This is a genomic window from Streptomyces sp. NPDC052020 (genome assembly GCF_040680575.1).
Taxonomy (GTDB): domain Bacteria; phylum Actinomycetota; class Actinomycetes; order Streptomycetales; family Streptomycetaceae; genus Streptomyces.
The window spans coordinates 219,221-275,676 of sequence record NZ_JBFAWY010000006.1 but is presented as its reverse complement, the minus strand read 5'-3'; the positions used below and the strand labels follow the sequence as shown (position 1 = coordinate 275,676).

50 protein-coding genes, 2 tRNA genes and 1 pseudogene (2 of these 53 running past the window's edge) are annotated in these 56,456 nt (G+C 71.8%); 38 read left to right on the top strand and 15 right to left on the bottom strand.

Translation table 11 applies throughout. From position 1 onward, the window contains the following. Nucleotides 1–1,513 carry the 5' portion of an MFS transporter gene (locus AB0L74_RS08745; RefSeq protein WP_365647443.1) on the bottom strand. 17 nt of this gene lie to the left of the window's left edge, so only the first 1,513 of its 1,530 coding nucleotides appear in the window; it begins with the start codon at nt 1,511–1,513; its stop codon lies off the left edge, out of view. Between the two features lie 277 nt (nt 1,514–1,790). Then, the gene (locus AB0L74_RS08740; RefSeq protein ID WP_365647440.1) at nt 1,791–2,435 is read right to left on the bottom strand and encodes a helix-turn-helix domain-containing protein; all 645 of its coding nucleotides are present in this window, start codon (nt 2,433–2,435) and stop codon (nt 1,791–1,793) included. Between the two features lie 519 nt (nt 2,436–2,954). On the opposite strand from AB0L74_RS08740, the gene AB0L74_RS08735 reads away from it, so the two are divergent. Then, nucleotides 2,955–4,199 carry a M6 family metalloprotease domain-containing protein gene (locus AB0L74_RS08735; protein WP_365647437.1) on the top strand — a complete coding sequence of 415 codons (1,245 nt, stop codon included), beginning with the start codon at nt 2,955–2,957 and terminating at the stop codon, nt 4,197–4,199. A gap of 96 nt (nt 4,200–4,295) precedes the next feature. Here the strand turns inward: AB0L74_RS08735 and AB0L74_RS08730 are convergent. Next, nucleotides 4,296–4,382: transfer RNA gene (locus tag AB0L74_RS08730), tRNA-OTHER, on the bottom strand. A 316-nt stretch (nt 4,383–4,698) separates the two neighbouring features. Between AB0L74_RS08730 and AB0L74_RS08725 the strand changes: the two genes are divergently transcribed. The 3 genes from AB0L74_RS08725 (at nt 4,699) to AB0L74_RS08715 (ending at nt 7,389) form a co-directional block, all read left to right on the top strand. Continuing rightward, a complete protein-coding gene (locus AB0L74_RS08725) occupies nt 4,699–6,390 on the top strand; it encodes an IclR family transcriptional regulator C-terminal domain-containing protein (RefSeq protein WP_365647434.1) in 1,692 nt (563 codons plus the stop codon). Between the two features lie 196 nt (nt 6,391–6,586). Then, nucleotides 6,587–6,659, top strand: a tRNA-Arg gene (locus AB0L74_RS08720). A 493-nt stretch (nt 6,660–7,152) separates the two neighbouring features. Beyond that, nucleotides 7,153–7,389 (top strand): helix-turn-helix transcriptional regulator, encoded by a 237-nt coding sequence (locus tag AB0L74_RS08715; RefSeq protein WP_365647431.1) that lies wholly within the window; start codon nt 7,153–7,155, stop codon nt 7,387–7,389. A gap of 371 nt (nt 7,390–7,760) precedes the next feature. On the opposite strand, the gene AB0L74_RS08710 is transcribed toward AB0L74_RS08715, so the two are convergent. Next, complete coding sequence (locus AB0L74_RS08710) at nt 7,761–8,090, bottom strand: hypothetical protein (protein ID WP_365647428.1); 330 nt, start codon at nt 8,088–8,090, stop codon at nt 7,761–7,763. Nucleotides 8,091–8,279: 189 nt separating this feature from the next. Between AB0L74_RS08710 and AB0L74_RS08705 the strand changes: the two genes are divergently transcribed. Together AB0L74_RS08705 and AB0L74_RS08700 are read left to right on the top strand one after the other, a co-directional pair. Beyond that, nucleotides 8,280–8,525, top strand: a complete 246-nt coding sequence (locus tag AB0L74_RS08705) for a GntR family transcriptional regulator (RefSeq protein ID WP_365647425.1) — start codon at nt 8,280–8,282, stop codon at nt 8,523–8,525. A 35-nt stretch (nt 8,526–8,560) separates the two neighbouring features. Then, nucleotides 8,561–8,890: a hypothetical protein gene (locus AB0L74_RS08700; RefSeq protein WP_365647422.1), complete on the top strand. Its 330-nt coding sequence runs from the start codon at nt 8,561–8,563 to the stop codon at nt 8,888–8,890. Here AB0L74_RS08700 and AB0L74_RS08695 read toward each other — a convergent pair. After that, nucleotides 8,844–9,431 (bottom strand): hypothetical protein, encoded by a 588-nt coding sequence (locus tag AB0L74_RS08695; protein WP_365647419.1) that lies wholly within the window; start codon nt 9,429–9,431, stop codon nt 8,844–8,846. The genes AB0L74_RS08700 and AB0L74_RS08695 overlap by 47 nt on opposite strands. Here AB0L74_RS08695 and AB0L74_RS08690 point away from each other — a divergent pair. Together AB0L74_RS08690 and AB0L74_RS08685 are read left to right on the top strand one after the other, a co-directional pair. Continuing rightward, nucleotides 9,394–9,723: pseudogene (locus AB0L74_RS08690) on the top strand (hypothetical protein); the annotation flags it as partial. The gene AB0L74_RS08695 and the pseudogene AB0L74_RS08690 sit on opposite strands and share 38 nt — an antisense overlap. A gap of 18 nt (nt 9,724–9,741) precedes the next feature. Continuing rightward, complete coding sequence (locus AB0L74_RS08685) at nt 9,742–10,305, top strand: hypothetical protein (RefSeq protein WP_365647523.1); 564 nt, start codon at nt 9,742–9,744, stop codon at nt 10,303–10,305. Nucleotides 10,306–11,423: 1,118 nt separating this feature from the next. On the opposite strand, the gene AB0L74_RS08680 is transcribed toward AB0L74_RS08685, so the two are convergent. Then, on the bottom strand, nt 11,424–11,777 hold the full coding sequence (locus tag AB0L74_RS08680) for a hypothetical protein (RefSeq protein WP_365647520.1): 354 nt from the start codon (nt 11,775–11,777) through the stop codon (nt 11,424–11,426). 721 nt (nt 11,778–12,498) lie between these two features. Here AB0L74_RS08680 and AB0L74_RS08675 point away from each other — a divergent pair. Continuing rightward, nucleotides 12,499–13,788: a hypothetical protein gene (locus tag AB0L74_RS08675; protein WP_365647416.1), complete on the top strand. Its 1,290-nt coding sequence runs from the start codon at nt 12,499–12,501 to the stop codon at nt 13,786–13,788. A gap of 737 nt (nt 13,789–14,525) precedes the next feature. Here the strand turns inward: AB0L74_RS08675 and AB0L74_RS08670 are convergent. The 3 genes from AB0L74_RS08670 to AB0L74_RS08660 form a co-directional block, all read right to left on the bottom strand. Continuing rightward, on the bottom strand, nt 14,526–15,713 hold the full coding sequence (locus AB0L74_RS08670; protein ID WP_365647413.1) for a tachylectin-related carbohydrate-binding protein: 1,188 nt from the start codon (nt 15,711–15,713) through the stop codon (nt 14,526–14,528). A 150-nt stretch (nt 15,714–15,863) separates the two neighbouring features. Next, the gene (locus AB0L74_RS08665) at nt 15,864–16,037 is read right to left on the bottom strand and encodes a hypothetical protein (protein WP_365647410.1); all 174 of its coding nucleotides are present in this window, start codon (nt 16,035–16,037) and stop codon (nt 15,864–15,866) included. 170 nt (nt 16,038–16,207) lie between these two features. Next, nucleotides 16,208–16,516: a hypothetical protein gene (locus tag AB0L74_RS08660; RefSeq protein WP_365647407.1), complete on the bottom strand. Its 309-nt coding sequence runs from the start codon at nt 16,514–16,516 to the stop codon at nt 16,208–16,210. Between the two features lie 160 nt (nt 16,517–16,676). Here AB0L74_RS08660 and AB0L74_RS08655 point away from each other — a divergent pair, with 160 nt between their 5' ends. The 15 genes from AB0L74_RS08655 (at nt 16,677) to AB0L74_RS08585 (ending at nt 32,404) form a co-directional block, all read left to right on the top strand. After that, nucleotides 16,677–17,672, top strand: a complete 996-nt coding sequence (locus tag AB0L74_RS08655) for a helix-turn-helix transcriptional regulator (RefSeq protein ID WP_365647404.1) — start codon at nt 16,677–16,679, stop codon at nt 17,670–17,672. 658 nt (nt 17,673–18,330) lie between these two features. Next, entirely contained in the window at nt 18,331–18,537 is a 207-nt protein-coding gene (locus AB0L74_RS08650) for a cypemycin family RiPP (RefSeq protein ID WP_365647401.1), read from the top strand. Between the two features lie 108 nt (nt 18,538–18,645). Beyond that, a complete protein-coding gene (locus AB0L74_RS08645; protein ID WP_365647398.1) occupies nt 18,646–20,406 on the top strand; it encodes an alpha/beta fold hydrolase in 1,761 nt (586 codons plus the stop codon). Beyond that, a complete protein-coding gene (locus AB0L74_RS08640; RefSeq protein ID WP_365647396.1) occupies nt 20,396–20,962 on the top strand; it encodes a hypothetical protein in 567 nt (188 codons plus the stop codon). Before AB0L74_RS08645 ends, AB0L74_RS08640 begins: the two co-directional genes overlap by 11 nt. Beyond that, entirely contained in the window at nt 20,959–21,531 is a 573-nt protein-coding gene (locus AB0L74_RS08635) for a CypD family RiPP peptide-cysteine decarboxylase (protein WP_365647393.1), read from the top strand. The genes AB0L74_RS08640 and AB0L74_RS08635 overlap by 4 nt, the downstream gene beginning before the upstream one ends. Beyond that, nucleotides 21,524–22,261 carry a methyltransferase domain-containing protein gene (locus AB0L74_RS08630; protein WP_365647390.1) on the top strand — a complete coding sequence of 246 codons (738 nt, stop codon included), beginning with the start codon at nt 21,524–21,526 and terminating at the stop codon, nt 22,259–22,261. Before AB0L74_RS08635 ends, AB0L74_RS08630 begins: the two co-directional genes overlap by 8 nt. Next, nucleotides 22,258–22,890 carry an ATP-binding cassette domain-containing protein gene (locus AB0L74_RS08625; protein ID WP_365647387.1) on the top strand — a complete coding sequence of 211 codons (633 nt, stop codon included), beginning with the start codon at nt 22,258–22,260 and terminating at the stop codon, nt 22,888–22,890. Before AB0L74_RS08630 ends, AB0L74_RS08625 begins: the two co-directional genes overlap by 4 nt. Continuing rightward, a complete protein-coding gene (locus AB0L74_RS08620) occupies nt 22,887–24,410 on the top strand; it encodes a hypothetical protein (RefSeq protein ID WP_365647384.1) in 1,524 nt (507 codons plus the stop codon). The genes AB0L74_RS08625 and AB0L74_RS08620 overlap by 4 nt, the downstream gene beginning before the upstream one ends. Nucleotides 24,411–24,871: 461 nt before the next feature. Beyond that, the gene (locus AB0L74_RS08615) at nt 24,872–25,489 is read left to right on the top strand and encodes a class I SAM-dependent methyltransferase (RefSeq protein ID WP_365647381.1); all 618 of its coding nucleotides are present in this window, start codon (nt 24,872–24,874) and stop codon (nt 25,487–25,489) included. Next, nucleotides 25,486–26,502, top strand: a complete 1,017-nt coding sequence (locus tag AB0L74_RS08610) for an HNH endonuclease (protein ID WP_365647378.1) — start codon at nt 25,486–25,488, stop codon at nt 26,500–26,502. Before AB0L74_RS08615 ends, AB0L74_RS08610 begins: the two co-directional genes overlap by 4 nt. 340 nt (nt 26,503–26,842) lie before the next feature. After that, on the top strand, nt 26,843–27,571 hold the full coding sequence (locus tag AB0L74_RS08605) for a hypothetical protein (RefSeq protein WP_365647376.1): 729 nt from the start codon (nt 26,843–26,845) through the stop codon (nt 27,569–27,571). Continuing rightward, entirely contained in the window at nt 27,568–29,022 is a 1,455-nt protein-coding gene (locus AB0L74_RS08600; RefSeq protein ID WP_365647374.1) for a hypothetical protein, read from the top strand. Before AB0L74_RS08605 ends, AB0L74_RS08600 begins: the two co-directional genes overlap by 4 nt. Before the next feature lie 222 nt (nt 29,023–29,244). Continuing rightward, on the top strand, nt 29,245–29,703 hold the full coding sequence (locus AB0L74_RS08595) for a nuclear transport factor 2 family protein (RefSeq protein ID WP_365647372.1): 459 nt from the start codon (nt 29,245–29,247) through the stop codon (nt 29,701–29,703). A 752-nt stretch (nt 29,704–30,455) separates the two neighbouring features. Further along, nucleotides 30,456–31,376: a glycoside hydrolase family 11 protein gene (locus AB0L74_RS08590; protein WP_365647517.1), complete on the top strand. Its 921-nt coding sequence runs from the start codon at nt 30,456–30,458 to the stop codon at nt 31,374–31,376. Between the two features lie 32 nt (nt 31,377–31,408). Then, on the top strand, nt 31,409–32,404 hold the full coding sequence (locus AB0L74_RS08585; RefSeq protein WP_365647370.1) for a polysaccharide deacetylase family protein: 996 nt from the start codon (nt 31,409–31,411) through the stop codon (nt 32,402–32,404). 188 nt (nt 32,405–32,592) lie between these two features. Here the strand turns inward: AB0L74_RS08585 and AB0L74_RS08580 are convergent, their stop codons facing one another. Beyond that, on the bottom strand, nt 32,593–33,384 hold the full coding sequence (locus AB0L74_RS08580; RefSeq protein WP_365647367.1) for a DUF4352 domain-containing protein: 792 nt from the start codon (nt 33,382–33,384) through the stop codon (nt 32,593–32,595). Between the two features lie 285 nt (nt 33,385–33,669). Here AB0L74_RS08580 and AB0L74_RS08575 point away from each other — a divergent pair, with 285 nt between their 5' ends. Continuing rightward, nucleotides 33,670–34,377 (top strand): Crp/Fnr family transcriptional regulator, encoded by a 708-nt coding sequence (locus AB0L74_RS08575; RefSeq protein ID WP_365647365.1) that lies wholly within the window; start codon nt 33,670–33,672, stop codon nt 34,375–34,377. A gap of 43 nt (nt 34,378–34,420) precedes the next feature. Here the strand turns inward: AB0L74_RS08575 and AB0L74_RS08570 are convergent, their stop codons facing one another. Next, nucleotides 34,421–35,047 carry a hypothetical protein gene (locus AB0L74_RS08570; RefSeq protein ID WP_365647362.1) on the bottom strand — a complete coding sequence of 209 codons (627 nt, stop codon included), beginning with the start codon at nt 35,045–35,047 and terminating at the stop codon, nt 34,421–34,423. Nucleotides 35,048–35,411: 364 nt separating this feature from the next. Here AB0L74_RS08570 and AB0L74_RS08565 point away from each other — a divergent pair, with 364 nt between their 5' ends. The 8 genes from AB0L74_RS08565 to AB0L74_RS08530 all read left to right on the top strand — a co-directional run bounded on the left by AB0L74_RS08565 (nt 35,412) and on the right by AB0L74_RS08530 (nt 44,685). Further along, nucleotides 35,412–36,233 carry a hypothetical protein gene (locus AB0L74_RS08565; protein ID WP_365647359.1) on the top strand — a complete coding sequence of 274 codons (822 nt, stop codon included), beginning with the start codon at nt 35,412–35,414 and terminating at the stop codon, nt 36,231–36,233. Between the two features lie 18 nt (nt 36,234–36,251). Further along, nucleotides 36,252–38,573, top strand: coding sequence for a hypothetical protein (locus AB0L74_RS08560; RefSeq protein ID WP_365647356.1), 2,322 nt, complete (start codon nt 36,252–36,254; stop codon nt 38,571–38,573). A 5-nt stretch (nt 38,574–38,578) separates the two neighbouring features. Then, nucleotides 38,579–40,168 (top strand): hypothetical protein, encoded by a 1,590-nt coding sequence (locus AB0L74_RS08555; RefSeq protein ID WP_365647353.1) that lies wholly within the window; start codon nt 38,579–38,581, stop codon nt 40,166–40,168. After that, nucleotides 40,158–41,504: a DUF4407 domain-containing protein gene (locus tag AB0L74_RS08550; RefSeq protein WP_365647351.1), complete on the top strand. Its 1,347-nt coding sequence runs from the start codon at nt 40,158–40,160 to the stop codon at nt 41,502–41,504. Before AB0L74_RS08555 ends, AB0L74_RS08550 begins: the two co-directional genes overlap by 11 nt. Before the next feature lie 131 nt (nt 41,505–41,635). Next, on the top strand, nt 41,636–42,094 hold the full coding sequence (locus AB0L74_RS08545) for a MarR family winged helix-turn-helix transcriptional regulator (protein WP_365647348.1): 459 nt from the start codon (nt 41,636–41,638) through the stop codon (nt 42,092–42,094). Between the two features lie 151 nt (nt 42,095–42,245). Then, nucleotides 42,246–43,070, top strand: coding sequence for an SAM-dependent methyltransferase (locus AB0L74_RS08540; RefSeq protein WP_365647345.1), 825 nt, complete (start codon nt 42,246–42,248; stop codon nt 43,068–43,070). 42 nt (nt 43,071–43,112) lie between these two features. Beyond that, a complete protein-coding gene (locus AB0L74_RS08535) occupies nt 43,113–43,778 on the top strand; it encodes a hypothetical protein (RefSeq protein WP_365647342.1) in 666 nt (221 codons plus the stop codon). A gap of 136 nt (nt 43,779–43,914) precedes the next feature. Continuing rightward, a complete protein-coding gene (locus AB0L74_RS08530; RefSeq protein WP_365647515.1) occupies nt 43,915–44,685 on the top strand; it encodes a GNAT family N-acetyltransferase in 771 nt (256 codons plus the stop codon). A 15-nt stretch (nt 44,686–44,700) separates the two neighbouring features. Here the strand turns inward: AB0L74_RS08530 and AB0L74_RS08525 are convergent, their stop codons facing one another. Then, a complete protein-coding gene (locus tag AB0L74_RS08525) occupies nt 44,701–45,957 on the bottom strand; it encodes an MFS transporter (RefSeq protein ID WP_365647339.1) in 1,257 nt (418 codons plus the stop codon). A 123-nt stretch (nt 45,958–46,080) separates the two neighbouring features. On the opposite strand from AB0L74_RS08525, the gene AB0L74_RS08520 reads away from it, so the two are divergent. Both AB0L74_RS08520 and AB0L74_RS08515 read left to right on the top strand, forming a co-directional pair. After that, on the top strand, nt 46,081–47,103 hold the full coding sequence (locus AB0L74_RS08520) for an ArsR family transcriptional regulator (protein WP_365647336.1): 1,023 nt from the start codon (nt 46,081–46,083) through the stop codon (nt 47,101–47,103). Beyond that, nucleotides 47,100–47,609: a glutathione peroxidase gene (locus AB0L74_RS08515; RefSeq protein WP_365647333.1), complete on the top strand. Its 510-nt coding sequence runs from the start codon at nt 47,100–47,102 to the stop codon at nt 47,607–47,609. Before AB0L74_RS08520 ends, AB0L74_RS08515 begins: the two co-directional genes overlap by 4 nt. Before the next feature lie 142 nt (nt 47,610–47,751). Here the strand turns inward: AB0L74_RS08515 and AB0L74_RS08510 are convergent, their stop codons facing one another. The 3 genes from AB0L74_RS08510 to AB0L74_RS08500 all read right to left on the bottom strand — a co-directional run bounded on the left by AB0L74_RS08510 (nt 47,752) and on the right by AB0L74_RS08500 (nt 50,165). Beyond that, a complete protein-coding gene (locus AB0L74_RS08510) occupies nt 47,752–47,943 on the bottom strand; it encodes a DUF397 domain-containing protein (RefSeq protein WP_365647330.1) in 192 nt (63 codons plus the stop codon). 239 nt (nt 47,944–48,182) lie between these two features. Continuing rightward, a complete protein-coding gene (locus AB0L74_RS08505) occupies nt 48,183–49,040 on the bottom strand; it encodes a helix-turn-helix transcriptional regulator (protein WP_365647327.1) in 858 nt (285 codons plus the stop codon). A 372-nt stretch (nt 49,041–49,412) separates the two neighbouring features. Further along, nucleotides 49,413–50,165, bottom strand: coding sequence for a GPP34 family phosphoprotein (locus tag AB0L74_RS08500; protein WP_365647324.1), 753 nt, complete (start codon nt 50,163–50,165; stop codon nt 49,413–49,415). A 222-nt stretch (nt 50,166–50,387) separates the two neighbouring features. On the opposite strand from AB0L74_RS08500, the gene AB0L74_RS08495 reads away from it, so the two are divergent. From AB0L74_RS08495 to AB0L74_RS08485, 3 genes are all read left to right on the top strand, one after another. Then, on the top strand, nt 50,388–52,811 hold the full coding sequence (locus AB0L74_RS08495) for a D-alanyl-D-alanine carboxypeptidase (protein WP_365647322.1): 2,424 nt from the start codon (nt 50,388–50,390) through the stop codon (nt 52,809–52,811). A 199-nt stretch (nt 52,812–53,010) separates the two neighbouring features. After that, nucleotides 53,011–54,921: an MFS transporter gene (locus AB0L74_RS08490; protein WP_365647319.1), complete on the top strand. Its 1,911-nt coding sequence runs from the start codon at nt 53,011–53,013 to the stop codon at nt 54,919–54,921. A gap of 224 nt (nt 54,922–55,145) precedes the next feature. Further along, a protein-coding gene (locus AB0L74_RS08485; RefSeq protein WP_365647317.1) for a sodium:solute symporter family protein crosses the window boundary here: on the top strand, nt 55,146–56,456 show its 5' portion. It continues 270 nt past the right edge of the window; 1,311 of the gene's 1,581 nt are visible here — the first part of the coding sequence; the start codon lies at nt 55,146–55,148; the stop codon falls past the right edge of the window.

The following is a 56,456-nucleotide window of genomic DNA, read 5'->3' as shown; positions in this document are numbered from 1 at the left end:
GAATCCGCACCTCCTCATCGGCGCCCTCACCGGACCCGGTCACCGCGGCCATGTTCGGGCGGCCGGCGTTGACGAAGGTCAGGGCGATGGCCGCGGCCACCACGAGGATGCCGACGGCGAACCAGATGGCGCTGGTGTAGCCCTGCACCATGGCCTCCAGCTCGACCAGTTGCCGCTGGGACCGGGAGGCGGCCGAGGCGATGTGGTCCTCGATGTAGGAGGCGGTGGCGGAGGCGGCGACCGTGTTCAGCAGGGCCGTGCCGATCGCGCCGCCCACCTGCTGCGAGGTGTTGACCATCGCGGAGGCGACACCGGCGTCCCGCGCCTGGACGCCCTGCGTGGACAGGGACATCGCCGGCATGAACGCCGTACCCATGCCGAGGCCGAGCAGCAGCATCGCCGGCAGCAGCAGGGCCGGGTAGGACGAGTCGATCTCCAGGCGGGTCAGCAGCAGCATGCCGAGCGCGGCCACCAGGAAGCCGGGGCCCATCAGCAGCCGGGGCGCGACCCGGGTCATCAGGCGGGTGCCGATCTGGGTCGAGCCCGTGATCATGCCCGCGATCATCGGCAGGAAGGCGAAGCCGGTCTTGACCGGCGAGTAGCCCTTCACGATCTGGAGGTAGTAGGTCAGGAAGAGGAACAGGCCGAACATCGCGATGATCGCCAGGCCCAGCGAGAGGTAGACACCGCCGCGGTTGCGCTCGGTGACCACGCGCAGCGGCAGCAGCGGGGACTTGACCTTGGCCTCGACGACGACGAACGCCAGGAGCAGCACGGCCGAGGCGACGAACATGCCGACCGTCATGGAGTCGCTCCAGCCCTCCGACTCGGCGCGGGTGAAGCCGTAGACGAGCGCGACCAGACCGAGGGTGGACAGGACCACGCCGGGGATGTCGAGCGGGGAGCGGTTGCGCCCGCCCTGCGGCTCACGGATGACGAAGTACGCGCCGGCCGCGGCGATCACGGCGAACGGGATGTTCACGAAGAACGTCCAGCGCCAGTCCAGGTACTCGGTGAGGAAGCCGCCGAGGATGAGGCCGACGGCGCCGCCGCCGCCGGCGATGGCGCCGTAGATGCCGAACGCCTTGGCCCGCTCCCTGGCGTCCGTGAACATCACGGCGAGCAGGGAGAGCGCGGCGGGGGCGAGCAGGGCGCCGAAGACGCCCTGGAGGGCGCGGGAGCCGAACATCATCGCCTGGTTGGTGGCCGCGCCGCCCAGCGCGGAGGCGGCGGCGAAGCCGGCCAGGCCCACGACGAAGGTGCGCTTGCGGCCCCACAGGTCGGCTATGCGGCCGCCGAACAGCAGCAGACCGCCGAAGGCGAGCGCGTAGGCCGTGACGACCCACTGGCGGTTGCCGTCGGAGATGCCGAGGTCCTGCTGGGCGGAGGGCAGCGCGATGTTCACGATGGTGGCGTCGAGGACGACCATCAGCTGGGCGAGCGCGATGAAGACGAGCGCCTTCCAGCGGCCCGGGTCGGCGACACGGGGAGCCTTCACGGCTGTTTCAGACATGGGTGTACCCACTTCGGGACTTCGATGACGGACAGGTCGGTGGCCGGCGGGAAAAGGGGCGCCGGGCGGCGGAACGGCCGGGGACGGCTCGTCACCGCGGCAGCCGGTCACCGAACGGACGTAGACGTAAAGGACGTAGACGTAGACAGATACGACAGGTACGGCAGGTACGACAGGTACGTAGGCGGAGACGGAGGCAGAAACGCAGGAGGCGAGGGAGCTGAAGGAGAGGAAGACGGAGAGGGAAGCGAAGGTCGGTGGTGACTGAACTGATCGGTCAGGCCCGGCGCAGATCCTCCAGGGTCACGGCCGCACCCGGCAGGGACGAGCGGGCGGGTGCCCGCAGCCCGTCCAGGAACAGCTGAAGATGGCGGTGGACGAAGCGGTCGACGCGCAGGCACGGCGTACCGGCCGGCGGACGGCTGAGCTGCCCCATGGCGACCATCAGGTCGCCGACCCCCACGTCGGGGCGGAGCTGCCCGGCCTTCCTGGCCCGGTCCATGATCACGCCGACGCGTCGCTCGATCCGTTCCCGGGCGGCGACCAGGTCGGGGTGGTGCTGGTCGAACGTGCTGGACACCATCGGACACAGAGCACTGATCCGCTCGTCGGCGGCGGTGTGCACGAAGTGCTCCAGCGCCCCGAAGGCGTCGCCGTTCTCCGCGAGCGCGTCCTCGGCCGCCCGCGCCGTACGCTCCATGACCGAGCAGACGACCTCGCGGACGAGGGCGTCGCGGTCCGGGAAGTTGCGGTACACCGTGGCGTTGCCGACACCGGCCCGGCGGGCGATGTCGTCGAACGGCACGTCGGAACCGTGCTCGACGAACATCTCCCGGGCGGCGGCGACGATCCGCTCCCGGTTGCGCTGGGCGTCGGCGCGCGGCCGGGTCGCCTTGCGCTGCGCGGGGGAGGCGGTCTGCACGGCGTACTCCTCTGCAAGTGCGTGAACTGCGCGGAACCGCGCGGACGGTGCGCGGGCGGTGCGTGGCGTCCGCGCGGAACGGGTCACGATCCGGGGAGCGTTTCCCCGTTTCGCTCGGACACACGACTAAACGGGGAAACGATCCCCGCTTATTTCCACCTCTCGACCGTTTTCGGGTGACCTGCATCACACCCTGCCCGCCCGGTCGGGGCTACCGGTGGGAAACCCACGATCGGTCTCCTCCAACGCGCGCCCGCGCACCCCTCGGACCAGGGTGAACGCAAGGGGTGCAGCCGGAGACCGGCGGCTGCCGTGGTGGCCCGGGAGGTCCGCATGCAGGCGCAGCGCCGTCGGATACGCCCCCGCCGCGTCGCCACTCCAGCGGACCCTCACCGCGCCGGCACCCCGGCGGATCCGCGCCGCGCGACCACCCCGGCGGACTCCGGCGGCGCGACGGCCCCGGCGAACCCCCGCGGCACGAACCCCCGCGGGGCGACGACCCCGGCGAACCCCCGCCGCGTGGCCGCCCTCGCGACCGTCACCGCCCTCACCCTCGCCCTCAGCACCTCCGCCGACACCGGGCATCTCGCCCCCGGCTCCACCCCGGCGGGCGCCGGCCCCGTCTCCCTCTCCCGCTCCCCCGCCCACGGTCCCTGCCTGATCAGCGGCGGCCCCGGGGTCCAGATGTCGGAGGGCGTCCCCACCGGCGCCGGTTACACCCGCTCCACCGGCACCGTCCGCGCCCTGACCCTGATGGTCGACTTCTCCGACGCGCCCGGCCAGGGCAGCGCCCTCGACCGCTACGGGGAGTTCTTCCCGCAGACCGCGCGGTGGTTCCGCACCAGCTCCTACGGCCGCCTCGACTACCGCCCCGAGGCGCCGATCCGGGACTGGCTGCGCATGCCCAAGCCGTTCGCGGAGTACGGCATAGAGCGCGGCGCTCCCTTCGACCCCGGCTACCGGGAACTGGTCCAGGACATCGTGGCCGCGGCCGACGCGAAGGTCGACTTCCGCGCGTACGACCTGCTGAACGTGCTGATCACCCCCAACGCCGGCCCCTCCGCCCTGGACACGGTCCTGTCCGTCACCTTCGCCGCCAACGCCGACGCCCCCGTAGCCGACGGCGTGCCGGTGGCGAACGCGTCCTTCGTCTACTCCCGCCAGGACGACGGCTCCGGCTCCTACGGCAAGACCGGCTACCGCGTCCTGCCCCACGAGAACGGCCACGTCTTCGGCCTGCCCGACCTCTACACCCAGGAGGGCGGGGGCGCGGTCGGCCACTGGGACATCATGAGCGAGGACTGGGGTGCCAACAACGACCTGCTGGGCTGGCACAAGTGGAAACTGGGCTGGCTGGAAGCGGCGCAGGTGCACTGCGCGGCGCGGCCGGGCACGGTGGAGTACACGCTGACCCCGCTGGCCCGCGCGGGCGGCTCCAAACTGGTCTTCGTCCCCCTGGACGCCCGCTCCGGATACGCCGTCGAACTGCGCACCCGCGGCGGCAACGACGAGGCGGTGTGCCGCCCGGGCGTCCTCATCTACAAGGTGGACGCGGACGTGGACACCGGGATGGGCCCGGTACGGGTGTACGACTCCCGCCGCGACAGCGGCGGCTGCACCCGCGCCCCCAACGTGCACGCCGAGCTCTCCGACGCCGCCTTCTCCCCCGGCGAGACCTTCGAGGACGCGCACCGGGGCATCACGATCGCGGTGGCGGCGGCGGACCTGTCGGGCAACCACCGGGTACGGGTGACACGGAGCTGACGCCCGGGCCCTCAGAGGGCTGGCAGAGGGACCGCCGGGCGCACACAGGACCGGCCCCGCTGCGGGGGCCGGTCCTGTGTCAGATGGTCGGACGAGCGGAGAGGGCAGGATTCGAACCTGCGTGGGCTTGCACCCGACTGAAGCGAACTCCGGTCCCCGATAAGCCACTCCGGGCACCTCTCCCTGCCGTCGAGGGCCGCCCCCGGTTCCCCGGTCGCCGTTCCCTTTCCGACATCCACCAGCATGCCCCTGCCCGCTGACACGGCGCTGACGGGCGCCTGACGGTGCCCGCGGACGGGACCGGGTGCGGACAGGCCGCATACGGCACCGCACACGGCACCCCGGGGCGGGGCGGGCGGCAGCACGGGCCGCGTTCCGGGACCGGCGCGGCGGGCGGGCACAGCGCCCGGCGGATTACCGTAGCCCTGCCCTGCCCCGACCTGCCCTCCCCCGACCTGCCCCGCCTCGTCCCCGACCGACCGCCGTACCGAAAGACCCGATGCCCGCCATGACCCCGATGGACGCCCCCGAGGCGGCCGGCGCGCCCGCCGAGGCGGTCGCCCCGCTGCTGCGCGGCCTCGCCGTGCTGCGGCAGCTCACCGAGGCGGACGGCACGCTCAGCCTCAGCGACCTGGAGCGAGCCACCGGCCTCGCCCGCTCCACGGTCGACCGGATCACGGCGACGCTCGCCCGCATGGGGTACGTGCGCCTGGACGGCCGCGACGTGACCCTGGCCCCCCGCCTGATGGAACTGGGCAACGCCTACCTCGCCGCCCTCCGCCTGCCCGCCCTGCTGCACGCCCGCGCGGACGCCCTGGCCGACGAGCTGGACGAGTCCGTCTCCCTCGCGGTCGGCGACCGCGACGGCATCCGCTTCATCCACCAGGCCACCCGCCGCCGCGCCATGTCCCTCAGCTTCCGCATCGGCGACCTGCTCCCGGCCGAACGCACCGCGCCCGGTCCGCTGTTCGCCGCCGAGTGGACGGACGCCGACTGGCGCCGCTGGCGCGCCCGCCGGGCGGCGGACCCGCACGACCACGCCTTTCCCGCCGTACCGCCCGCCGGCCACCCCACCCCCGGCACCGATTTCGAACGGCGTACGGAGCGGGCGGCGGCCGAGGGCTGGGCCCTGGACGACCAGCTGATCGAACCGGGCCTGGTCGCGGTGTCGGTTCCGGTACGCGATCCCCGTACGGGCCGGATCGCGTGCGTGGCGAGCGTGGTGAGCCACACCAGCCGGCACACGGCCGAGGGACTGCGCGAGAGCCTCCTGCCCCGCCTCCGGTCGGCGGTGGCCGGGATGGAGCACGATCTGCGCACCGCCCCGCCGCCGCTGCCCGGCGCGGTCCCCACGGGCCTGGCCGGCTGGACGGGCGCGTCGAAGCAGCGGCTGGGCCGGGAGTTCATCGAATCGCTGGCCCGCGGGCTGACCGTCCTGACCGCCTTCGGCGAGGGCCGGGCGGAGCTGACCCTCACCGAGGTGGCGCAGGCCACGGGCCTGGCCCGGGCGACGGCCCGCCGCGCGCTGATCACGTACGAGCACGCGGGCCTGGTGGTGCCGACACCCGACCGCGCGTTCGCCCTCACCCCCCGGGTCCTCTCCCTCGGCTTCCCGCCCCTGTCCCGCACCACCCTCCCCCAGATCGCCCAGCCCCACCTGGCCGCCCTGGCCGACCGCGTGCGGGAGTCGGCGGCGCTGGCCGTCCTGTCGGACACGGCGGCCGGCCCCGGCGCGGGCGCGGAGATCCAGTACACGGCCCGGGTGACCCCGAGCCGTGTGATGAGCGTCGACATCGCGGTCGGCACCCGGCAGCCGGCGTACGCCACCGCCCTGGGACGCGTCCTGCTGGCCGGCCTCCCGGAACCGGACCGCGCCCTCGGCGACCTCCGCCCCCTCACCCCCCGCACGATCACCGACCCGGCCGAACTGACCCGCCTGCTGGCCCGCATCCGTTCCGAGGGCTACGCCCTCACCGACGAGGAACTGGAGGAGGGCCTGCGCTCGATCGCGGTCCCGGTCCACGACGGCACCGGCAGGGTCGTCGCGGGAGTCAACGTCGCCATGCACGCGGCCCGCCGCTCACTGCGGGAATGCGTCGACGACATCCTCCCCGAGCTCCGGAAAACGGCGGCCCGCGTCGAGGAAGACCTGCGCGTGGCAGGACGCTTCAGACGAGTACCGCCGAGCTGACCCGCCGCACGCGCCCCGTAACCCCGGTACCGGCCCACAGGCGGCGCCGCTTCCACACGGACCCGCTCGCCACGGGCCGCGCCCCAGTACGGCCGCCCTGACCCCCGTACCCGATCCCCACTACCCGCTACACTGTCGGCGGTGGCACGGCCCTACCTGCCGTACCACCACAGCACCACAGGCCATCACGGTCTACGCCTTCGTAGCTCAGGGGATAGAGCACCGCTCTCCTAAAGCGGGTGTCGCAGGTTCGAATCCTGCCGGGGGCACGATCAAAACAGCAGGTCAGAGAGTCGCAGGGCTGCCGTTCAAATCGAACGGCAGCCCTGTTTCGTGATCAGAGTCCACATCCCCACGCGATCTTTTCGATGGGCCACCCGTTCGAGTGACTGGACTCCCTGCATATGACACGTGGAGTGTGCGCATCAAGGATGGGCTGGCACGTCTCCCCCACGCGCGCCAAAGACGCGCATCCCGCAGTCCTGCATGGTGCTGGCGGGGAGGCCGGCCCGAGTAGGCGGAGGGCCCCGTCGGTGCTGTCGGCGGGGCCCTCAGAAGCCTCTGGGGCGGGACGTCTTGACCGAGTCTTGGCGTCTAACGGCCGGATTGGGCGGAGACGCGTACGCCCTTCGGCCGCTCTATTCCCGCACGACACCCACGTACATGGGCGGGGCGGCATCTTGGGCTGCTAGTCTCCAAGATCATTAATAGCCTGATGTCACCAGGCTGACATATGTTCGCGCTGGTCAGAGCGTTTGTCGAGTGCCAGCAGACCCAACGGATGACGAGTGGATCGACCGCGAAGCGCTACGCATCGGCCGCCGCATCCGCGAAGTCCGCGAGCACCACAACCTCACCCAGGAACGCGTCATCCTCGCGGTGCCCATGAACCGCGCCCACTACCAGGCCATCGAGGCCGGCCGCGCGAACCCCACCCTCCGGACCCTGCTGCGTATCGCGCGCGTCATCGGCGTACCACTGGAGGATCTCGTGAGGTGAGCGGCCCGCCTCCGACGGGGGGCGGAGACGGGCCGCAGGGGCGTCACCGGCTCGGCCGGCGTCGAGTCGTGACGGTCTGGTGTGGGCGGCCGTCTCACCTCCCCAGTGCTGACGACCGCCCGGCCCGCTGGCGCCGCAATCACCTCGGCGACGCCGGCGGGAGTCTCAACCCTGTTGCCCGCGGGGCCGGGGGTTGTGGGGATGGGCGCGGATGAGGACGTTGCAGTCCGAGACGCGTGAGCCGTCCCGGGCGGCCCGGGCGTCTTCCCGCTGTCGTGCGAGGCTCCGGCATGTCCGGCAGCCCGTCACCGGGTCCGGGTCGGGAGGGAGCAGGCCGAGGATGGGGGCCGGGCTCATGGTGTCCGAGAGGCTCATCGGCGGTACCTCCTCACGAGCCGGGTCAGGGCGCGGCCGGTCTCGCACTGCCCGACGTCGTCGACGCAGGGTTCGCACTGGGCGACGTGGGTGTAGAGCGCGGCGTGGGCGCGGCGGCCGGTGCAGGGGCCGCAGGCGCGCGGCCACCAACGGCCAGCCTCCGGATCGGTGTGCTCGCCGAGGTCGACGGCCGTCTCCGCAGTCAGTCGCTCCGGACACCACAGACACACGGCGCCGCGAGCCCGGTCCGCGTTCAGCGTGTTGAAGCCGGGCAACGCGAGCAGGGCGAGTACCGCAGGGGCGATCTCGTGGGTGGTAGTGCTCACCGGCTACCTCCCGCTCGCACCAGCCGAGCTGTACCGTGCTTCATGTCGACTCCTTCGCAGTCGGCCACGCCCCCGGACCGGTCGCACGGTCGCGGGGGTTCTTCCTGTCAAACTTACGCCACTTGTCAGGTGTTGTCAGGTAATGTCACCCGACGAGAAGCTACGACGTAGCACGCCTACGGTCGATTTATGACCCTCGACCTGGACGGACCCGAGCCTCTGTACGCGCAGATCGCTGCGATCCTCACGGCCCGCATCTCTGACGGGACGTACCCGCCGCGCCGGCGCATTCCGTCCGAGGCCGCGATCGTCGAGGAGTTCGGGGTGTCCCGGCCGACTGCCCGGGCCGCGGTGCAGGTGCTCGTCGAGCGGGGGCTCGTCGTTACCGTCCGGGGGAAGGGCTCTTACGTGGTTGACGAGCCGCCCCAGACATGACGCCTCGCGGCTGGCGCGACCGGTAGCCTCCCGGCATGGACGACGCCGCCATGCAGCAGCCGTACATCGATCCGGACTCCGACCACGACGACCGGCCAGTGTGCGGGATCTGCCCGAGCCTGCGCTTCCCGCGCGAGGGATTCGTGATCTACGACCGGCCGACCTGGGAGGCGCCGTTCGACCCGGCAGACGGGCGGCGGTACACGCTCGACGGCAGGATCCCGGCCTGCATCCACCCCGACAAGATCGGGCTCCCGCCGGACAGGCAGGCCCCGCCTCCCAGGGCGCTGGAGACGGAGCCGCCCGCCGACCAGCCGTCTACGCCACGGCGTAGTCGATGGTGGAGGCCATCCCGCGCTCGGTGATCCCGATGGACGCGTACTTCTCGTCGAGGACCTGGCGGCGCCGCTCGGCCTCCGGCTCGTCGATCCAGTACCGCTCATCCACCGGACCGAACGCGGCGCGGTATGCCTGGTGTGTGTAGTCGCCGAGCCGCCAGGCGCGGCCGGCCTCGTGCTCGCGGACGGTGCTGTGCACAAAGAGTCGGCCGGTGCGCTGCTGCACCCGGGACAGGGCAGTGAATTGAGCGCACAGGGCGTGCACCGCGGTGTCGACCGGCACCGGGACCGGCAGCTCGGCCGCCAGCTCGTCGCCGTCGGTCATCTCGTATACCGCGCTCTTCAGCGCCATGACGCGCAGCGCGTCGTCGATGAGCGGCGGGGCGTCTCGCTCGACGCGGTAGTTAGGGATGAGGACCTGGCCGTAGTCGTCGGTCCAGTCCGAGGAGTACTTCTTGCAGCCGTCGAGGACGCCCGGCATCTCCGGGTCCGCCATCCACGTGGCGTGGATCTCGCGGGCCCGCGCCGCGATGGTCTCGGGTGCGGGGCGCGTGAGGGTGATTGCCACTGCTGCCTCCCGTGTCAGGGGGTTGCTGGTGACGTCATCGTGGACCGCCAGTTGGGACGGTTGTACTGACGGATGGGGGCCATTCGGGACGCCACGCGCTACCGTCCTAAACGGCCCAAGTGTCCTGGGGGAAGCCTTGAACACGGAGCTTCAACGCGCTATCGATGCCGCCGGAATTACCCGTTCCCGACTCGCCCGTAGAGTCGGGGTGAGCGTCAAAACGGTGGATCGCTGGGTATCAGATCCCAGTCGCGTTCCGCATCCACGGACGCGGGATGAGGTGGCGAGGGCGTTAGGAGTGGACGCGCACATGCTGTGGCCCAAGATCCGGGGCGGGGTGCCCGGCCGTGATCGGGAAATCGTTGCGACGTACCCGTACCGGAACGCGTGCCCAACCGTGTTGTGGGGGCGACTGCTCGATGACGCGGAGCAGCAGGTCACGTACGCCGGGTACACGAACTACTTCATCTGGCAGGAGCAGCCGAGGATGCCCGAGCGGCTCGCGGCGAAAGCTTCGGCCGGGTGCGCGGTGCGGTTCCTGGTCGGTGATCCCGAGTCCGAGGTGACCCGACGGCGGGAAGAGGTCGAGGGTGTGCCGCTCACGGTGTCGACGCGGATCCGGATCACGCTCGACGCGCTGAGTCGAATCGAGGGCGACGGCGTCGAGGCGCGGCTGAGTGACCGGCACATCGCACTCTCGGTGTTCCGGTTCGATGACGAGATGCTGGTGACGCCGCACCTGGCGAACCTCCTCGGGCACGACTCGCCTCTGCTGCACCTGCGGCGCCGGGGCAGCGGCGGCCTGTTCGACCGGTTTGCCGAGCACGTCGAAGCGCTGTGGAGCGGAGCCCGCCCGGTGCAGGTCGCCGGCTAAGCCCAGGCACGATGAAGGCGCCCCCTGCACGGCCCACTGGGGGCGCGTACAGGGGGCGTTGCTCACAGGCGGCGGCGGTCGCTCAGGATGGCGGGCGGGCTGGTCGTCGTGGTCGGCTCAGGCTGTGGGGCGCCGTCCCGGCGGCACACCAGAGCACCAGAAGCATCAGCCGGTGGCTGAGGACTGTACCCGTCCGGGCAAGCAGACCCGGACGGGCCCCGATAGCCCTGAGGTCCCTGCGGCCCGGTCTCCCCTGCGGCCCGACGAGCCCTGCTTCGTGCCGAACCGTGCGCGGTGTCGCTGATCCAGACCCCCATCACGTGGACGATCCGACCGGTGCTCTTCCTGTCCCTCGCGCACCGTCAGGCGGCAGCGCTTCCACCATGTGCGTACGACTTCAAGCCCCGCCAGGCCGTGTCGGGTCCCAGGTGATGCCTGACGTTTTGGCCTCGGGTGATGTTGACGGTGGGCCTCGACGACATCGGAAACCTTGTGGGGCTTGTCGGCTTTCACGTTACGGACCGGGACGTCGGTGGTGCGCCGGATGACCCGGACCTGGCCGTCCAGATCGACGGTGATCGCCGTGTCCGACACGTACACGGTCACCGTCTGCCCCAAGAGTGGCGAAAAGTTCTGGCCAAGAATGGAATCGCCGATAGGGGCACCGGAGGTGGCGCCGAAATCATCGACGGTTGAGTCAGCGTCCCGCAGCGGTCACTGCCCGATGTCGCACCGCCACGGTTCCGTCGTCGTGACCTGCTCCGGCCGACGACTCAAGCCAGTAGCGTGGGCGAGGCCGGCGGGGATACCGCGAGGCACACGCGTGCGTGGCCGGTCGGCGCACCCGCCGTCGTGGCTGACTGTCATCGGGTGAGGTGCGTGCAACTGCCGAGCCAGACGCAGTCGCATCCTTCGGTGCCACGAAGGCGTGCGCTTCCCGGAGAGCCCACCCGACCATCTCGGGCACCTCATTCAGACGGGCCGCTTCTCTCCCTGGGGCGTCGTCACCAGCCGCGCCCCCCCCTGCCCAAGCTCCGCGGCGCAGCCGCTTGCTGAGCCGCCGGACGTCATCGGCCGACGACGCCGCAGCTCAGCCCGCCAGATTGCCTAGCCATCTCCTAAAGCGGTGTTTCCCTGGCAACCCGTTGCCAGCCGGCACAGGCCACCGGTGCGCTGCCATCCTCGGTGAGGAAGAGCAGGAAGGTCCATGACCGATCGGCGGAATCGACCAACGCTACGCGCACCGGCCGGCCATGTTCCCTGATAAGCCGCACCGCTCGTTCCAGCCCAAGTGGTTCGAGTCCGTGCTTCCGCATGCGCTTAAGCCGGCGCGCGAAGACTCCCGCATGCCGCTCTGCGGGATGCGCCCTGTCTCCCACGCTGTAGGTGGCGCCGCTGCGGAGGGCGGCCAGAGCAAGCGCGGACGCCTCGTCGCCACCCGGCACCAGCTTTTCCAGCACATGTCGTTCCATGGTCACCCCCGCCGGGATCCTGCGGTACGGCAGCCAGGTACCGCAACCCCCAGCAACCGCCCGTGTCCGGTGGCGCCCGTCCGGGGCCTGATAGCGGCCCTCCTGGCCTGGCAGCGGTTGGAATGGCCGTCACTGACTGATCCGCGGCTAAAACCACGGATCAGAAGGTTCCGACATCCACGGCTGACCTCCACGGCCGTCACCGATGACGCCGGACAGGGTCGTACACCAGCGCCCCCGTCCGGTCGTCACACCAGTCGGCGACAACCGCCGGAGCGGGTTTGGATCGGACTCCTGGAAGGGGGTGTCGCAGGTTCGGCACCTTCCGGGGGCGCCAGGGACAACGGCCCGGACCGCCCACGGTCCGGGGTGGGCCGACACCGCGCGGATCGCTTGCGCGGCACCGTCCGCAGCCGCACCAACCGGGCCGGCGGCGCAGCGGCGTCCGCCGCTCGCGCACGGCGGATGGCGCGATCCGCACCCCTGGCGGCAGGTCCGCGCGCCTCAGGTGGGTCAGGGTCGCGAGGTCGCCAGGCCGCAACGGTCCAAGGACGGTTGCGTCCAAGCGATCTCTCTTCCACCCCCCGTGACCTGCGGCGAAAGTAGTTCCCGCCACCGGGCGTCACGCTCCCGACATCCTTCACAGCCGCACCTGCGGGGCGGCTGTCCGGGCCGGGGACGTGCCTTCGCCCGCTCGACTTCCATGCCGCAGGAGTAGTCCATGAAGCTGAGTGACACCGTCCGTCGCGCATCCGCCGCCCTCGCCGTCGGCGCGATGTCCCTGGGGCTGGTCACCGTGACCGGCGGGGCCGCGCAGGCCGTCGCCTCGTGCACCGGCGAGGTGTCGATCTACGGCACCCTGCCGGACGGCCGGCTGACGTACTCGCAGGTCGAGCCGAACACCGGGGACCGGGTCAAAACGCTCATCGGCCCGGACCTCGGCTTCACGCCCAAGGCGATGGCGACCCTCAACTTCAATACGGTGCTGGTCACGTCGACCGCCGGGGACCTCTACCGCGTCGACGTCCAGACCAACAACACCTCGCTCGCGGTGGCCGGAGTCACCAAGATCTGGGACGGCGGCTGGACCTTCGACAAGATGGTCTACGACGGCGCCGGCCACCTCTACGGCACGGTCGACGGGCAGCTCCACCAGTACCTGGTGTCGCAGGACAAGCCCGCGGGATCGGCCCACATAGGCCAGCACGTGGTGATCGACACGGGCTTCGTCCTCAAGACGCTGGCCGCCGCGGGGGACGACCGCCTCATCGCCTCGACCGCGGACGGCCGCCTGCTCAGCTACAAGATCAACGGTGTGAACGACTGGGACCGCGCGGTCCTGAAGGCGAGCGGCTGGTCGGGGGTGGACTCGCTCTCCTCGCCGGGCGGCGGCCTCTACTACGGCCGTACCAACGGCGGCATGTACTGGTACCACGACTCGGACCCGACCGACGGTGACGGCGGTGACATCGCCTACCACCCCAACGACCCGGTGGACGCGTCCGGCTGGACCCAGAGCCTGCTGTCGGCCTACGCGGACAATTGCGCCTACGTGGCGCCGGCCCCGCCGAAGTCCGTCCAGGGCGGCACGATCTACCGCAACGAGGTCATCGCCCGGGCCAAGGACTGGTACACCCGCAACGTCCAGTACAGCCAGAGCGCCTACGCCACCGACGTCGACGGCGATCACTCCTACCGCACCGACTGCTCCGGCTTCATCTCCATGACCTGGCACCTCACCTCCTCGCTGACGACGTGGACCCTCCCCAGCGTGAGCACGCAGATCTCCAAGGCCAGCCTCCGGCCCGGTGACGCGCTGAACTCCAGCAGCGAGGAACACGTGGTCCTCTTCGCGGGCTGGAAGGACCAGGACGCGGGCACCTTCTACTACTACTCCGAGGGCAGCCCGAGCACCGACATGAACTACTCGACCGCCAACGTCTACAGCGGCACCATCGACAGCCACCCGGCCTCGTCGTACGTCGCCCTGCGCTACGACAAGATCGCCTGACACACCGCCCGACGCACCGAAGGCCCCGCCGACTCCGGCGGGGCCTTCCCGCGTTCCGGCCGGCTGCCCCGAAGGGGACACCGCGGAACGCTGTCGCCCTCTCCGCGGAAGACCAGCGGCAGCATCCTCACCACGCCCTCACCACCGCGGCCGCGCTCGCCGCGGCGTCCGCCTGGCGGCCGCGCCGGCCGGAGCCGCGCCGTCCTGACGGGCGGACGGTGCCCACCGGCCCCGCCCGGAGCCGCGCCGTCCTGACGGGCGGACGGTGCCCACCGGTCCCGCCCGGAGCCGTGCCCCCCCCCGGCGTCCACACCTCGAAGACCGGGGCCGGCTGCCAGGCCGTCTCGTGCGCCATGCCGACGACGGCGCCCAGGCCGGTGCCGGGGGCCGTGAGCGGCTCCTCGCCGCCCGTCACCGTCTGGGGCCCGTCGCCTCCGGGTTCGCCGCGGAGGCGAGCCGCTCGGCGTGCAGTCTCGCGGCCGGGGGACGCCGGGGCTGCTGGGGCACGACCGCGCACGGCCCGGACTGCGCGCGCGGTGCCGGCCTACCGGCGACGGTGCCCAGACGTACGGCGGGTCCGTCCGGCTCGCATGAGCGGTGTGCTCACCTCCATGAACTCGCCGGAGACCGACTGCGTCCGTGTTCCGGCGGACGGGGCACGGTGCGCCCGCGGCCACGCGAAAGGGGCGGCGCCCCCTCCAACCGAGGGGGCGCCGCCCTTTTCGCGTCGACCGGTGTCAGTACCAGTTGTTCGCCTGCCAGAAGTTCCACGCGTTGCACGGGGAGCCGTAGCGGCCGTCGATGTAGCTCAGCCCCCACTTGATCTGGGTGAGGGGGTTCTCCCTCCAGTCGTCGCCCGCGACGTCCATCTTGGTGGCGGGCAGTGCCTGCGGAATGCCGTAGGCACCGGACGAGGAGTTCGTCGCGTTCCAGCGCCAGCCGCTCTCGTGGTCCCAGAGCTTCTCCAGGCAGGCCCAGTGCGCGGAGGTGGCCCAGGTGGCGTCCTTGTCGTTCATCATCTGCCGGCCGGCGGCCTTCACCTCGGTGATGTTGTCACGGTCGACCGTGTCCACGGAGGTGGTGCAGGTGTAGGTGGCCGGCTGGGCGGACAGCAGCTTCTGCGTCCAGCCGCTGGTGTTGACCGGGTCGTCGAGGTGGTACGAGATGTCGGCGCCGGAGCCGTCGGTCGGGTTGGCGTCCTTGTACCAGTACATGGCGCCGGTGGACAGGCGGCCGTAGTAGAGGCCCGCGCCGGGCGAGACGAGCTGGTTGAAGCCGGACCAGCCGGACGACTTGAGGGTGTTGTCCTTCCAGGCCCCGGCGCCCGTGATCGTGTAGTCGAGCAGCCGTCCGTCCTCGGTGGTGGCGCCGAGCCGGTCGTCGCCGGTGGCGGTGAGGGTCTTCAGGACGAATCCGGTGTCGATTTCGGTGCGCGCGCCGATGTGCTGGGAGCCGGCCGGCTTGTCCTCGGTCACGTTGTAGCGCAGCAGCTGGCCGGCCGCCGTGGTGCCGTAGAGATGGCCGTGACCATCGTAAGTGAGCTTGTCGTGGGTCCAGCCGCTGTCGGCTATCTTCACCGGTGCGTTCAGCAGGGCGAGGCTGGTGTTGTTGGTCTTGACGTCGACGCGGTAGAGGTCGCCGGTGGCCGACGTCACCAGGACGGTGTTGAAGTTGAGGGTCGCCATGGCCTTCGGCTCGAAGCCGAGGTCGGGCCCGACGAGCACCTTGGCGAGGTCTCCGGTGGCCGGGTTGATCTGACTGAACGTCAGTCTGCCGTCGTCGAGCACACCGTAGATGTTGACGCCGCCCGAGCAGGTGGTGGCCGCCTCGGCCACGGGGGCGGTCACCGCGACGAGCCCGGTGCCGAGGGCGCCGGCGGCCAGCAGGCCCGCGATTCCACGGCCGGTCTTGCGGATGTTCTTCACTTCTCGTATCCCCTGGGGTGCGATGGCCGGGCAGGCGCCGGACGGTGGATGGTGGCGTGACCGAGAACGGCGGCGAAGGCACGCCTGATCAGCCGGTCGCGGGTGCCGGTGGACGACGGGTCGTCGAGGCGGGTGGCGGCGGCGAGCGGACTACTGCCAGCCGGCGTCCGCCAGGACGACCTGCCAGCCGGCGTCACCGGCGACGACGGAGGGGGCCGCAGCCGCGTCGTCCTGGGACAGGAGCGCGGTGGCCGGGGCGGCGACAGACGCCGCGATGGCAAGGGCGGCGACCGCGGCGGCCTTGGCGATGCGGGTGCGAAGCATGGCTGTTTCGGTCCTTCCAGAGGGTGAGCTGCGGTGTCCGGTCTGCCTCGCGTCCCGCGGTGACGCTTCGGCCGGCCGGTGATCAATAGCTTCGCCGCAGCTCAGGCCCCTGGACAGAGTTCGGGGATGGACGGAAAGGGCCTTGGACTCATGTGTCCAGCCGGGCCGCTTCAGTCCACCGGCCGCGACGTGAAGGCCAACGGCATCAACGGCACCCCCACCCCGGTCAACCGTGCCGTCGCCAACTGCGGCACCTCGCGCAGGAGCCGGTCGCAGACCCGGACCGCCCTCTCCTCCGCCTCCTCGAGCACATCGGCCAGCACATAGAAGCCGAGCGTGAGCCCGGGCGCGGAACGGGTGTGTACGGCGACATGCTCGACGCGGTCGCCGGCGGTGAGCGCGGAGCGCACCACGTCCCTGATGTCCGGAGGTACTTGTTCACCCGAGGGCAGAGCCAGATGCGCGTGGACGAGGTACATGCGCTCCAGGGTCGCAACTCATGCCGTCCGCTTGGCAGTTCCGCGGCAGGCCGGTTGCGGCCGGGGCCCGTTCCGTCCTTCTCCGATGACGGCCGGACGCCCCTCTGCGAAGATCTTGTTCGAACTGAGGACGTATCGTGCAGGAATACTGGGGGGCCACATGCTGACCGCACTCGGACTCGACTCCGTCGGCGAGATGGTGTACCGCGCCATGCTGAGACAGCCGGCCGCCGGTGTCGCGGCCCTCGCCGATTCCGTGGGACTGTCCGAGGAAGAGGTCCGGGACGCCCTCGACGCACTCAGCGAGCTGGCGCTGGTGCGTCCCGCCGCCGGAGACGCGGGCCGGCTCCGGGCCGTCTCCCCGGACATCGGCATGGAGATCCTGATGGCCCGGCAGCAGGCCCAGCTGGCGGCCCACCAGCAGCGCCTGGAAGCCTCCCGGGCGGCCGCGGCCCAGCTCATCTCCGAGTACGCGGAGCTCCGTCCGGCCGCCAGCCATCCCGGCGTGGAGCAACTGGTCGGCCTCGACCAGATACGCGACCGACTGGCCGTGCTCACCCGTGAGGTGAGCGAGGAGTTCCTGGCCTTCGCCCCGGGCGGGCCGCAGACCGCGGAGAACATGGCCGCGTCACGGCCGCTCAACCAGGACCTGCTCGGCCGCGGGGTGCGCATGCGCACGATCTACCTCGACAGCGTCCGCACCAATCGGCCCACCGTCGAACACGCCGACTGGCTGACCCGGCTGGGCGGCCAGGTCCGCACGGTGCCGACGCTGCCGACACGGATGCTCCTCATGGACCGGCGGATCGCCATGATCTCGGTCAGCAGCGACGACACCGCCGCCGGCGCGGTCCTCCTGACCGGGCAGGGCACGCTCACCGCGCTGTGCGCGCTCTTCGAGACCACCTGGGAGGCCGCCCAGCCGCTCGGCCAGGTCGTCCCCACCGATCCGAACGGGCTCACCGGCCAGCAGGCGGCCGCCCTTCGGCTGCTGGCCGAGGGCCACACCGACGAGACGATCGCCAAGCGGCTCGGGGTGTCGCACCGCACGGCCCGGCGCATCGCCTCCGAACTGATGGACCGCCTCGGCGCACGCAGCCGCTTCGAGGCCGGCGTCCGCGCCGTGCAGCAGGGCTGGCTCCCGGCCCGGCCCTGACCGCACCGGGGGCCCCACACCCACGGCCGGGCGCCTTCGGCACCACCAGGGGAAGTGAGCCACCCGGCTGATCGGCCGCCCGACGACGTGCGCCGGCCGCCGTACGGCAGTGGTGTACGGCGACCACGGTGACCGCGACCGGCCGGCCGGCCGGACCCCGGTGGCCTCCTGCTTGCGTGGGGAGTGAGGCGTTCATCCGGCCTCGGACTCCTCGTCCCGGCCGTTCGCGCGAGCGGTGCGCCAGCGATGCCCGAGCGGTGCGCGAAGCGGACGGAGAGTGATCTTTCCAATACCGCCCATTTCATGGTTCGCCATGGCGAGAGTGGATGCTCCCCAGCGGGGAGCGGATTTACCCGTTGATATGTGGCCGGAATTCTCCCTACTGGTTGCGGCGGCGAGTAGAAACGCCTGATGAGCTCACCGATAACGCGAGCCAGAGAGCCTGCCGCTGACCAAAACACCTCACCCGTGGCCGGAATGGCGAACCCGCAAAGCTCGACCGGTGTTGACTGCTCTGGCACGGCCTGGCTACGGTGTGCGCGTAATCGAACCGACGTTGCAAATGCGCGTTTACTCCGAGTGAGCGAATGGAAGCGGGAGCTTCTGAAAGCTCGCCGCACCTTTCACTCAACGTAAACTACGAGGAAAGGCAGTCAACGTGAAACTTGACTCGATCGCAGCGCGGGAAGACGTCAGTGCAGCACGGCCGGAGGCGGTCGCGGCGCAGGAGTTCGCCAACAGCGTGCTCAGCGGAGCGGCCCCGGGGTTCCACTCGGACTCCCAGGTTCCTGCGATGGTCACGCCGGCTACGCCGACCGTCGCCCAGTACGTGATCCAGGGCAGCACCATCTGCCTGGTGTGCTGACCGAGGACTGACCTGCGTGCCGGAGGAGCTGGCCAATGGAGGCTTCTCCGGCACGTATCTCTGTTTGCTCGTGATGGCGCCCGAGTTCGAGACGGAGAGACGAAGACCTTGGTTACATTGAAGCGGTGGCGGAAGAATGCTTCCCGTGTCACCGCCACCCAGCAGGCGGTTGATCGCGTATTATTCCCTATCGCGGTCGGGCAGATTCTCGCGGCTGCGGAGACCCTGAGCCTCAAGAGGGTTTTCGATGACGACGGCTATCTCCGAGGCGTATCCGCCGAGCAATTTCCGCCGGGTAGTTTACGGCACCGGATCGGTCGCGTAATCGACCATCCTCGCACTCCCAAGGTGCTGGCCGGGATCACGTTGGCGGCCTCGGCGGGGCTGGTCTTGGCGCGCGGTAACCGCAAGGTGCAGATCACGGCGGCGGCGATCATTGGTGCGTGCAACCGGGTGAGCGAGTTCCGCACGCCGTACGGCCGGGACGGCGCCGACCAGATGACGGCGGTGATCACGCAATACCGCACGATCACCGGTCTCATAGCCGACCGGCAGGTCTCCGACGACATCTTCTTGCGCGCGGTCAACTTCCAGGCCGGTCTGAGCTATGCCGTCTCGGGCGTCTCCAAAGCTTTCGGGAGCAGCTGGGTACAGGGGGACGCCCTGCCCGAGATCCTGCACACGGAGGCTTACGGCCGGGGACCGGCTGCGGCAGTGCTGCGCGGGCATCCCAGGCTGTGCAGGGCGCTGACCATCGCGACGATCGCGTGGGAGGCGGCGTTTCCCGTCGTCTACCTGCTGCCGCGCAAGCAAGCGGAGTGCGCGCTCTGGGCGGTCAAGGCGTTCCATGTCGGGGTGGCGGCGACCATGGAGTTGCCGCGGTTCGTCTGGGGGTTCGTCGGCTCTCACGGCGCGGTCGGATACGTGCTGGACACCCGGGGCGAAAGACGCGTGCTCGAGAGGGCCGTCCTCGGCGTCGCCGGCGGGGTGGTGGCCGCCAGCGCTCTGATAGCACGTGAGAAGCGCAAGGTCGCGGAGCAGCGGCGTCTCGGCCCCAAGGGCACCTCGCGGCTGGAGAGTGGTCTCGGGGTCATCGAGTACGCCGTGAACCGCCCCCCGGACACACCGGAGCCGTCCAGGCCCGTGGTCGTGCTGGAGTGCGGTCTGGGGCAGTCCCTCGAATCATGGGAGTGGGTCGCGGAGCGTCTGGCCGTGGACCACACGGTCATCCGTTACCACCGGTCCGGATACGGCCTCACCGAGTCCCGCGCGGCGGCCGGCGACATCCTCGCCGCCGTCCTCGAGGAGGTCGGGGCCGAAGAGGAGATCGTGGTGGTGACCCACTCGATCGGCTCGCTGGTGGCGTCCTCCTACGTCGGCGACCCCCGTTTCGCCGACCGCGTGCGCAAAGTCGTCGTCGTCGACGGCACCGACCCCGAACTGCTCGAGGCGGAGCGCTCCGACCGCCGGAGATTCGGCAAGTTCGTTCAGACACAGGTGCACACACTCGTCGCCGCCCTGACCGGGATCTACGAATGGGCACCGAACGCCGTCGAACGCCAGGCGGGATACACCCCTGACACCCAGTACAGCCACGTGCAGTTCGTTTTCTCACCGAAGAACATCATCAATTCGGTCCGCGAGTACGTTCAGATCCGGACGGGCGACGCCTTGGCCAACCTCGGTGCCGTTAAGTCGGTCCTCGTGATCGCATCGGGCGAGAACGCCGAGCAGCAGGTGGCGCTCGCCGAGAAGATCGGAGCCGAAGCCGAGGTGGTCGAGGGCTCGGCGCACCGGTCGATCATCGGGTACCGGCACCACGCCGAGAAGGTCGAAGCTGCCATCAGAAGGTTCACGCATGATGAGTGACCGCATCCAGAACGTAGCGGGCGCCTGTGCTGTCGGCGCGCTGGCGGCACACTTGGTCTCGACCGTTCTACAGAACACGCCCGACTCCTACAATCAGGACCTACGCATATTCACGGGTGGCTGGACCGTGCCCGGCTGGCGTTTCTTCGCGCCCAACCCGGGGGTGCAGAACGTGCACTTGCTGGTGCGTGAAGTCGCCTCGGAGGGCGCCGCGCCGACCCCGTGGCGCGACGTGACCCCGGAAGTCCCACACGGGTGGAAGCAGGTCCTCTGGAATCCCGCGAGCCGAGGGCCGAAAGCACTGTTCGACGCGATGCAGCAATTGTCCGTAATGTGCGCGAATCAGGCCGAATTCGCATGGGTCACCCAGAGTCTGCCCTACCAGCTGGTGTTCTCCGCGAGCCGAGCCGCTGTGGCGAACGACTCCAAGGCGCTCCAGTTTCTTCTCATGAACGTCTTTCCCAGCGCACCGCCGGATCAGCGTATGAAGCCGATCCTCACCTCCGAATGGATACCTCTCCGCTCTCCGGTCCGCGCAGGGGGCGCCGTCAGGTGAACGTGGAGCGATTTCAGGGCGCCGAGTTGCACCTTCACGTAACAGGTTCCATCAGTGCCGCGCTAGTTCCCTGGTGGATTCACTGGCTTCGAGAGCTGCATCCCGGCCTGACCGTGAACGTGTCCGTCACGCAGTCCGCGACGCGCTTCCTGGCAGTACGGTCCCTGCGCCATCTGGCAAACGGACAGGTGTGGATCGACTCCTGGGACGAGCCGGAACTGCCACCTGAGGTCAATGCGGGGGAGAGCGGGAGCTCCGAGTGCTTCATCCTTTTCCCCGCGACCCTGGATACCCTCATGCGTCTGGCGCAGGGCCGGGCGGACTCGCCTGCCTTGCTGATGCTTCAGGTGACGGAACGGCCGATCGTGATCGCGGATACGCTTCCCGGGTCGAACGAGATAATCGAGAGCAATGTGCGCACCCTCCGACTCCGCCCCAATGTCGGTTTCGCACCTCGGGTGACTGGTGTACGCGCCGGCAGTCGCGCGAAAGCCGAGGTGGGATTCAACCTGCCGGGTGCCCTCACCGTGGCCAACGAGTTGGTGAAGGAAGGACGTCTTCGTGAGTGAACCGAGTGTGTACGACGCGGCGGCGACAGAGGCGTACGACCTGGTGTCGTCGAGGCTCTCCCCGGGGACCGGGCTGGTGGCGTGGGTGTCCTCGCACCGGGCGCCGAAGGGGCAGGCCGTCCTGGACCTGGGGGCGGGGACGGGCGTGTCGTCGTTCGCGCTCGCCGACGCGGGCGCGCGGGTGGTGGCGGTCGACGCGTCACGGCCGTCGTTGGACCTGCTGGAAAGCAAGCGCGGTGACCGCGCCATCGAGGTGGTGCAAGCAGACTTCCGGAATGTCCAGCTCGATGAGAAGTTCGACATCATCACCCTGTCGAGGAATACGTTCTTCCTCGCCCAGAGCCACGACGACAAGATCGGTCTTCTTCGCGTCATCGAACGGCACTTGAAGCCGCAGGGCGTGGCCTTCCTCGACTGCACCGACCCCGCGGAGTTCCTTCGCTCGGGCGGAGACGCCACATCGGTGACGTACCCTTTGGGCAGGGACCGGATGCTGACGGTCACTCAGACAGCGGACCGCGCCGCACAGGTGGTCATGAGCATCATGATGGTTCAGAGCGCGACCACCCTCACCTCGTTCCACGAGACGGCCACCTGGGCGACGCTGCCGGAGATCCGGCTGCTGGCGCGGATCGCCGGCCTGAGGGTGGCGGACGTCAACGGGTCCTACACGGGCGAGGACTACGGAGCACGCTCACGCGAGATGCTCGTGGTACTGGAGCGAGAGTGACTGAGGTTTCCGCACTCGCCGCGGACGGCGCGACCGTCGCACTGGGCGACGCCACGCTGCTCGCGCCTACGACGTTCACGATGGCGCCGGGTGAGTTCTGGTGCCTGACGGGGAGCAACGGCTCGGGAAAGACGACACTTCTGCGTGCCTTCCTGGGCAGCCGGAGCCTGACATCCGGTACGTGCTCGGTGATGGGTGAACCCGTCGACGTGTCCAGTCCCCGGTACCGGCGGCAGGTGGCCTCTCTCGTCGAACCGATCCCCGTCGCGCGTGACATGACGCTGCGCGAGCAGGTGGGACTGGTCGCCGCCTCCTGGTACGGCAGTTCCCCGGAGACCGCCGCAGCCGCCGAGGAGGTCATCGAGCGGCTCGGGCTGTCCTTGCTGGGCGAGCGGTTTCCCCATCAGGTCTCGTCCGGGCAGTCGCAGCTCTTCAGCCTCGCGCTGACGTTGGTCCGTCCCGCCGACGTGGTGCTGCTCGACGAGCCGGAGCGGCACCTGGACGGTTCCCGCGTCGAGCTGGTGGCCACGCTCCTGGCCGAGCGGGCGAAGGAGGGCACGGCGTTCCTGGTCGCCACCCACGAGGCCGTTCTGGTGGAGGCCTGCGACGGCCGGGTGGAGCTGGCATGACGACGCGGAGCATCGCGCCGCCCGCTTCCGATGCCAGGGACCGGGTGCAAGCGGTGTGGTCGCGGTACCTCCGCCGCGGCGACCGCGCCACGGTGCGGGGACGTGCGTACACCGTCTATCTCGTCGCTCTCTTCGCCGTCTTCTACCTGGTTCCCGTCCTCCATGCCGCGAGCACGTCCCCGGGGCTCTTTCCCGAGGTGTCGGCGGCCGCGAGCTGCGGCATCGCCGTGGTGACGTGCTGGGGCGCGCAGCTTGCCGGACGGTTCTGGGGGCCGCTGGTGTTGCAGCCCTTCCTGCTCCACGTGTTCATCTCCACGGACATGTCCCCGGCGAGCTATCTCGGCAGGATCGCCCGGCGCCGGCTGGTGTACGCGGGCGCCGCCACGCTGCTGGCGGCGTGTACGGCGGCGTACCTCACGACCGACCTCTTCGACCGTCTCGGCACCGGACTGCCCGGGCTGGCGGTTGCCGCGGGACTCAGCGCCCTTGCCTCGGTGGCCTGGCTGTGGGGCCAGGTCCGGGGGGTGCCGGACAATGTCGCCGTCGCTTGCGCCGCGGGCGTCCTGGCGCCGGCCGTGACAGCGGCGAGCGGAACGGCCCCGGGCGGCAGCGGCGGCCTGTGGCTCGTCGCCGGTGTGCTGGTGACCGCGGCCGCAGCCCTCGGGCGGGCGGCCTTCCGGTCGATCCCGGCGCTCGACCTGGCCAGGCTCGCGCGTGAGTCGGCGCGCGCCTCCCAGGCCCAGACCTATGCGCTGACGGGGACCCTCCACCACGCGCTCGACCTCTATCGGCCGGAGCCGCGCGGCCTGACCTCGGCTCTGATCCGTCCGGACGGACGCCTTCGCGGGTACCTCGCCCAGGGCGCCGTCCGAGCACTTCGCACGCCCGGCCGCGCGGTGGCGGCCGCGGTGCTCCTGCCGGCCGGCGGCGGCCTGCTGGCGCTCGGCGCGGCCGGGGCGGAAGGCAGCCCGACGCTGCCGCTGTGCCTGGCCGGATCAGTCTCCGTGTACCTGGGATCCGGATGGGCGAGCGAGACATGGCGCGGCCTGCGCGACGAGTTGACCCTGCCCCCGCTGTTCGGGGGCGGGATGCTCTCCCGCACCCTGGCATGGCCTCTCGTGGCCGTCCCGGCCGGAGCGTGTCTGGGAGGCGGCCTCGTGATCCTGGCCCTGCTGCCTCTTCCCGGCGGTCGCCTGGCGGCCACGGGCCTGTTCTTCGCGGGTGTGCTCGTGCTGGTGCTGGGTGCCAGGTTCCTGCGCGAGATGAAGCTGCATCTGCCGCTCGGGCTGCTTCTTCCGGTCATCACGCCGTTCGGAGACCTCTCCGGAGTGCTGCTCGTGGCCTGGCAGTTCGACGGGGTGGTCGCGGTGGCGATCGGCGTCGCCGTGACGCACGCCGCCCCGTCCGCGCTCGGTGCGGCCGGGCTGGCAGCCGCCGCGGCCGCCTGCTGCGTGTGGCTGGGGCTGCGTCGGACGGGCTGGGCACGCCGAGGGCTGCTGTCCCGTCTCCGGCGGAGTTAGCTGCCGCGTGGCGGATCGCGGCCGGAGCCGCCCTCAGAGCTCGTCACACCATCTCGTTGGACATTCCTGGCCGGCCGTGACCAGTGACGATTCGGGCGGTAGAAGCAGCAGCCCCGCGGTTGCCGTACCGGGGGCGGTCGCCGGTCTGGCCGGTCGGGGCCGGGACGTTGGCAGCGCGCCCGGACTCCCCACCAGCGGCTGGCGAAGCCGTCAAACGGGAGCCTGGCAGCCTCGGGAGCGAGGGCACGGAGGCGGCCTGCCGCGTACCCGCCCAGGGCCCCGGCCCGCCCGGGCCACGCCCGCTCAGGGACCCTGCCGGCCATGGTGCCGGCTCCTTGCGGACCGGGCAGCCCATCGCGCTCCTGGAGTGGATGTCAGAGGGGTGTGGCAGCGTGGTTCTGGTCGCCGGGGCGGGCGGCGGGCGGAGTCGGCTGGTTGAGGTGGGAGGAGGTGCGGCGGGGATGGCTCGGCCCCGGGGGATCGTGGGCTATGGGGAGGACGCCGAGGAGTTGGCCTGCCGGTACGAGGGGGTGGCGTTCGAGGAGGTACACGGGGAGCTGCTGCCGTGGTTGCCCGCCCTGCCGGGGCGAGCGGCCGACATCGGTGCCGGCAGTGGGCGGGACGCCGCCGCGCTGGCCGCGCGCGGGTATGAGGTGGTGGCGGTGGAGCCCACCCCCGAGCTGCGGCGGTTCGGGCGGCGGCAGCACGACGACGCGGCCGTTACCTGGGTCGATGCCGCTCTGCCCGCGCTGGCCGGGGTTCGGGGACCCTTCGACTTGGTGTTGCTGTCCGCGGTGTGGATGCACCTGGACGAGCGGGAGCGTGTCGAGGGCATGCGGCGGGTGGCCGAACTGACCGCGCCCGGAGGGTGCGTGGCCATCTCGCTTCGGCATGGGCCGCCCCCGGCGGGGCGGCGGATGTTCGCGGTGTCCGCGGCCGAGACCGTGGCCCTGGCCGGGCGGTGCGGCTTGGCCGTGGTCCACCGCGGGGAGGGGCCGGACCTGCTGGGCCGGGCGGACGTGCGCTGGAGCACGCTGGTCTTCCGTGCGCGGCACCACACCACCGTGGGGAGGAAATGATGACGGTGGAGTTCTACCGGGTCGAGCCGAGCGCTCGGACCTCGTGGCGGCTGGCGGTGCTGATGGGCGCCAACACCCGCACCTACAAGTTCGCCCTCGGCTCCGCCCTGCTGGAGTACGCCGGCCAGGACCGTACCGAGGTCCCGCTGGACGAGCTCGCCGTCCCCTACGCCATGGGCCTGGTCACGCACCTGGCCGAAGCACCCCAGGCACCCTCCGGGCCACCGCTGGGCGAGTCGGACTTCCTGTCCGTGGCCCGGCGGGAGGCCGAGGAGTCCGCCAGGCTGGGCCATCCCACCGAACGGCTCCTGCGTGCCGCGGTGCGGTCCATGCCCGCGATGGTGATGCGGAAGTTCCACAACCTCGGCGGCGGCACCGAGGTGGCCCACCGCTTCTACGCACTGGGCGGCACCCCGCGCAAGCGGATCGTGCTCCTGACTCCCGACCTGCGCCGGGTCGCCCGGTCCGAGCAGGCCGCCGGGCTGCGCGCCGAGTTGGGCGCGCGGTGGAGCATCGTGGAGAGTTCCTTCGCCGCCGGCGTCGGTCGCAGCCTCATATCCGAGGGCGTCGCGGTGGACTGGGCCACGCTGAAGCTCACGGACAAGCTCCGCCGCCGCTCGGTCACCGGAGTCGCCGACGCTCTGATCGGCTTCCAGCACGGCCGGTGCCTGATCTGCACCGCCCCCATCGCCGCCGATGACCAGACCGCCGTCGACCACGTCTTCCCTCACTCGCTAATGCGGCGCTTCGGTGCCGTCTCCGGCTGGCGGGGTCCCGACCTGGACGTCATCTGGAACCTCGCCCCCGCCCACGAGACATGCAACGGCGCCAAGAGCGACCGGCTCCCCACCCCTGGCGAACTCCGCCGCCTCGCCCAGCGCAACGAGGCGATCATGCAGTCCCCCCACCCCCTCAGGAAGACCTTGCAGCTCACTCTCCGCAGCGCGGGGTTCAGCGGCGGGCCCGGGCAGTGGCCGTTCCTGCTGCGTCGGGTCCAGGCCGCCTGCGACTGACCAGTGGGCTCCCAGGGCCGGGCCCGGTTGTCCGGGTTCCGGCCCTCGCTCTCTGCGCCGTGTACGTGTCAAAATGGCGGATTGCGTCGCATACCCGCATCGGCCTCCCCGTGAGCGAACGGAGTACCGCGTGCCCGCTACCCCGGACAGAGACGTTGTGAGGCCGGACGGCTCACCCGCGCCCGAGGCCCCGTCGGCCACAGGGGGAGCCGGAGGCGCCGGTGCGCGGGAACAGAGGAGCGCGACGGCGGGCGGCGCGGACCCCGGCCCGGCCGGGGGTGCTCCGGCGGTCGCCGGGGCGGGCGCCGAACCGGCCCCCTCGCCCGGCGGGGTCAGGACGGTGGTCATCGCCGCGCTCGGCGTCGTTCTGAGTACCTTGCTGGCGGCGGCCGTGACCACGTACTTCGACGTGTGGTCCAGCAGCCGCTCGCCGGTTCCCGCCAGCCGGGCGCTCCACGCGGAGTCCGAGGTGTGGTGGGACCTGACGCGGGACGTCAAAGCGGTGCGGGTGGCCGGTCCGGTGGACGTCCGGAAGCTGGAGCGGGACTACCCGGACGGCGACGTGGCCCTCGACGGGCTGGTCGAGGGCGGCGGGATCTACGCGGGGATGATGCGCGTCAGGCTCACCCTGATGAACTTCACCAAGGTGCCCGTCACCGTCACCGGGGTCCGCGCCCGCGTCACCGAGGAGATACCCGTACCCGACGGGGCGTTGCTGTCCTGCGGGGGCCCTCAGGGCGGTGTCGGCATCACGCGCGTGCGCATCGATCTGGGCAGCGCGGACAAGGCGGCCCAGGAGTACGACGGGGAGGAGATCGTCGGCCAGTACCCGGCGCAGGAGATGCAACTGGCGAAGCAGGACGAGCCGGCGATCTTCGATATCCGGGTCGAGGACGGCAAGACCGCCTATTCCTACGTGATCGACGTCGCCTACACGCAGGGCACGGACAAGGGGCGGATCGTCGTGGACGATGCCGGCAAGCCCTTCCGGCTGGCCCCGGCCGAGGGTGACGTCGACGCCGCGTACCGGTGCGACCACACCACCACCCATTGGGCGACGGCGCGATGAGCGGCCGTCGGGCCTTCCTTTTCGCCTTCTTCGTCACCACCGTCCTGCTGGCGGGACTGGTGACCGTTCTGGCTCCGCAGGGGCCGCGCGGTCCGGCTTCCCCGGCCGCCTCACCCGGCGCCGTCCCGCCGGCGGAGCCGGGCACGGTGGCGGGCGGGCAGGGCGGGGGGCGGGGCAGACCGATCCTGGGGGTCTCGTGGTCGAGCACCTGGTCCGCCACCGTCCCCCGGGGCGAGGCCGTCCCCGAGCGGGTACTGGGCACCGGGCGCTGCGCCGCCCTTCACCGGTGGGCCACCGACCGCTCCGCCGTTCCCCGGGGTACGGCGACCGCCGCCTTCACCCTGACCGCGCCCGGGGACCGCGGCCTGGTGGTGCGTTCGCTGCGCGTCGTCAAGGGACGCGCCATTCCCGTACCGAAGGGGCGGGACGTGGAGTGCGTGGGCGCCGACGATCACACGGTCGCCCCTGGTCTCGGCCTGTGGGGAAAGCTGAGCCTCGACGCGCCACGGGATCTCGGCCTGAGCCGCTACGCGCGCCCCGGCGCCACCGTCGGAGGCATCGTCGAGACCAGGACCGTCGACTGCTCCTGCGAGTGGTGGATCGAGGTGGAGGTGCTGGAGGGCGACGAGCGGCGGACCGTACGGATCGATGACGACGGACGGCCCTTCACCATCGCTTCCCCGGTGGCCAGGATCGGGACCGACGCCCAGGACGAGGCGCAGGGGCACGGCATTTCGGACATCGCCCTGGCTCGCGGGGCCGTCGCCCTGGTACGCGCCTCCGGAGGCCCCTCGGGAGGCTCCTCGGCGTATGCCGCGCAGCTGCGCTCCCCCGGCATCCCGGAGGTGTGGATGGCGGCCGACCGGGAGGTGCCGGTCCTCGGACGCGTCGTCGGCAACCTGGACGTCCCGGGCGTCGTCTGCGAGCGAGTGGAGCGGGTCCTCATGGCCGCCGGCGCGCGCCGGGCGGGGCACACGACCTACGAACTGGTGCTGGCCGACCGGTCTCCGCCCGGCTACGAAGAGGCCGTCGCCGACGTCTCCCTGCGTGTCGAGAAGGTGGAGCGGGCGCGGACCGAGCCGACGGGTTACGACTGCTACTCCGACGGCTGGTCCCGGTGGGTACCCGATGGGAGGGAACGCATCTCGGCCGAGCTCGTCCCGGACGTCTCCGTCCTTCCCGTCCTCACCGCGGAGCCCCTGCGGTTCCACCGGGACACGCCCGGCGACGCGGCCACGGACATCCTCTTCTTCGGCGTCAGCCCCATGGGGTCCGGCCACCTCACCTACCACTTCACCATCGAGGTGACCGTCCAGACCCGCTCGGGCGAGTTCGCCCGCTACACCCTGGACGACGCCGGGCGGCCGTTCATCCTGGCCACACGCCCGGACGGCGTTCTTCCGTCCTACGGGGAACACGCCTACTACGAGGTCGGGGAGCGGCACGGCTGATCCCCGGCCGCCTTCGGCCGGGAAATATGTTGTGAGGGCGGTTCGGAGTTCCTCCGGCCCTTCTTCCTCTCCTTGGACCGATTCCGCCTCCGCCAAAAAATATTACCTATCACTATTGGCCGCGCCTTACCCGCGGGGTAATCGACCGCTCCGCACTCCCCTGGCATTATCGAGCGCATCAACGGGCCCCCGGGACCCGGCCGCAACCGCGAGGAGAGCGCCATGCACGACCAGTCCGCCGAAACCGTGGCGAGTTCAGCCGGCACCGCGCATGCCGCCGCCGACGCCACACGGGCCGTCGTTCAGGAGTTCCTTGCCGCCCGGGTGGCCGGCGACACCGAGCGGCTCGTCGAGCTCTTCGCCGACAAAGTCGACTGGATGCTCGCCGACAACCCGTCCGTCCCGTGGATCCGCCCGCGCTCGACCCCCGCCGAATGCGCGGCGCAGTTCACGGAGTTGATGGAGCACACCGTGCCCGAGGACATGCGCGCCTCCGTCGACACCGTCCTCGTGGACGGCAGCGACGCCGCCTTGTTCGGGCACCTGTCGGGGACCGTGCGCACGACGGGCAAGTCCTTCGAGGGGCCGTTCGCGGTGCGCCTCACCGTCGAGGACGGCCGGATCACACGCCATCACCTCTACGAGAACAGCCTGTCGATTTCCGAGGCGTGCACTCCGTAAAAATCGATCGGATATTCGGCAGCAAAGCTTGCCCTATGCCGTCCGGAATACCTCGGGGGCCTCGGGCCAATTCCCCTCACCGGGGATTCGGCCCGAGGCCCCCGCGCTTGCCGTTCGCCGACTCGGCGGCGTGCGCATCACCATCGCTTGCGGCTTGCCGTTCTCCCGCTCATGCGCGCCGCGTCGACCCTCCCCGCCTGTCGCGGGCCGCCTCGTGCGCCCGCCCCCGCTCCCGCCCCCTCGTCCTCACCCTCGCCCCACTCACGCGGCAGGCCGCCTCCCCGGTGATCGGAAAGAACTTCGAAACATTCGGATATCAGGGAGCCCTCTCTTGATCTCCTCGGCGACACGTCCTAGCGAACAGGTTTGAACCGACCGGCCTCGGCAGCCGTGTACCAGGAGTGGAAGACCCAGAGGTACGCCCGGCACCGCCCGCATGTTTCGAAATCATTGCCGAAAGCGTTGACAGTTGACGGGGGCATATCAAAACTGTTCGCCATTGGCAGGGCGCACGGCGACCGGTTCACGCCCGGCCGCGCCGCGCGACGCTCGCGCGGTCACTGTCACCTGTGGGGTCGCCGACCACCCGCAGGGTCGTGTCACGCCGCCCGGCCCCCATCGGCCTCACGAGGACGAGGAGGAATCGCACGCACATGAACACCGCACCCGCGCGCCCCACGAGCCGCAGAGGCGGCCGCTCGGGTCCGCTCAGCCGCTTCAGACCGCTCATCAGCACTGTCTGTACGACCGTGATGGCCGCCGTCGCGGCGTTGCTGGTGCCCGGCACCGCCCACGCCGACACGGTCGTCACCACGAACCAGACCGGCACCGACAACGGGTACTACTACTCGTTCTGGACCGACGCGCCGGGCACCGTCTCCATGAACCTGAGCTCCGGCGGCAGCTACAGCACCTCATGGCGCAACACCGGCAACTTCGTGGCCGGCAAGGGCTGGAGCACCGGCGGACGCAGGACCGTCACCTACTCGGGCACCTTCAACCCGTCCGGCAACGCCTACCTGACCCTCTACGGCTGGACGTCCAACCCGCTCGTCGAGTACTACATCGTCGACAACTGGGGCACGTACCGGCCCACGGGAACGTTCATGGGGACGGTCACCAGCGACGGCGGTACGTACGACATCTACAAGACCACGCGGTACAACGCCCCGTCCGTCGAGGGCACCCGCACCTTCGACCAGTACTGGAGCGTCCGGCAGGCCAAGCGGACCGGCGGGACCATCACCACCGGCAACCACTTCGACGCCTGGGCCCGTGCCGGAATGAGGCTGGGCACCTTCAACTACTACATGATCATGGCAACCGAGGGCTACCAGAGCAGCGGGAGCTCCAGCATCACCGTGGGTGACGCCGGTTCCGGCGGGGGCGGCGGCGGTGGGGGCACCGGCTCCTGCACGGCGACCCTGTCCGCGGGACAGCGGTGGAGCGACCGCTACAACCTCAACGTCGCCGTCTCCGGCTCCAGCAACTGGACCGTGACGATGAACGTGCCCTCCCCCGCGAAGGTCCTCTCCACCTGGAACGTCAGCGCCAGCTACCCCAGCGCCCAAGTCCTCACCGCCAAACCCAACGGCAGCGGCGACAACTGGGGCGTCACCATCCAGCCCAACGGCAACTGGAACTGGCCGACCGTCTCCTGCGCCGCGAGCTGACCACCCGACCCGATGCTGGAGGACCACTCCCCATGAGAACCGGACCGCGTCTCCCGATACGTTCCCTCCGCTCCCTGGCCACGGGGCTGGCCGTCGTGGCGACGGCCGCCGCGGGCACCCTCACCGTCGACGCCGCCCCGGCGCAGGCCGCCGCCTGCACCGGGTACGTCGCGCTCACCTTCGACGACGGCCCCTCCGCCAGCACCCCGAACCTGCTCAACGCGCTCAAGCAGAACGGGCTGCGGGCGACGATGTTCAACCAGGGCAACAACGCCGCCGCCAACCCGGCCCTGGTCCGGGCCCAGGTGGACGCCGGCATGTGGGTGGGCAACCACAGCTACACCCACCCGCACCTCACCCAGCAGAGCCAGGCGCAGATCGACTCGGAGATCTCCCGGACCCAGCAGGCCATCGCCAACGCGGGCGGCGGTACGCCGAAGCTGTTCCGTCCGCCGTACGGAGAGACCAACGCGACGGTGAAGGCGGTCGCGGCCAAGTACGGCCTGACCGAGATCATCTGGGACGTCGACTCGCAGGACTGGAACGGTGCCGGCGCCGACGCGATCGTGCAGGCCGCCGGACGGCTCACCAACGGCCAGGTCATGCTGATGCACGACTGGTCCGCGAACACCCTCGCGGCCATCCCGAGGATCGCCCAGGGGCTGGCCGCTCGCGGCCTGTGCGCCGGGATGATCTCTCCGCAGACCGGCCGCGCCGTGGCGCCCGACGGTTCCGGCGGTGGCGGCGGCGGTGGGGGCACCGGCTCCTGCACGGCGACCCTGTCCGCGGGACAGCGGTGGAGCGACCGCTACAACCTCAACGTCGCCGTCTCCGGCTCCAGCAACTGGACCGTGACGATGAACGTGCCCTCCCCCGCGAAGGTCCTCTCCACCTGGAACGTCAGCGCCAGCTACCCCAGCGCCCAAGTCCTCACCGCCAAACCCAACGGCAGCGGCGACAACTGGGGCGTCACCATCCAGGCCAACGGCAACTGGAACTGGCCGACCGTCTCCTGCACCGCGAGCTGACCGGCGTCGGCAGCCACGAGGGGACACCGCTTCCCCGGCGCGGCAGCCCTGTGCTGCCGCGCCTTTAGGCCGGCGTCCTTCCAGCCGTCACGCCTACCGACCGTCGGCCTCCCGGCCGGCGTGCGTCCCGGCCGTCGTGCTTCGCGGGCCTCGCGGCTCTCGCGGGCCTCGCGGCTCTCGCGTCGCGGTCAGGAGACGTCGGCGCGGATCGGGTCACCGAGGAGACCGTCCGTGAAGGTCACGTACTGGGCGGTGAACGTCCCCTTGCCGGTGACGGTGCCGGAGATGTTCTCGCCGGGCGCCAGGTTCACGGTGTCGATCTGGTTCTCGTCGGCGGCCAGCTCGATCGTGTGCTTGGTGCCCTTGGTGTCCGTGATGCTGAAGTACAGCGGGTTCACGTCGACCTGCTCGTCACCGTTGTTCGTGATCGTGACGAGGACGCTGGTGTAGTCGTCGCCATCGGCGAGGATGGTCTTGGCGAACGCCGTCTTCTTGGCCGTGACCTTGACCGGCCCCTGGGCGCCGGCCTCGTCGGCGGGCTCGGCGTCGCCCTTCTCCTGGGCCGCCCCGCCCTCGGCCCCGTCCTTCGCTCCGTCGTCGCTCTTCCGCTCGTCTCCGGCCACGGCGGTCTTGTCCTTGCCGCCGTCGCCGCCGGAGTCGCCACCGCCGGCCACCACGCCGATGAGGATGAAGAGGACGACGAGACCCGCGGCGCCCAGGCCGACCATCTTGCCGACGCCGCGCTTCTTCGGCGGCTGCTGCGGAGGCACGCCGTAAGCGGGCTGCTGCGGGGGCACGCCGAAGGGGTGCTGCGGCGGCGCGCCGTACGGGGGCTGCTGCGGGGGCGCACCGTATCCCGGCTGCTGCGGGGGGCCGCCCCATCCGGACTGCGGCGGGTACTGCTGGTGCGGCGGATGGGGCTGGTCCGGCTGGTGGAACTGGTGAGGTTCCTGCGGCTGCTGCGGGTACTGCTGGTTCAAAGTGGCTCCCCGAGGTCTTTCCATGGCTTGCGCGTGTACGACTCGTGGAGATGCCGCGAGGTTGTACAAAGTTGAAGAAGATCTTCGCGGAGGCGGCCGGAGGCACGGCGAGCGCCGGAGTCCCTGAAGGCGCCGGAGGCGTTCCCCGGCGATATCCCTACCTGGCCGTGGGCGCAGGGGGCAGAATCGGGGGACGTCTGGATCCAGAGGTTCCCGAGGAGACCGGTTCCTCCGGCCCAGAGCGTTCACGGGTCCGAGGTGTCCGCCGACCTCCAGGGAGCCCCCATGCCGCCCAGCCCCCACGGCCCCCACGACTGGCCCGCCCGCAGCCTCCTCGGCGCGGTGTCGCCGGAGGCCCGGCGGGAGTTGCTCGGGTTGGGCGTGCCGGTGCGGTTCGGGGCCGGGGAAGTACTGCTGAGCGAGGGGGCCCGCGACCGGCACGTGGTGTTGCTGCTCTCCGGATTCGCCAAGGTGACGGCGCGGGTGGAGAACGGGGAGGAGTCGCTCCTGGCGGTCCGCGTCGGCGGGGACAGCGTCGGTGAGATGGCCGCCATGGACGGGGCGCCGCGCTCGGCCACCGTGACGGCGTGCGGTCCGCTGGCCGCGCGGGTGGTGCAGCCGGGCGACCTGCACGCCCTGCTGGCCCGGCGGCCGGAGGTGCATCTGGTCCTGACCGGCGTCGTCGCCGACCGGCTGCGCTGGGCCAACCGCAGACGGCTGGACTTCCGGGGTTATCCGGCCAAGGTACGGCTGGCCCGGCTGCTGGTGGAGCTCGCCACCGCGTACGGCCATCCGGTGGCGGACGGCATGGTGCTCGGCTGCCGGCTGACCCAGCCCGAGCTGGCCGCGCTCACCGGGGCCGCCGAGACCACCGTCCACAAAGGGCTGCGCGATCTGCGCCGCGACGGGTTGCTGGAGACGGGGTACGGCTCGACGGTCATCCGGGATCTGCCCCGGCTCAGGAAGCTGGGGGATCTGTCCCCGGACGGCTGAGCCGCGCCCCGGCCTCTCGCACCGCCGCCTCGCCGCCCGCCGTTCAGTTCAGCACCGGCCGCAGCACCACCAGCAGCGCGGCGCTGATCCCCATCACCGCCGTACACGCGACCGCGGCGGTCAGGCACCGGTACTTGCGCACGGCCACCTGGGACAGGAACCGGATGGTCTGGGACAGTTCCCGCCGCTCCTGGTCCGGATCCCGCTCCCGATCCTGGCCCGGATCCCGCTCCTGCTCCCGCTCCCGCTCCCGCACCCGATCCTGTTCCTGCTCCCGCTCCCGCTCCTGGCCCGAGCCCGGTGGGTCGGCGTGCGGGTGCCGGGCGGGCAGGATGTCCGGGCCCGAGGCCAGGTGGACGAAGCTGTACCGGTTGACGCCGGTGGGGCGCAGCACCCGGGGGCGCAGGGTGGCGGCGAGAAAGCCGGCGCCCCCGAGCAGGCCGCCCAGGAAGAGGACGAGCAGCGTCCCGGCGAGCACGCCCGTCACACCGCCCGCGGCGGCGGCGTGCAGGGCGGGGGCGTTCCAGGAACCGGCCGTGCCGACCAGGGCCGCCTGTGCGGCGGCCAGGATTCCGGCCTTCGCGTCGGCGTGCTGGTGGGTGGCGTGCAGGGCGGTGAACATGAACTGCGCGGGCCGGCTGTCCGGGTCGGTAAGGGGGGCGGTCGGCATGCGGGCTCCCTTCGCCGGTGGTGGAAGTGCGTCGCTTCCAGTGGGCCCTGAAATCGCTCGCGGGAACCGGGATTTCTGCGGGATTCGCGCCTCCGGTCCGCCGGGGACCGGAAGGTTCGGGACCCACGGCTGCGAAAGCCGGGATGTCCGGTGCGCCGAACCCGTGCGTAACGGGCCTGCTCGGCTGTAGGCTTCCGCACCTTTCCGTATCCCGTATTTCCACGGGGTTCCCGGCGGACCGGCCGTGTACGACTGTCTTACCGGCGTCCGCCTCTCGGGGGAGCGGACGCCGGCGTGTTCCGGAGCGCGCCCCGGCCCCAGGCCCCGGGGTGCGGCTCCACTTCTGTGAGCGGGGAGTTCGAGCATGGCAACGTTCGGTCGCAGACTGCTGCTGGCGGTCGACGCGAAGGGGTACGGCGGCGCCGACGTGGCGACGCAACGGCAGTTGCAGGAGGCCATCCAGCGGCTACTGGCGGAGTCGGCCGCCGCGTCCGGCATGGCGCGGGAGCGGTGGGAGACACAGGTCGGCGGGGACTCGGTGTTCGCGGTCCTGCCGGAGGGGGCCTCCGAGCCCGATCTCGTCGACCCGTTCATGCGCCATCTGGACGCCGGACTGCGGGAGTTCAACCGCAATCGGGTACGGGGGGCGTGGCTGCGCCTGCGGGCCGCCGTGCACTTCGGCACGGCCTCGCCCGCCGCCAACGGCTTCGCGGGCCGGGCGCCGGTCGAGATCGGCCGGATGCTGGACAGCAGGGTGCTGAAGGCGGCCCTGGCCGCGGCGCCGGACGCGTGCCTGGCGGTAGCCGTCTCCGCGACCGTCTTCAACGACGTGATCAGCGAGGCGTACACGACCATCAGGGCGCGGGAGTTCCGGGAGGTGCGCGTCGCGGAGAAGGAGTACGCGGGGCGCGCCTGGATCTGGGTGCCGGGGTACGACGCGAGGGCCCTCGATCTCGGCGGAGAGGGCGGCGAGGAGGCGGCGCGGCACCCGAACACCGCGGAGTACCCGGGCACGCCGGGCCACCCGGACACCTCAGGGCGCGCGGGGAGCGCGGAGAGCGGTGAGGGTGGTACAACACCCGCCGCACGCCCCGCCGATGCCCCAACTTCCGCAGGTGACACGGTAGTTCAGGTAATCAGCGGAACCGTACACGCCCAAGGTGCCGTCTTCGGGATCTCCAAGTGACCTGAGCGACGGCCGAGGATGAACGAGGAACGCAGCGAGCAGACAGCCCAGGGGAACCCGAAGGCCCACGGCGCACCGGGCACCCCGGAGAAGGCGGAGACACAGCTCCCGCCCCACGTACCGAACGCACCCACACCACCGGACCGGAAGAAGCCCATACAGAAGCCCATACGGAAGTCCGCACAGAAGCCCGCCCCCAACCCCCCACCCGAACCAGCGGTCACGCACGACCCGCCCGGCCCGCCCGACTCCGACCCGCGCACCCCACCGGAGCCACCCGGCCCTCCCCCCTCGGCGCCTCCCACCACCGCGGAGTCCCAGCACGGCCCCGAGCAGGCCGCGCCCGCCCCGGCCGCCGCCCCCGGCGCTCCGCACGGGCAGGTCCACCACAACAACGTCAACCAGTTCTTCTACGGCGAACTCAACGCCTCCCAGGCGCTTTTCGGCATCGGCACCGCCGACTCCGGCAACGCCCGGCGGCGAGCCGTCGGGCGTCTCGACACCAGGGAGGCGGACGCGATCCTCGCGCCGTACGTCAAACCCTCCCGGTGCTTCGAGGAGGCGGCGCGCGCCCTGGCGGAGGACGGGGTCGTGGTGCTGGTGGCGCCGCCGGGGTCGGGCAAGCGGTCCGGGGCGGTGGCGCTCGTCGCCGAGGTCGCCGAGCGCACGGAGTACGTCGTGCTGTCCCCCGGCCGCAGCCTGGACGATCTCGCGAGCGGCCGGGTCGCGTTCGAGAAGGGCGTCGGCTACGTGCTGCTCGACCGGATGGACAAGGACGTCTCCCAGACGGCCGACTTCGACTGGCGGCGGGTGCGCGACACCGTCCGCGAGCACGGCGCGCATCTGGTCGTCACCACCGTGCACGCGGCGGACGACAGCCCGGTGGAGTCGGTGCGGCACATACCCTGGCGGCTGCCCGACCTGGCGGCCGTGCTGCGGGTGCGGCTGGTGCGGGCCGGGTGCGCCGGGGACACCGTGGAGCGGGCCGTCACGCTGATGCCGGACGGCTGCCGGATCGCCGAGGTGGCCGCCGCCGCCGGCCGGATCGCGCGCGGCGCCGAACCGGCGGAGGTCTGGCGGGAGTACGGCAGCGCCGTCGCGCAGCCCGTGCGGGACTGGTTCGCCCGGGACCGTACGCCGCAGGAGTGGGCCGAGGTCACCACGCTGGCGTTCGTCACCGGGGCCGGCTACCGGGCCTTCGAGACCTGCCAGGAGCTGCTGGAGGGGTGGGTGGCCCCGGCCTTCCCGGTGCCGCCCACCGAGGAGGAGCAGGCCGAGGCCGCCCGGCGGACGGTCGACCGCCGGCTGTCGCTGTCCCGCAACGCCCTGGTGCGCGTGGCGGAGCACAAGCACGCCGGGCTCACCCGCACCACGCTGGTCTTCCCGCACGCCCAGTACCGGCCGTGGGTGCTGGAGGAGCTGTGGAACAAGCGCTCCACGCCGTACTGGAACGGGGTACGGGACTGGCTGACCGAACTCCTCGGCGAGGGGCTCAGCCTGGAGCTGCAACTGTCCGTGGCCCAGGGGCTCGCCCTGCTGAGCCGTCCCGCCTTCGACGAGGTCGCCGACAACTACCTGCATCCCTGGGCGCGCGGTGAAGCGGGCCCCGACGGGCAGACCACGGCCATCCTCGTGCTCCAGTGGATGTGCCTGGACGAGGGCCTCGCCGCCACGGCGCTGGGCGTCGCCCGCGGCTGGGCCCGCTCGGGCCACCCGGTGCTGTGCGAGACGGCGGCGGCGGCGTTCAGCGGCGCGCTCGGCGTGCGCTTCCCCACCGACGCCGTCGCCCTCCTGCTCCGCCTGGTCGTCCGGCGCGGCGGGCCGCCCGGGGACGCGGCGTTCGCGCTGGCGGGTCTCGTCGCGGTCCTGGCGGAGTGCGGGCAGGACACGGGCGCGGTGTTCCGGCCGCTGGCGTACCGGCTGCGGGCCCAGCGCGAGAAGCTGACCGGCCGGCACAAGGAGAGCATCCTCGACGCCGCCCTGACCGTCCTGCGGGCCCAGGACGCGCGCACCCGGCTGCCGGTGTGCGCCGGGGTCCTGGAGCGGGAGCCCCGGCAGACGAACACGATCGGCGCGCTGTGGGCGGGCGTGCTGGAGAACCTGCCGCGCCGGAAACTCGCGGTGCACGGCCTGTACGCCACCGTCGCCCATCTGCCCGCCGTGGCGGAACGGCCCGAACAGGTCGCCGGCCGCTTCGGCCGGGCGCTGGGCGCGGCCCTGCCGGCCGGTGAGCGGCCACGGCTGGAGACGGCCCTGCGGCGGGTCGCCGCGCGCGCGGACGAGACCGCCGCCCCTTTGATCGACACCTTCCTTTCCGCCGTACTGAGCACGGAGGGCTGACAGGCATGGCTGAGAACTACCCGCTGGTCGAGCAGCGGCAGTACGGGCGCCCCGGGAAGCACGGCGGCATCCTGAGGAAGCGCGTGACACGGATCGACGAGGAGCTGCCGCGGCTCGCCGCGCACCATGTGCGCGTCTTCCGGGTCGGTGACGAGTACGTCGAGGACCACGGGGAGCTGGGCGCCGACGACCCGGTGGTCCTCGGGGCCAGCTCGGTCACGGTCGTGGACCGGCGGGTGGAGGTGCCCGTCGTCGTGGAGACGCGCATCCCGTCGGCCGAGGCGGGCGACTTCACCGTACGGGTGGTGTTCCACTGCACCGTCACCGATCCGTGCGCCGTGGTGCGCGGCGGTGTCACCGACGTGGAGGCGCTGCTGCTGGCCCACCTGCGGGAGGTGCCCGGGCTCACCGAGGACGGCGGCGACCTGGGGTTCGTGGACTCCGCCGCCGTACGCGCGCGGATCGACGCCCGGCTGACCGCGTACCACGAAATGCGCCCGGCGGTGGTGTCCGGCCTGCGGGTCCGGCTCGGCCAGCTGGAGGTGCTCACACCGGCGGAGATGTCCGCGATCGTCGAGGAGATGGCGAAGGCCCGCCGGGAGCGGGAGCGCGACCGGCAGCGCGAGGAGCTGGAGCAGCAGGCGGCCCTGAACCGGGCCCTGCTGGAGGCCGAGCTGGAGCTGAAGCGGGAGGATCTGCGCAACCTGCGGGCGATGCGCGTGGAGCGCAACCGCCAGGAGGAGCATCTGGACCAGGAGCGCAACCGGCAGGAGCTGGACACGCTGCGCACCCGGTACGAGCGGGTCACCGGCGTCGAGCGGCAGGAGCACGACCTCACGCTCCAGGCGCAGCGCAACCGCTTCACCCGCGCCGAACTGGAGCAGGACTTCCAGCTGATCGGCTCCGACCCGCTCGCCGCCGACTTCCTGGCCTGGCGCGACGGCGACATCAGCGCCGACGACCTGTCCAAGCGGCTGCACGCCGCCGAGAAGGACCGTCATACGCGCCAGGACGACCGTCTCCGGCTCGACCGGGAGGACGAGCTGAGGCGGCGCGCCCTGGACCGCGACGACCACCGCTGGGAGGTCGAGCGCGACGACCGGCGCCAGGAGCTGCTCCGCCGGGACGAGCGGGAGGAGGCCGCCGCCCGGCGCGACGAGGGGGCCCGCCGCTGGGACCTGGAGCACCAGGACCGGCTGCTGCGGCGCCAGGAGGAACGCGCGGACGCGGAGCGGTTGCAGCGCGACGAGCGCGAGTGGGCCAAGGAGCAGCTGACGGTGCGCGCGAACCTCGGCAAGCAGGCCATCGACCGGGGGCTGTTCGACAGCACGATGTACGACGCGGGCGCCTTCATCAACAGCGTCGGCGACGTGCCGTACAACCAGCCGTCCGGCGAGCGGGCGGCGGCGGGCCGGGAAGCGCCCGCGGCCCGCCTCCCGGGCGAGCCGGGCCGGGAGGTCCCCGCGGCGAAGGTGAAGGGCGAACTGGACCGGGGTGCCCGGCCGGGCCCGGACGCCGAGGCGGACACGCGTGACGGCGACGGTGACGACGACGGTTTCGACCCCGCCATCCAGGAGGCACACCTTGGCGACTGACACCCCGCTCCGCCCCGCCGCCGACGCCTCCTTCGACGACGGCCGGGGCTCGCGGCGCCCCGCGCCGCTGTCCCCGGGGCCGGCCGCCCGGCTGCGCCGGCTGATCGGTGTCGAGGAGCCGCTGCTGGCCTGGGTGCCGGAAGAGCGCACCCGCTACACCTGGTACGGCGCGCTCGTGGTGAACACGGCGCTGCTGGGCGCGCTCTCCATGGTCCTGGCGCTCGCCAGTTTCCGCTCCGACCTGCCCCTGGCGGCGGTCATAGCCGTGGCCGTGGTCTGGTTCTGGGTGGTCCTCGCGCTGGACAGCTGGCTGGTCTCCAGCACCCACGGCACCACGGTCAAGAAATGGACACTGGCGGTCCGCTTCTTGCTGTCCGTCCTCCTCGGCCTGTTCATCGCCGAACCGATCCTCTTCCAGATCTTCGACAAGGAGATCCGCCAGGAGATCGCCGTGCGCAACGAGCGGACGGTGGCCGGGTTCCGGGGGATGCTCGTCTCCTGCAACCCCACGGACGGCGCGTCCACCGCCAACCGCCCCGAGTGCGCCCGCTACCAGCTCAAGGTGGCGGGATCACCGGCCGAGCTGGCCCGGCAGATCGAGAACAACACCTCCCGCGCCGCGGCCCTCAGGACCCAGGTCGACTCGATCAACAAGACGCTCAATGCCAAGATGGCCACCGAGCAGCGCCTGTGCGGTCGGGAGAACTGGATCTGGCGGGGCGGGGTCAGGGACGTCACCATCACCTGCGAGCGGGCCCGCGAGGCCACCTCGGACTACCGCGCGAACAGCGAGATCGAGACGTACGAGAGGCGGCTGGAGGATCTGGTCGCCCAGGGCCAGGACCTGGCCGCCCGCAAGGACCGGGCCGCCGACGCCTACCAGCCGCTGCTCCAGCGGGCCATCGACACCAAGACGCGGCAGCGGGCCGCCGCCCTGGACACCGACGGCATCCTCACCCGCGCCGCCGGCCTGAAGGAGGTCGCCGCCTCGGACGGCTTCGCCCTCTTCCTGACGGTCGTCCTGCACCTGCTCCTGCTGTGCCTGGACGCCATGCCGGTCCTGGCCAAGCTCCTCAGCGGCGCCACGACCTACGACACCCTGCTCGGCGCCCGCTACGCGGCCAGCCGCCGCCTGCACGCCGAGGAGCTCCAGGTGCAGCACGCCTGCGCCCGTCTGGAGCACGAGGAGCGGCGCCACCGGGTGGAACAGGACACGGCCGACCGCATGGGCCGTCTGGAGCACGCGTACCAGCGGGCCCAGGCGGAGCGCGCGGTACGGGAGCGGGCGGAGCTGGAGGCCCGGATGGACCGCATCCTGCGGGCGCGCGGGGCGTGAGAGCGGCGGGTGCGGGGCGGGGGGAGGGGCGGGGCGGGTCCGTCCGGCGGTCCTTGACCTCAAGCGAGGTCGAGTTTCTACGGTCGGTGCCGTCGGACAACGATCCGCCATCCGAAAGCGAAGGGGACGTCATGCAGTACTCCCACAGTGACGCCGAACTGATCCGGCAGCCCATCGGCTACTGGAGCTGGGCGGCCTACAAGGCCGTGGTCACCCGCACCCGCGCCGCCCTCGCCGACATCGGCACCACCCAGCCGCAGTGGTGGGTGCTCGCGCAGGTCGCGCGCGCCGAGACGGCCAAGACCCGCGAGGAGGTCTCGCGCCTGCTGCGGAACTACCTGGACACCGGCCCCCAGGCCATGGAGGCGGAGATCGACGCGACCATCACCCAGGGCTGGATCACCGAGGACGCCGAGGGGCGCCTGGGCCTCACTCCCGAGGGCAGGGCGTTCTACGACAAGGCCGCGGCCCTCCAGGACGAGCTGTGGGCGGAGCGGCACGCGGGCATCTCCGACGAGGAGTACCTGACCACGCTCAAGGTGCTCCAGCGGTTCATCCACAACACGGGCGGGCGGGCCTGGCACCACTGAGGCACCGGGGCCCGCGGTCCACCGGCCGTCCCCGGAAATCACCCGCAGGGGTGACCCCGGGGACGGTGACAAACGCCCGCAAAGCACCTTTCCGGCCGGTCGTTTCCTCTAGGTTGATTCCCCCATACCGCTCACCCCCGGAGGAACTGCCGTGCCGGACCCCACTCCCCAGGCCGACACCGGCGCCGGGACCCGCGCCCGGATCGACACGACCAAGCCGCACTCGGCACGCTTCTGGAACTACTTCGTCGGCGGCAAGGACCACTACGAGATCGACCGGGAGCTCGGGGACCGGATCAAGAAGATCTGCCCCGGCCTCGTCGACGTGGCGGTCGCCAGCCGGCTCTTCCTCGGCCGCGCGGTCCGTCACCTGGCCGCGGTGGAGGGCGTGCGGCAGTTCCTGGACATCGGCACCGGGCTGCCGACCGCCGACAACACCCACGAGGTGGCACAGCGCGTCGCCCCGGACGCGCGGATCGTGTACGTCGACAACGACCCCATCGTGCTGGCCCACGCCCACGCCCTGCTCACCAGCACCCCCGAGGGCAGGACCGCCTACCTGGACGCCGACCTGCACGATCCCGACACCGTCCTGGAGGACGCCGCGGACACGCTGGACCTGTCGCGGCCCGTGGCCCTGATAATCCTCAACACCCTCGGCCACGTCGCCGACTACGAGCAGGCGCGGGGGGTGGTGCGCCGGCTCATGGCGGGGCTGCCCTCCGGAAGCTTTCTCCTGCTCTGCGACGGCACCGCCACCAGCGAGGGCATGGTCGCCGCCGCGGAGGCGTACAGAGCCAGCGGCGCGATCCCGTACCAGGTGCGCAGCGTGGCGGAGATCGCCGGGTTCTTCGACGGGCTGGAGATGCTGGAACCCGGTCTCGTACGGGTCACCGAGTGGCGTCCGGAGTACGGCGCCGCGGACAGATCCGCCGAGGCCGTGGACGCGTACGGCGGGGTGGGCCGCAAGGCATAGCCCATAATCGGCCCATGGCCGCACCGCCCTTTCCCCCCGCGCATGCCTGACCCGCACGAGCGCCTGCCGGCCGATCTCCTCGCCGTGGGTGCCCGCTACGGCCTGCTCCTCGCCGGCCATCACGCGATGCGGGCGCACGGGCTGACGGACCGGCGGACCGGTGAGGTGACGGTCGCCACCGACAGCCCGGCGGGCATGGCGGAGATCGCCGCCGGGGTGCGGAACGGGCTGGCGGACCGCGGCTGGGACGTCCGGTCGGTGGAGACGGACCCGCTGGCCGCCCGGCTGGCCGTCGCCGATCCGGTCACCGCCGCCCAGTGCGCCGTCGACGTGGTGAAAGAGGTGCTCTGGGGGCCGCCGGTGCAAACGGAGCCGGGTCCCGCGCTGTCCCTGGACGACCTCATCGGCACCCGGGTCCGCGCCCTCGTCGACCGGGGCCTCGCCCGCGACCTCGTCGACGTACACGCCGCCGCACGGCTGCGCAGCCGTCCCGAGCTGGAGGAGCTGGGCCGCCGGCACGCCGTCGACGCCTTCGACCTCGCCGATCTGGCGTCCCGGCTGACCGGCGCCGACTGGGTCGACGACGCCGAGTTCGCCGCGTACGGCGTCGATCAGCAGGGCGTCGCCGAACTGCGGCGCTGGGCGCAGGAGTGGGCGGACGACATCGCGGAGCGGCTGGCGGAGTCGGAAGCCCCGGACGACGCGTGAGCCCGGCCCGCCACGGATCTCGGCGAAGAGCCCCGGCGGGGGGGCTTCGCGGGCGCCGGTGGGCAGGCATACCCCGACCGACCGACGAACGAAGGAGCCGAGGGTGACGAGGAATCTCGCCGACGCGGTGGAATCGATGGAGCAGCTCACCACCGTCTGGCGGGCCATGGTGCTCGACCGGGACCCGGACGCGGACGTACGGGACCTGCCGGGCGTCGCGGTGCGCTGGGCGGACAGCCGGTTCGCCTTCTGGAACTGCGTCACGCTCACCGAGACCGGGGCGGACCCGGGCCTGCTGGCGGAGCGGCTGGGCCAGGCGGCCGCCGTCATGCGGTCGAAGGGACGCGCGGGCTTCCTGTGGCTCTTCGAGGACCTGCTCGGCGACGGGGCGCGCGCCGGTCTGATGGAGGCGGCCGGGCGGGCCGGTCTGACGCACGCCTTCTCGGGCACCGGGATGGCCGGTGACCTGCTGCCCCTGCCCGAACCGGCACACCCGGACCTGACCTTCGTACGAGTCGGCTCGGACGAGCAGCTGCGGGCCTACGCGGACCTCAACTCGCGCGCCTACGGCATGCCTCTGGAGGACGGCCGCGACGGTCTGCTGGGCTCCGCGCTGTGGAAGAAGGAGGCGCACGCCTACCTGGGCCTGCGGGGCGGCGACCCCGTGACGTGTGCCGCGACGGTGGAGGCGGACGGCCGCCTCTTCGTCGTCCTGGTGGCCACGGACCCGCGGTGGCAGCGCCGGGGGTACGGGGAGGCGGTGACCCGCAAGGCCCTGCACGAGGGGGCCCGGGCCACCGGACTGTCCCGGGCCACGCTGCACGCGACCGCCGCCGGGGCGCCGGTGTACCCGCGGATCGGGTTCGTGCCCAACTCCCCGTTGCACTTCTTCACGTTGGGGAGCTGACGCGCGGGGCCGCGCTCATCCGGCCGTCGTCCGCGCCGGGGCGCTCCTCGGCAGCAGTCCTCCGTCCCGCGCGCCCCGCCGGCTCGCGGCGGTCAGGGCGAGGGTCGCGGCGAGGGAGGCAGCGGCCATGGCCGTCATCGCCGTGGCGGGGGTGGTCAGCTGGGCCACCGTTCCGGCCAGCGCGGCGGCGGCTCCCTGCGTCGTGAGCATCCCGGCGGAGTGCAGTCCGAGCGCGTGCCCGGCCAGTTCGCCCGGTGTCAGGGCCATCAGGCGCTGCTGCTGCACCAGGCTCGCGCCGAAGCCGACGGAGGCGACGGCGACCAGGACGGCCGCCACGGGCAGTGGCGGGCGGAGGGCGAAGGCGAGGTACGGGAGGGCCAGCAGGGCGAGGAGCGGTACGCCCAGACGGGGGCGGAGCCGGGGCGGCAGCAGCCGGCCGACCGTGACGTCACCGGCCAGCATGCCGAGGGCGGCGCAGGCGAACAGGGTGCCCGCGGCGTGCGGGGTGTAGGAGACGTAGAGCGACTCGCAGCCGACGACCAGGCCGTTGGGGACCCACAGGGCCAGGTAGACGTGGCGGCGGGGGCGCGAGGACCACAGCTCGGCGTTGGCGCGCCAGGTCGCCGAGACCGACGGGCGGCCGGAGGCGCGCGGCGGGCGCGGGGTCAGGCCGCGTACGGCACCGGCCGCCGCCACGAGATAGAGGGCCGTCGCGAGCAGCAGGGTCGGGCGCGGGGAGAGCAAGGCCACCAGGACGCCGCCCGCCGCGTACCCGGTGATCTGCGTGATGCCGCTCATCATGTTGAACACCGAGCGGCCCAGCAGATAGCCGCCGTTCGCGCCGTCCTGGCCGTTCCCGCCGTCCTTGCCGTCCCCGGTGAGGATCTCGTTCAGCAGACCCCAGCGGACGCCGCCGCCCACGGAGGCGATCACGCCCTGCGCGAGGACGACGGCGAACAGCGCCCACACGGGCAGGCCGGGCACGGCCAGCAGGGCCGTCGCGGCGGCGAAGGCGAGGGAGAGGCCCGCCATCGTGGCGCGTGGGGGCAGGCGGTCGGCGGCGGAGAGGAAGAAGGTCGCGCCGAGCACCTGGGCCAGTGACGGGCCGAACATGCTGACCGCGGACAGCAGCGGTGAGTCCGTCACCCGGAACACCAGCGTGCCGAGGGCCAGGCCCGCCACCGTCTGGGCGGCGGTGTGGGCCGAGGAGGACAGGAAGAGCGGGGTGAACTCGGGGGTGCGGAACAGCGCCCGGTAGGTGTGGCTGGTCATACGCGGAGTCTCCGGCGGCCCGGACCGGGCCGGTTATCGTTTCGCGCCGGTGCGAAACGACGGCGGCCGCGCGCGGACTTCGGTCACCATCGGGCCGGTCGCCGTCGAGGGAGGGAAGGGCCGATGGGCTGGTGGCAGGTCAACGCCGACACGCTCGCGCGCAGCCGGTTCGTGATCTCACCACTCGCGGAGACCTTCGCCTGCCTGAAGCTGCTGCACGCCGGTGACGCCGCGCACCCCGGCGAGCGGGCGTGGCTGGACGCGCATCTGCCCGGCTACCGGCGGCGGCTGGCCGGGGACCCGGTGACGGCGCTGCTGGTCCGCTCGGGCCTGGGGCGGGAGTGGATCGCCGACTTCCTCACGCCCGCCCCGCGGGAGGGGGAGACCTTCGAGGAGGGTGTCGCGCGGGTGCGGGCGTTCTCCCCCGGCCAGGCCCGCGCCCATCTCTCCGTCTCCCTCGCCGGACCGCTGCCCGCCGCCCTGGAACGCGACGACCTGACCGAGCGCGCCGCCGCGCTGCTGGAGTACGTCTGGGCCGAGGCGGTACGGCCGTACTGGGACCGGCGCCGCCGCGTCCTGGAGGCCGATGTCGTCGCGCGGACCACGCGGGTGGGGCGGAGCGGCTGGGCGGCCGTCCTGGACGCCCTGCGGCCGGGCACCCGCTGGCTCGGCGGCAACCGGTTCCAGGTCAACCGCCACGAGTACCCGCCGCGCGAGATCTCCGGGGCGGAGCTGGTCCTCGTGCCGGTCACCCCGCAGCGGCACGGCTGGGTCGCCTGGGAGGAGACGGAGCGGTACGCGGTGGTCTACCCGTGCGCCGGTGTCCTCGCCGACGCGTCCGGCCGGGCCGTGCCGGCGGGGCTGGGCGCCCTGCTCGGGACCGCGCGGGCCGGGGTGCTGGTCCTGCTCGGCTCGCCGCTGAGCACCAGCCAGCTGGTCGCCGTGACCGGGCAGGGGCTGGGCTCGGTCGGACGGCATCTCAGGGTGCTGCTGGACGCGGGCCTGGTGGAGCGGTGGCGGGCGGGCCGGTCGGTGCTGTACGCGCGGACGGCGGCCGGGGACGTCCTGGTACGGGCGGCGGGAGCGGGAGGTGACGCCGGGGCCGCCGGGGGCGCCGCGTCCGGCGGGGCTAGCATCCGCACATGACGACAGACATCACGGGCGACTCGCCCCTCACCGTCGAGATCGGCGCCCTCCAGGGCGGTTCCGCGGAGCTCGGACAGTACGCCGGGCAGGTCGCGCTGATCGTGAACGTGGCCTCGAAGTGCGGGCTGACCCCGCAGTACGCGGGTCTGGAGCGGCTGCACGAGCGGTACGCCGATCGCGGCTTCACCGTGCTCGGCGTGCCGTGCAACCAGTTCCTGGGCCAGGAGCCGGGAAGCGCGGGGGAGATCGCCGAGTTCTGCTCGGCGACGTACGGCGTGACCTTCCCGATGACCGAGAAGGTGGAGGTGAACGGGGCGGGCCGGCATCCGCTGTACGAGCGGCTCACCGGCTTCGCGGACGCCGAGGGGCACAGCGGGGACATCCGCTGGAACTTCGAGAAGTTCCTGGTCGGGCGGGACGGCCGGGTCGTCGCCCGGTTCGCGCCGCAGACCGAACCGGAGGCGCCCGAGGTGGTGGCCGCGGTCGAGGCGGCGCTGGCCGGCTGATCCCGCCCCTGGGGCGGGGCCGGCGGTGAGGGCCGCGACCGGGATCACGGAAACGAGCCGAGCCCTCTCGGCTAGGACGGCGAACTGGTCGAGAGGGCTCTGGTCGTGATGCCGGTGCGGCCCGCCGGACGGGCCGGTGCCGTTACGCCTTGACCGAGGTCACGAAGGCGTTCCACGCGTCGGCGGGGAAGGCCAGCGTCGGGCCCTCGGGGACCTTGGAGTCGCGGACGGCCAGTGCCGCCGCGGACGGGGACTTGACCTCGACGCACGCGCCGTTTCCTCCGGAATAGGAGGACTTGGTCCAGGTGTCCGTGGCGCCCTGAAGAATTGCCATGTTTGCTCCGGTGGCGAGTTGCTGAATGCTGTCGCCGCGCCGCGGGCCCACTGCGGACCGCACGGTACGGATCGCGCCAACGTCATGTGATCGGTGGCGTGATCGACGCTACTCGCTGCCCTGCCCGCTCGGCGTGGTCGTTCACTCGACCGGATGCCATATTCCAGGTCATTCCCCGGTCCGCCGGGATCAGGGTGTAGCATCCGCCATCGCCGCCGCGACGGAGGGCCGGCGCGGGGTCAGCGGGCGTACTCCTTCGCCACGTCCTCGATGCGCCGGCGGGACTGCTCGACGTTCAGGGCCTGGGCCCGCAGGTGCTCGTACATCACGGTGTACTTCTGCACGTCCTGCGCCTTCTCCAGGTACAGGTCGCTGGTCACGCCCTCGATGTAGACGACGCTGGAGTCGGCCGCGTCGGAGAACTCCAGGATCGAGTACTGGCCGTTGATGCCGGGATGGGCCCCGACGTCGAACGGCAGCACCTGCACGGTGATGTGCGGCAGGAGCGACATCTCGGCGACGTGCTCCAGCTGTTCCCGCATGATCTGACGGCTGCCGACGACTCGGTGCAGGGACGCCTCGTCGAGGACGACCCACAGTCTGAGCGGGTTGGTGTCGGCGGTCACCCGCTCCTGCCGCCGTATCCGTACCTGGACCCGCTTCTCGATGTCGGCGGCCGACGTCTCCGGCAGCGCGCCCTGGATGAGCGCCTCGGCGTACGAGCGGGTCTGCAACAGGCCGGTGATGATCTGGGGTTCGTAGGTCCGCAGCGACTCCGCGTCGGTCTCCAGGCCGATGTAGACGCTGTACGGGATGTCGCCGAAGGCGTGCCACCAGCCCTGCTGGCGGGAGTCCTTGGCCATCTGCATCAGCGAATCGACCAGCCGCTGGTCCTCGACCTCGTACACCCCGCACAGGTCGCGGACGTCACGCTGGCTGATGCTGCGGCGGCCGTTCTCCAGACGGCTGATCTTGGACTGCGACACCAGCAGCCGTTCCGCCACCTCCTCGGCGGTCATGCCCTTGTGCTCGCGGAGCCGGCGCAGCTCCTGGCCCAGCCGGCGCCGCCTGACGGTGGGATTGACATTGGACGCCACGGGACGTGCACCTCCGGCTGCGTGCCTCGTACTTGCCACTTTGCGTATCTGCTGTTGAGCAGACTGCCACCAAGGGGCGTACTGCCGCTGGGAAACCGGCGATATGCGCCGCGTACACGCCAGTCCGCACGGGCGTACGGGAAACCGCGGGCGACCTCTCGTGCGCCCCGTGCGCCCTCCGGCGGTCGCCGGGCACAAAGCCGCGCGGGGCGGCGGGACCGCGTCGTCGTCCGGACGTACGGTCTCACCGCCCCGCGCGGACCAGCGGCTCCCGTACCGGTCTGTGGGGACGAGCGGTGCGGCTGCGTCGGGTCGTGCGGTGGTGGCCCCGAGGTGGGGCGCCGGGCACGGGGCCGTGCCGCGGCGCGGGGCTCAGTGGGCCGGAACGCGTGCCATGGGTCCGCGGCGCGGTTGTGCCGGGACGCCGCGGGCGTTCTCCGCCACGGGCCTGGTTCCGGCGGCCTGGCGGGCGGCCGGGGGGGCGCCGCGGCGCGGCTGGGCCGCCACGCCGTTCTGGACGTCCATCACGGCGTGTGCCACGAGGCCGCCCATGGGGTCATGCCGTATCAGGTCCCGCAGCCGGGAACGGGACGAGCGGCCCTCGTTGCCCGGATAGAGGTGCTTGCCGAGACCGACCGCGTGGGCCAGCGCGGCGAGCGCGGCGGTCCGCGGGTCCGGCGGTACACCGGTGCGGATCGCCGAATCCAGCCGGGCCTTGATCTCCCGGCTGATCGCCGTGTCCGTCGCCTGGTAGCGCGTCGTCGGCAGCACCCCGCACATCTGGCCCTCGACGGCATGGACCATGCCGCACCGTTCCAGATGCGAGAGGTAGGTCTGGCGGAGCCCGAGACGGGGCCCGCCGATCCAGTGGACCGCCCGCACCGGGGCGCCGCGCCTTCGCAGCAGCTCCAACGCGCAGTCCAGGGTCGGATCTCCAGTCGGCCGTGGCACCACCACGGCGATACGATCCCCGTCTGGGGCTATCCGTCCGGCCAGTGCCAGCTCCACCAGCTGTGCTCCGGCCAGGCCGAGGTCGAGCGACTGCGGCTGCGCAGTGGTACCCGTGGCCGGGTCCAGTGCCAGCAGCAGAAGCTCCTCCGGAAGTGTTCTGCGGCTCCTGCCCATCCATGCCTCCCCGCGTGGATGAATGACAGGGTGACCCCTCTCACATTGGTCTGTCGAGGGTGCGTGACCGGTTCGTAAGGGAACCGGCAGGTATGTCGTTCTCGTCTACCGCTGGGGTGCGGCCCGTACACAGGACACTGGTACATGGTTCGGACGGCGCTGAGAAGCGGCGTCCCGGGCGGCGGTTCACGGTTCGGTACGCGCACGCGTTACGAGCGGCGCATGGAGGAGGCATCGGTGGCGGGCGAGTCCCCCGACAAGTCGAAGCAGCGCGAGTCGTCGGCAGGACCGACGTCGGGGAGCGCGGGTCCGGTTCCCGAGGCCCGCACCGGATCGGGTGACACCCGGAAGGCGCGTGACCCGCGGGCAGCGGTCGCGCGGGACACGTCGTCGGCGTCCGCGTCGGCGTCCGGCGGGGCCGTCGACACGGCGACCAAGGTGCTGCCGGCCGCGGAGACGAAGACGGAGCCCCGGAAGACGGAGCCGGAGCCGGAGACGAAGACGGAGCCGGAGGGGTCGGTGGTGGAGGCCGGGGGGGCCGGGAAGGCCCGGACGGGCCAGGAGACCCCGGAGAAGGCCCCTGAGAAGGCCGGGAAGGCCGTTCAGGACGCCGGCACGGACACCGACGCGCCGGGCGGCGAGAGCGACCGGGCCGGCGCGAGCGCCACGGCCACGGGTGAGGCCACCGGCGACGAGGCGGACACCGACGGCGACGCCGAGGAGGCGGACTCCGACGGCGGCACGGACGCGGACGGGGACGCGGACCCGGGCGCCGGCACGGCCGGTGCCGGTGGGGAATCCGGCGAGCGGCCCGCCCGGCAGCCCGTCGACCAGCCCACGGCCGTCTTCAAGGCCGTACGGCCCCCCGCGCCCGCCGTCGACCAGCCGACGACCATGCTGAAGCTGGGCGCCGCGGGCACCGGCCCCACGTGGGCCAAGAAGGCCGCGGACGCCGAGAAGGCCGATGAGCCGAAGACGGCCGACGAGCCGAAGACGGCCGACGAGCCGAAGACGGCCGAGGAGCCGAAGACGGCCGAGGGCTCCGGGCAGGCCGAGAGCGCCGGGCAGGCGAAGGGCACCCCGGACGCCAAGAGCGCCAAGGCGGCCGCTCCCGGCGCGGCCAAGAGCCCCGGTGACGCCAAGGCGGCTCCCGAGTCCGATGCCGAGCGCACCAGCAAGTTCGTCGCGCTCAAGCCGCTGGACGACCCGGCGACCCGCAAGCCGCCGCAGACCGGTGCGGCGGTGCCCGCCGCCGCGCCCGCCGCCGAGGCCACCACCGCGCTGCCCAGGGTTCCGGCGGACGCCACCGCCCCCGTCCCGCAGGTCGGACCGGAGCGGACGACGCAGCAGCCGCTGCCGCCGAAGCCGCCGCTGGACCTGCTGGCGGAGCTGACGAACACGCCGCCGCCCCCGCCGACCCCGCTGCGGACGCTGGCCCGCCGGGTCAAGATCTGGACGCCGCTGGTCCTGCTGCTGGTGATCGTCTTTGCGGTCGTACAGAGCATGCGCCCGCTGCCGTCGCCCGAGCTGGATCTCACGGCGAAGGACAGCTACACCTTCGACGGCGGCAAGGCCGAGATCCCGTGGCCGTCCTCCGGGCAGGCGGCGCTGGACGTCCAGGGCATCGGCACCTTCGGCTCGTCGGGCGAGCAGAAGCCGGTGCCGATCGCGAGCGTCGCCAAGGTGATGACCGCGTACCTCATCCTGCGCGACCATCCGCTCGGCAGCGGTGAGGAAGGCCCGAAGATCGAGATCGACCAGGCGGCCGAGGACCAGGGCGTCCAGGAGAGCGACGAATCGAAGGTCAAGGTCTACAAGGGCGACAAGATCTCCCAGCGGGAGGCGCTGGAGGGCGTCCTCATCGCGTCCGCCAACAACGTGGCGCGGCTGCTCGCCCGCTGGGACGCGGGGTCGGAGAAGGCGTTCGTGCAGAAGATGAACGACGCCGCCGAGGACCTCGGCATGACCAACACCACGTACACCGACCCGTCGGGCCTGAACAACACGACGGTCAGCACGGCCGTGGACCAGGTGAAGCTGGCCAAGGAGGCGATGAAGTCGCCCGCGTTCCGCGAGGTCGCGGCGATGATGTCGTACGTCGACTACAAGGGCGTCACGCACCCCAACTGGAACCAGCTCGTCGGCTTCAACGACGTGGTCGGCATCAAGACCGGCACCACCAGCTCCGCGCTCGGCAACCTGGTCTTCGCGGCGAAGAAGGAGGTCGGGGGCGAGACCCGGACGATCGTCGGCGCCGTGGTGCGCCAGCCCCCGGGCGGCGCGGACAACTCGATCCTCGCGGGTGCCCTCACGGCCGGTGACAAGCTGATCCGGGCCGCGCAGGGCGCGCTGGAGTCGCGGACGATCCTGAAGAAGGGCGATGTCGTCGGGTACGTCGACGACGGGCTCGGCGGGCGGACCCCGGTCGTCGCCGCCCAGGACGTGAAGGCGGTCGGCTGGGCGGGCCTGACGGTGAAGCTGACGTTCGCCGCGGACGACCTCCCGCACACCGCGAAGGCCGGCACCAAGGTGGGCACGCTCACCGTGGGCGACGGCGGGGTCAGCGGCGCGGTGAAGGTCCCGGTCGCGCTCCAGAGGGATCTGGTCGAGCCGGGCTTCTCGGACAAGCTGACCCGCCTCGGCTGACGCCGTTCCCCGAGCCCCCCTCACGCACCCCGTCGTCGGCGCCCACCCCGGGCGACCGCCGGCGGGGTGCGTGCTAGCGTCACGAAACGGGGCAAGGTCGCCGGTCGCGGAAAACGCGGTCGTGAACGCCATGGGACACGGACACCATGGGAAGGGAACGCGACCGGGAACAGCACACGGGACACGGGAGTGCCTTCAGGTGGCCACTGCGGAGCCGACACGCGCCGACGACGCCGATCCGGGCCCGGGAGCGGGCCCCCGAATACCCGCGGGCCCGCCGGGGCCGCACGCCGCGCCCGCCGGCCGTGACGGCGCCGGGCGCCCGTCCGGCCACCGGCCGCGGCCCTCGTCGTCCCCGGCGCCCCCGCCGCCCCCGTCCCGTCCGCGGGCCGCCGCCTCGGCCCTGTGGGAGCGCGTGAGCCGGTATCCGGTGCTGTCCGTGACCGCGCTGGCCGGGGTCCTCCACATAGCCTGGTTCTTCACCTTCGCGAACAGCGGTGGTGATCTGGCGGCGCAGGACGCGTGGGCGGAGTTCGTCGGCCGGCATCCCGACTCGGCGTACAACCTCGCCTGGTACGGCGGCATGCACCCGGTGTCGTACAGCGTGGTGTCGCCGTATCTGATGTCGCTGCTGGGCGTCCGCACCACGATGATGATCGCCGGGACGCTCTCGGCCGGTCTGCTCACCCTGATACTCGCCCGCGGCCGGGCGGTGGCCCGGCCGCTGGTGCCCGCGCTGGCGGGCCTCTTCGGGCTGCTGGGCAACGCCGTGTCGGGGCGGGTGACGTTCGGGCTGGGCACGCTGTTCGCGCTGGGCGCGGTCGCCGTGGTGTTCTGCTGGCCGTACCGCTGGCGCTACAAGCGGTGGGCGAAGGCGCTGTGCGCGGCGCCGCTGGCGGCGCTCGCCACCATGTCCTCGCCGGTCGCGGGCCTGTTCGTGGGCCTGGTCGCGGTGGCGCTGTTCCTCCAGAAGCGGCGTCCGGGCGCCTGGGCGCTGGGGCTGGCGCCGAGCGCGGTCGTGGCGCTGTCGGCGTGGCTGTTCCCGTTCTCCGGCACCCAGCCGATGGCGTTCGGCTCGGCCTTCCTGCCGCTGGTGTACGCGGTGGCCGTGTGCCTGCTCGTGCCGCGCGGGTGGGTGACGGTGCGGATCACGGCCGGGGTGTACGCCCTGGCGGTGCTGCTGGTGTGGGTGATCAGTTCGCAGATCGGCTCCAACATCACGCGACTGGCGATGCTGTTCGCGGGCGCGGTGCTGGTGGCCGCGCTGCCGTTCGCGGTGCCGCGCACCCGCAAGTGGTACGCCCTGGTGGTCGCCGTCGCCGGGTTCGTGGCGTGGATCGGCTTCAAGTCGGTCGACGACGTGGTCCACACCACCCCGGCCGCGTCCTGGGCGCGTGAGCTGGCGCCGCTGGTCAACGAGCTCCAGGAGGTCGGTGCCGAGAAGGGCCGGGTGGAGGTCGTGCCCGCCCGCTCGCACCGGGAGGCGTCGGCGCTCGCGCCGTACGTGAACCTGGCCCGCGGCTGGAACCGCCAGGCCGACATGGAGCGCAATCCGCTCTTCTACGACGACACGCTCAACTCGGCCAACTACCACGAGTGGCTCAAGCGGTGGGCCGTGCACTTCGTCGTCCTGCCGAAGGACGAGCCGGACGGCGACGGCGGCGAGCGGGAGCGGGAGCTGGTGCAGCGGGGGCTGCCGTATCTGGAGCAGATCTGGGGCGACGCCAACTGGCAGCTGTTCCGGGTGACCGATCCGGCGCCGCTGGCCGAGCCGCACGCGGTGGTGGAGCGGGCCGAGCAGGGCGAGTGGACGATCCGGGTGGAGCGGGCGGGCCGGGTCCTGGTCCGCATCCCGTACTCGCCGTGGCTGAGCATCGTCGACGCCGAGGGCAAGAGCCTTCAGGCGCCGCAGGAGACGGAGGCGTCGAAGAACCGTCCCGAGGGGACGCCGAAGACGTACGACAACGTCGACGGCTGTCTGATGGAGACGGAGGAGGACGCCGAGGGCGACAGGTGGACGGTGCTGCTCGCGCCCGAGCCGGGCACGTACCGGCTGGCCGCGCCCTATCAGCTGCCGCGCGGGACGCCGTGCCCCGAGGAGCTGCGCTGACCCCGCGGCTGGCGGCGACACCGTTACTGACGTTCATGTGAGTGAACGACGGTCACCGTACCGAACATTTTTACCTGCTCTTGACCTACCCCTTCCTTGTCGTGTCCGCGTACCCGCCCCCAGGATGAGCGGGCACTTCGCGGCCTGCCTCGCCCCTACCCCGTTCAGGCGAAGTGCCAACCAGCTGAGCGGAGTTCACAAGGCGGACCCTGGAAGGGGGGCATATGAACAGTCTCGACTGGGCCGTGCTCATCGGCTATTTCGCCGTGATGGTCCTCATCGGCGTCTGGTCACACAAGCGTGTGGACAACGTCAGCGACTTCTTCACGGCCGGCGGGAAGATGCCCTGGTGGCTCTCCGGCATCTCGCACCACATGTCGGGCTACAGCGCGGTGATGTTCACCGGGTACGCGGGCATCGCCTACACCTACGGCGTCACGTCCTTCGTCACCTGGTCCTTCCCCATCGCCATCGGCATCGCCATCGGCTCGAAGCTGTTCGCGCCGCGCATCAACCGGCTGCGGTCCCGGCTCCACGTGGCCTCCCCGCTGGAATACCTGAAGAACCGCTACAACCTGCGCACCCAGCAGGCGCTGGCCTGGTCCGGCATGCTGCTGAAGATCGTGGACGTGGGCGCGAAGTGGGCCGCGATCGCCACGCTGCTGTCGGTGTTCACCGGCATCTCGCTCAACCAGGGCATCCTCATCACCGGCGTGGTCACGGGCATCTACTGCACGATCGGCGGCCTGTGGGCGGACGCGCTGACCGAGCTCGGCCAGTTCGTCATCCAGCTCCTGGCCGGTGTCGCCATGTTCGTGGCGGTCCTGGCGGAACTCGACGACCACGGCGGCTTCTTCGGCGTGTGGGACGAGCCCGCCCTGGACGGCCACGAGGAGCCGCTGGCGGGCCCGTACGGCATGGTGTTCCTGCTCGCGTACCTCTTCATCAAGCTCTTCGAGTACAACGGCGGCATGCTCAACCAGGCGCAGCGCTACATGGCGACGCCGGACGCGCGCCAGGCCGAGCGGTCGGCGCGGCTCTCGGCGGTGCTCTGGCTGGTGTGGCCGCTGGTGCTGTTCTTCCCGATGTGGATGTCGCCGCTGCTGGTGGAGTCCAAGACGGCGGACGGCTCCGACTCCTACGCCCTGATGACCGAGCAGCTCCTGCCGCACGGCCTGCTGGGCCTGGTCATCGTCGGCTTCTTCTCCCACACGATGGCCATGTGCTCCTCGGACGCCAACGCGATCGCGGCGGTGTTCACCCGGGACGTGGCCCCGGTGCTGTCGGCGAAGGCGCGGGGGTGGAGCGAGCGCAGCGGGCTGATCGCGGCGCGGCTGACGACGGTGATCTTCCTCGCCCTGTCGATGGCGGTGGCGACCCAGGTCAACTCGCCCGCCTTCAAGGACATCATCACCGTCGTGATCAAGTGGGTGGCGGGTCTGATGGGCCCGATCGCGATCCCGATGATGCTCGGTCTGCTCCGCCCGTTCCGCCGCTCCGGCCCGACGGCCGCGCTCACCAGCTGGGCCGCCGGC

Coding starts and splice junctions, on each gene's coding strand:
- AB0L74_RS08725 (WP_365647434.1), top strand. CDS start 4,699: ATGCCCGCCATGACCCCGATGGACGCCCCCGAGGCGGCCGGCGCGCCC.
- AB0L74_RS08705 (WP_365647425.1), top strand. CDS start 8,280: ATGACCCTCGACCTGGACGGACCCGAGCCTCTGTACGCGCAGATCGCT.
- AB0L74_RS08700 (WP_365647422.1), top strand. CDS start 8,561: ATGGACGACGCCGCCATGCAGCAGCCGTACATCGATCCGGACTCCGAC.
- AB0L74_RS08685 (WP_365647523.1), top strand. CDS start 9,742: ATGCTGTGGCCCAAGATCCGGGGCGGGGTGCCCGGCCGTGATCGGGAA.
- AB0L74_RS08680 (WP_365647520.1), bottom strand. CDS start 11,777: ATGGAACGACATGTGCTGGAAAAGCTGGTGCCGGGTGGCGACGAGGCG.
- AB0L74_RS08675 (WP_365647416.1), top strand. CDS start 12,499: ATGAAGCTGAGTGACACCGTCCGTCGCGCATCCGCCGCCCTCGCCGTC.
- AB0L74_RS08665 (WP_365647410.1), bottom strand. CDS start 16,037: ATGCTTCGCACCCGCATCGCCAAGGCCGCCGCGGTCGCCGCCCTTGCC.
- AB0L74_RS08660 (WP_365647407.1), bottom strand. CDS start 16,516: ATGTACCTCGTCCACGCGCATCTGGCTCTGCCCTCGGGTGAACAAGTA.
- AB0L74_RS08655 (WP_365647404.1), top strand. CDS start 16,677: ATGCTGACCGCACTCGGACTCGACTCCGTCGGCGAGATGGTGTACCGC.
- AB0L74_RS08640 (WP_365647396.1), top strand. CDS start 20,396: ATGATGAGTGACCGCATCCAGAACGTAGCGGGCGCCTGTGCTGTCGGC.
- AB0L74_RS08620 (WP_365647384.1), top strand. CDS start 22,887: ATGACGACGCGGAGCATCGCGCCGCCCGCTTCCGATGCCAGGGACCGG.
- AB0L74_RS08615 (WP_365647381.1), top strand. CDS start 24,872: ATGGCTCGGCCCCGGGGGATCGTGGGCTATGGGGAGGACGCCGAGGAG.
- AB0L74_RS08610 (WP_365647378.1), top strand. CDS start 25,486: ATGATGACGGTGGAGTTCTACCGGGTCGAGCCGAGCGCTCGGACCTCG.
- AB0L74_RS08600 (WP_365647374.1), top strand. CDS start 27,568: ATGAGCGGCCGTCGGGCCTTCCTTTTCGCCTTCTTCGTCACCACCGTC.
- AB0L74_RS08595 (WP_365647372.1), top strand. CDS start 29,245: ATGCACGACCAGTCCGCCGAAACCGTGGCGAGTTCAGCCGGCACCGCG.
- AB0L74_RS08590 (WP_365647517.1), top strand. CDS start 30,456: ATGGCCGCCGTCGCGGCGTTGCTGGTGCCCGGCACCGCCCACGCCGAC.
- AB0L74_RS08585 (WP_365647370.1), top strand. CDS start 31,409: ATGAGAACCGGACCGCGTCTCCCGATACGTTCCCTCCGCTCCCTGGCC.
- AB0L74_RS08575 (WP_365647365.1), top strand. CDS start 33,670: ATGCCGCCCAGCCCCCACGGCCCCCACGACTGGCCCGCCCGCAGCCTC.
- AB0L74_RS08570 (WP_365647362.1), bottom strand. CDS start 35,047: ATGCCGACCGCCCCCCTTACCGACCCGGACAGCCGGCCCGCGCAGTTC.
- AB0L74_RS08565 (WP_365647359.1), top strand. CDS start 35,412: ATGGCAACGTTCGGTCGCAGACTGCTGCTGGCGGTCGACGCGAAGGGG.
- AB0L74_RS08560 (WP_365647356.1), top strand. CDS start 36,252: ATGAACGAGGAACGCAGCGAGCAGACAGCCCAGGGGAACCCGAAGGCC.
- AB0L74_RS08555 (WP_365647353.1), top strand. CDS start 38,579: ATGGCTGAGAACTACCCGCTGGTCGAGCAGCGGCAGTACGGGCGCCCC.
- AB0L74_RS08545 (WP_365647348.1), top strand. CDS start 41,636: ATGCAGTACTCCCACAGTGACGCCGAACTGATCCGGCAGCCCATCGGC.
- AB0L74_RS08535 (WP_365647342.1), top strand. CDS start 43,113: ATGCCTGACCCGCACGAGCGCCTGCCGGCCGATCTCCTCGCCGTGGGT.
- AB0L74_RS08530 (WP_365647515.1), top strand. CDS start 43,915: ATGGAGCAGCTCACCACCGTCTGGCGGGCCATGGTGCTCGACCGGGAC.
- AB0L74_RS08525 (WP_365647339.1), bottom strand. CDS start 45,957: ATGACCAGCCACACCTACCGGGCGCTGTTCCGCACCCCCGAGTTCACC.
- AB0L74_RS08520 (WP_365647336.1), top strand. CDS start 46,081: ATGGGCTGGTGGCAGGTCAACGCCGACACGCTCGCGCGCAGCCGGTTC.
- AB0L74_RS08515 (WP_365647333.1), top strand. CDS start 47,100: ATGACGACAGACATCACGGGCGACTCGCCCCTCACCGTCGAGATCGGC.
- AB0L74_RS08510 (WP_365647330.1), bottom strand. CDS start 47,943: ATGGCAATTCTTCAGGGCGCCACGGACACCTGGACCAAGTCCTCCTAT.
- AB0L74_RS08500 (WP_365647324.1), bottom strand. CDS start 50,165: ATGGGCAGGAGCCGCAGAACACTTCCGGAGGAGCTTCTGCTGCTGGCA.
- AB0L74_RS08495 (WP_365647322.1), top strand. CDS start 50,388: ATGGAGGAGGCATCGGTGGCGGGCGAGTCCCCCGACAAGTCGAAGCAG.